This is a genomic window from Pseudomonas entomophila, from assembly GCF_013523125.1.
Lineage (GTDB): Bacteria > Pseudomonadota > Gammaproteobacteria > Pseudomonadales > Pseudomonadaceae > Aquipseudomonas > Aquipseudomonas entomophila_B.
The window spans coordinates 1-57,548 of record NZ_JAAMQJ010000012.1; the positions used below are offsets into that span (position 1 = coordinate 1).

Sequence of the window (57,548 nt, forward strand, 5' to 3'; positions counted from 1 at the left end):
CTGGCCAGAGGCAACACCGCCTCCTCGAATAGGCCTAATACATAGATGCAACCGGGTCCCTTTGTTCAAAACAGCAGGAAAAGCGGGTAGACAATGTAGGCGAGTCCATACATAGGAGCGGCCCCTGTGCCGCGATTGGGCCCGCCAGGGCCCACCTCTCACAGACACAGAGGCGACCTGGATCGACAGCTGCTCTGCAGATCATGAGCACGTCCAGTCTCCCGCTGCTTGCTCCGTCTGGATGGCGGGGCTTTACCTGGCGACAGAAACCAGAAAAACGCCTGCCACATCAGTACGTTAAGGCTTCTAAACCCATACCCTGCCGCACTCTCTCTGACTCACCAGACCAACGGTAGATTGACGAACGCCTGCGGTTTTGCTGTATTGAAACCGGTTTCACTCTGCATCACAGACAATAATCACAAGAGACCTGCAATGACCGATGCACCTTCCTTCTCGCGCGAGCGGGTCACCATCAGCGAAGTCGCGCGTGTGGCAGGCGTGTCCAAGGCCACCGTCTCGCGCTACATCGGCGGCGACCGCCAGCTGCTGGCCAGCGCCACCGCCGAGCGCCTGGAAGCCGTCATCGAACGCCTGGGTTACCGCCCCAATCAAATGGCCCGCGGGCTCAAGCGCGGCCAGACACGGCTGATCGGCATGCTGGTCGCCGACATCCTCAACCCTTATTCCGTAGCCGTGATGCAAGGCGTGGAAACCGCCTGCCGCCAGCATGGCTACAGCCTGGTGCTGTGCAACACCCAGCGCGACGACGAGCAGGAAGCGCATCACCTGAAGGCTTTGCAGTCCTACAACGTCGAAGGGCTGATCGTGAACACCCTGGGCCATCATCCAGGCGAACTGCTCACCTTGCAGCGCGACGTGCCCATGGTGCTGGTGGACCGGCAATTGCCCGACCTGAACGCGGACATGGTCGGCCTGGACAATGCCGACGCCATCGAACAGGCCCTGGACCATCTGCAGGCGCGCGGCTACCGCGACATTCTGGCCGTGACCGAGCCCCTGGATGGCACCAGCTCGCGGTTGGAGCGGGTCGACGCCTTCACCGCCTCGATCGACACCCGTGCCGGCATGCGTCGGCAACTGCTGCAGGTCGATGCCCAGCTGCACGCGTCGATCGCCCGTTTCGTCGCCAGCTGTGGACACGGCCCCCAGGCAATCTTCGCCTTTAACGGCGTGGCGGCCCTGGCCGTCAGCCAGGCCTTGCACAGCCTGGACCGCCACCTGTTCGAGGACGTGGGGCTGATCGCCATCGACGAACTGAACTGGTACCCACTGGTCGGGCGAGGCATCACCGCCTTGGCCCAGCCCACCGAGCGCATCGGCGCCGCCGCCTTCGAGTGCCTGCTCGAACGCCTGCGTGGCAGCGGCCATGCACCACGGCGCCTCGACTTCAAAGCCGACCTGATCATCCGAGGTTCCACCCAACTCAACGACTAGTCGCCCGCTCACTTTGGCGGCGCGACCTGGTTCACCCAAAAATGAAACCGGTTTCACAAGGACAAGAACAATGCATCCGAACCCCGTTTCCATCAGCCTGTCCAGCTACGGTGCCACTCTGGTCCGACAGCAGGGACAAGGCAGCTTCCTGCCCCTGCTGGCCGCCGCCGGGGTGGACCGTGTCGAGCTGCGCGAAGAACTCTTCGTCCAGCCGCCGGACGCCGCCGCGCTGACGGCTGCCCTCGAGAGCGCCCGGCTGGAGTGCCTGTATTCCTCGCCCCTCGAACTCTGGACCCCGACCGGAACGCTCGACGAGCGCCTGCCCGAGACACTGGCTGCGGCCCGTGCCCTTGGCGCGGTCGCCTTGAAGGTGTCGCTCGGGTATTACCAGGCGCACTGCGATGTCGCTGCGCTCAAGGCCCTGCTCACGCCGGGCGATCCGCAGCTGCTGGTGGAAAACGACCAGACCCAGCAGGGCGGGCGGGTCGAGCCGCTGCTGCAGTTCTTCCAGCGCGCGCAGGCGCTGTCGGTGCCGGTGGGCATGACCTTCGACATCGGCAACTGGCAATGGCGGGGCGAGTCGGCCTTGCAGGCCGCCCGCCTGCTGGGTCGCTGGGTGCGCTACGTGCACTGCAAGGCGGTGGAGCGTGCAGCGTCCGGCCGGCTGGCTGCCGTGCCGCCCCAGGCGTTCGACCTGAAGGCATGGGAAACACTGTTCGGCGCCTTCGCGCCGGGCGTGCCTCGCGCCGTGGAATACCCCTTGGTCGGTGATGATCTGCTGACGGTGACCCGTGACCAGGTACGCCACCTGCGCGCTTTGGGCGCCGTCGAGGAGGTGGGCCATGCCTGAGCATGACGTGCTGTGTTTCGGCGAGACCATGGCGATGTTCGTCGCCGAGCAGACCGGCGACCTGGCCGCTGTCGAAGCCTTCACCAAACGGATCGCGGGTGCGGACAGCAACGTGGCCATCGGCCTGGCGCGCCTTGGCTTCCGGGTGCGCTGGCTGAGCCGGGTGGGCGACGATGCGCTGGGACGCTTCATTCTGGCGAGCCTGCGCCAGGAAGGCCTGGACTGCAGCCAGGTCGAGATCGACCGCGACCACGCCACCGGTTTCCAGCTCAAAAGCCGTTGCGACGACGGCAGCGACCCGGTGGTGGAGTACTTCCGGCGCCATTCCGCCGCCAGCAAGCTGTCGACGGCGCAGTGCACGCCGGCCCTGCTCGACGCCCGTCACGTGCACGCGACGGGCATTCCACTGGCGCTGTCGCCGAGCTGCCGGGCGCTGTCCCACGCCCTGGTGGAGCACATGCGCGAGGCCGGTCGCAGCGTCTCCTTCGACCCGAACCTGCGCCCGTCGCTGTGGCCAGATCGCGAAACCATGGTGCGCGAGGTCAACGCGCTCGCCGTCAAGGCCCACTGGGTCCTGCCGGGTCTCGAAGAGGGCCGATTGCTGACCGGTCAGCAGCAGGCTGCCGACATCGCCGAGTTCTACCTGGACCATGGGGTGGAGCAGGTGGTGATCAAGCTGGGCGACGAAGGCGCCTACTACCGCAACCGCCAGTCCCAGGGCGTCGTCGCGCCGGTCCCGGTGGCTACGGTGATCGACACGGTCGGTGCCGGCGATGCCTTCGCCGTCGGTGTGGTCAGCGCGCTGCTCGAAGGCCTGTCCCTCGATGATGCAGTGGCCCGCGGCAACTGGTGCGGCAGCCGTGCCGTGCAGTCGCGCGGCGACATGGAAGGCCTGCCGACGCGGCCTGAACTGGAGGCGCACGTTCTGCGTAGAAGCGCCTGATACCCGGATCGCCGGCACGCCGGCCCTGCTGCGACAACAACAAAAAGCTCAGGAGTACGATTCATGCAGTCCACGACCCTTGCTCCACGCCGCTGGTGGTACATCATCCCCATCGCGTTCATCACCTACAGCCTGGCCTACCTGGACCGGGCCAACTATGGCTTCGCCGCCGCCTCGGGCATGGCCGACGACCTGAAGATCACCCCGGCCCTGTCGTCGCTGCTGGGGGCGCTGTTCTTCCTCGGCTACTTCTTCTTCCAGGTGCCCGGCGCCATCTACGCCGAAAAGCGCAGCGTGAAGAAGCTGATCTTCGCCAGCCTCATCCTCTGGGGTAGCCTGGCCACCCTGACCGGCATGGTCAGCAACGTCTACCTGCTGATCGGCATCCGCTTCCTGCTGGGCGTGGTGGAAGCCGCGGTCATGCCGGCCATGCTGGTCTACCTGTGCCACTGGTTCACCCGTGCCGAGCGCTCGCGAGCCAACACGTTCCTGATGCTGGGCAACCCCGTGACCATCCTGTGGATGTCGGTCGTGTCGGGTTACCTCATCAAGCACTACGACTGGCGCTGGATGTTCATCATCGAAGGCCTGCCGGCCGTGCTGTGGGCCTTCATCTGGTGGCGCCTGGTGGACGATCGCCCGGCCCAGGTGAGTTGGTTGAGCGAAGCGGAAAAGACTCGCCTGGAACAGGCCCTGGCCGCCGAGCAGCAGGGCATCAAACCGGTGAAGAACTACCGCGAGGCCTTCCGTTCGCCGCAGGTCATCGTGCTGTCGATGCAGTACTTCTGCTGGAGCATCGGGGTGTACGGGTTCGTCCTGTGGCTGCCGTCGATCCTCAAGCAGGCGGCCAACGTCGACATCGTGACGGCCGGCTGGCTGGCCTCGGTGCCCTACCTGGCGGCGGTGGTCGGCATGGTCGGCGTGTCCTGGGCCTCGGACCGCCTGCAGAAGCGCAAGCGTTTCGTCTGGCCCCCCTTGCTGATCGCGGCCGTGGCCTTCTACGGGTCCTACGCGCTGGGCACCGAGCACTTCTGGCTGTCGTATGCGCTGCTGGTCATCGCCGGCGCCTGCATGTACGCCCCCTACGGCCCGTTCTTCGCCATCGTGCCCGAGATCCTGCCCAGCAATGTGGCCGGCGGGGCCATGGCGTTGATCAACAGCATGGGCGCCCTGGGGTCGTTCGGCGGTTCGTGGCTGGTGGGCTACCTCAATGGCGTCACCGGCGGGCCGGGCGCTTCGTACCTGTTCATGTCCGGTGCTCTGCTGACGGCCGTGGCGCTGACCGCCGCTCTGAAAACACCACACATATCCGGTCGCGCCAAGCGCGGCGGACCGCGTCTGGCCATGGGTCAATAGGAAGCTGTGATGAAGAAGCGAATCGTCTTGTACAAGCGTTTGTCCGACGCCCTGCTCGCACGCCTGGAGGCACAGGTCGACGTGACCTGGGTCGACATGACGGCGCCCGATGGCCTGGCGCGCCTGCGCGATGCCTTGCCGGGCGCGCACGGCCTGCTCGGCGCCAGCCTACGCCTGGACGGCGCGCTGCTCGATGCCGCGCCGGACCTGGAGGTGATCTCCAGCGTGTCGGTGGGCATCGACAACTACGACGTGCCCGACCTGACCCGCCGTGGCGTGAAGCTCACCAACACCCCGGACGTGCTGACCGAGACCACCGCCGACACCGGGTTCGCCCTGATCCTGGGCACGGCGCGACGGGTCGTGGAGCTGGCCGGATGGGTGCGGGACGGGCAGTGGAGCAAGAGCCTGGGGCCGTCGCACTTCGGCACCGATGTGCATGGCAAGACGCTGGGTATCGTCGGCATGGGCCGTATTGGCGAAGCACTGGCACGACGCGGTGCGGCCGGGTTCGGCATGCGAGTGCTCTACCACAGTTCGCGGCCCAAGCCGGATGTCGATGCCCGGTACGGTGCGCAGTATCGCGACCTGGACGACCTGTTGGCCGAAGCCGACTACGTGTGCCTGACGGTGCCGTTGAATGCCAGCACCGAGGGCTTGATCGGTGCGCGGGAGCTGGCCTTGATGAAGCCCGAATCGATCCTGGTGAACATTGCCCGTGGTCGTGTCGTGGACGAAGCGGCGCTGGTCGAGGCCTTGAAGGCACGGCGGATTCGCGGAGCGGGACTGGATGTGTTCGTGCAGGAGCCGTTGCCTGTCGATTCGCCTTTGCTCGGGCTGGACAACGTGGTGGCGACGCCGCATATCGGTTCGGCGACCCATGAGACCCGGGAGGCCATGGCCCGGTGTGCCGTGGACAATCTGCTGGATGCGCTGGCGGGGAGGGTGCCGGGGAACTGGGTCAATGCGTGGTGAGGTGAGAGGCGCGCTTCTGCGATCTGGAAAGAGGCCAGATATGACCTAGTGAAGGCCACTGCGGCGTTCAATGAGTCATTCATACGCTGTAGGGGCCTGACCTTCAGGGTTCACCGGAGCAAAAATGAAGCGGTGCATTGCCACGATCGGTTGCCTATCGCTACCGTGATCCTGCGCAAAGCACCCTCTTTAGGAGTATCCCCATGGAAGACCGCGACCTTACCCCACAGATCTGGCACATCCTCCACGAGCACCTAGCCAGCACGACACCGTGGGAGTGGCATATCTACGCTGACGGCTCCAACTACAGCGACAATCAACCGGGCCTGAAATGGTTGCTGGATCAGCCTTCGCTGGAGCTGGCTACGGCGCTTACTATCTACTGGAACCTGGGCGCCGCCTGGTATGTGGCCTATGAGACCGTGGAGCAGGCGAGCGACCCGGATACCTTCGCGCTGCTGCGACTCATCGAAGAACGTGTCGAGAACGGCTTCTACCAAGGCCGCAGCCTCTGGTTCGATCCCATGCAGTCCGAAAGTTCGACGCCCAACGACTATCCCGATCAACCCGTCAATCGCCCCGTGCCTGCCGCGATGCTGCAAGTGGTCAACGGCACTGAGTACTACGACCGAGACCTGGTGCAAGCCGAATACGAGGAAGGCTTGCCGCTCGCCGTGGCCCAGCGGATTTATGACCTGTTCGAGTGAGAGCCGCTCGCTTCATCGGTAAGGGGGCATTGAAGGGAAGAGAAACGCATTTTCTGCTCTTGATTCAACTCCCCGGCCGATACTGCAACGCCTCCGCCAGATGAGCCCGCCCGATCGCCTCCACCCGCGCCAGATCGGCCAGCGTCCGCGCCACCTTGAGCAACCGATGCGCCGCCCGCAGCGACAAGGTCAGTCGCTCGCAGGCGCCTTCGAGCCAACGCTGATCGGCCTCCGTCAACGCGCAATGCCTCCGCAGCTTGTCCAGCGTGAGAAACGCATTGGCACAGCCTTGACGCCGTTGCTGCACCTCGCGCGCCTCGGCGACGCGCTGGGCCACGCTGGCGCTGGTTTCACCACTGGGGCTGGCGTCGAGCACGGTGGCTTCGCGGGCCACGGTCAGGTGCAGGTCGATGCGGTCGAGCAGGGGGCCGGAGAGCTTGTTGCGGTAGCGCTGGATCTGGTCCGGGCTGCACCGGCAACGGCCGGTAGGGTCACCGAAGTAGCCGCAGGGGCAGGGGTTCATGGCGGCGACCAGCTGGAAACGCGCCGGGAAGCGCACCTTGTCCTTGGCCCGGGCGATCACGATTTCACCCGACTCGAATGGTAGGGGTGAATCTCACACATAGAAACCAGCAGCCCCAAAAGGCACCAAGCGAGCTTGGGCACCTTTTAAGGGCTACCCTTAAATCAGGTCAAAGATGGATTTAAGATTCTTAATCGACTTAATAGAGGGAGAGAAACCTTGGGAGGCAGCTTGATAATGCCACCGCTTTGCCTCTCTCAAATTTTGGACATCTTTATCAGAGAAGTATTCCTGTGTAAGGTTAACTCTCTTGATATAAAAAAGTGCCAAGTTGAATTGAGAGCCGACGTCTCCATTTTCCGCAGCCATTTTTGTGAAAACTTCAATATCATTTTTGATGCTGTCGCTTCGCATTTCCTCGGAGATTTGAAGGCCAGCTCCTGACAGGAAAACCTGACATAGTAAATTACCATCAAGAGCTTGCTTCCGTATAATTTCACCAGCCTTCTCTGGGCCGCATTCTTCAAATATTCTTTGAATATCATTTAACTCACGTATAACACCATAATTCATACTTCAAACCTCCATATTAAAGCTTAGGCGATGTTGTTACTCACGACTATTTTACTCGGTCAATGATGGCATAACAACATCCGGCACAACGCACCTCTATGCTGAGATGATGAAAAATGCTATCGTTTTGGCATCAAAACAAGGGACTTGCTATGATGAAAAAATGGATATATGAAAAATCGTTAGTAATATGCTTAGGGGCATTGGCACTTTATATTTTAATATGGTGCACCGTCTCTTATATTGGCGTCCAAGTAACTTATATATTGGGGCCAGTGATTTTAGTATCTGGGCTTCTCGCCTATTTTTGTTCGCCTTCCGAAAAATCGACTAGCAGAGAGTGAAAAATGAAGACATTAAAGTTTTTGACGTATGGGTCGTTTTTAGTCATTTTAATAAACTTGGCTCTTGCCGTTAACTCATCTATGAATGGGACCTATGACTCCAGTCAGGTGCAACGTATGGTGCCGTTCATATTCATATTCTTGATTTCTATATCTGCTTGGTTATTAATTTATATTTTCAAGAAGGTTTTTTCAAAAGCAAAGCCTAACGGTTAATGGGGGGCGTTTTGAACGGTTGAACTTGTTCAGGCGTTCAAAATGACCAGATGAATGCAGTGGATGGTCAATTCATATTCGTGAAATATTAAAGAATATGGTTGACCTCTATTCGATGTTTAAGGTCAGACCCTGAATTTATTTTTGGTTTTCTATTGACAAGGTTTTTCATTGATTTTAAGCCCAAATACGACTGTCCAAGAAAATGAAAACTCAAAAAAATGACATAAAAAACTATAAAAAACTCAATGCACTTTTTTCGTGCGTCAACAGAAATAGGTAAAAAGCGGCTTCTTTTTATTCTCTGTATTAGCATACGCATCAGATAGTAAATCAATTAAAAACGGCACTTTCATAAGTTTTGATTTTTGGGAATTTTATTGCCAAGAATGCTTTTGATTTTTATATGCGAACTTGGTTCGCAATTCTCAGATGCTTTTGATTTTGCTCTTCTTGGATAACTCTTAAATAAGTGTCGCAAGCTGATTTTATAGGTTTTCTTGGACGTTTTTAATTTTCAAAAAAATCAACTCTTTTCAATGTTGATGTTAGAAACTATGTATTTATTTGACAATCATGCTCGGCATGCTATTTATATTAGTAATGAACAATAAAAGCTTGCATGATATTTATTCCACAACGCATAACCCTTAAAAATCTCACCCCTGAATTCTTCTTTGCAGAATGTGAAAGGCAGTATTTTTTTGAGCGAGCCATCGAAAAAAAGATGACTTCAAAAGAGTATTTTGAAAATAAGCTAAATAACTCATCAAAAAGAAAATGTTCAAGATTAGCCAAGGAAATAAAAAGCATTAAGGATAAGTTCAACTGGGTTGCCAATTGCGGCGAATATAAATGCTGGAAAATACAAAATAAATACGTTCTTAATGGCGACTTGAACGAAATTGTAAAAAATATCGCGTTTGTTTTCGAGAGAATTCAAGAGCAACTGATAATAAAGCAGAGAAACCTTAAAAACGATGAATCCGGCGAGAGTATTTTTTCACGCATAAAAAATGATTGGGATATTGGTTATGGTATCAAAATAAAGGATATTAAAGGGTCAGCTATAAAAGACAAGCTCATCAATATTGCCGATGAAAGAAAACTCAAATCACAAATAAAAAGAATACAAAAACAAAGAAACGAACTTATGAAGCTGCACTCAGGGTTGATTGGTTCAGGTCGAACATTTGAGATTTGTAGTGATGAAGTTGTTCGAGATAGAGACGCCGCAGAACAAAAACAATATGAATATATATTGAGCAAATACGTTGTTTATGAAGGCCATAAGAAAATCCCACTATCAAAAGTAGTGAGCACTGAAAAACAAAGATTTGCTGAGATATATGTTCAAGTTTCATCGTTGGACACCTACGCCAAACGACTTGACTACAAGCCTCTATTTATCACTTTCACCGCTCCGGCAAGATTTCACCCAAAGCCGTCGAAAGGTGCCAGTTCTTGGGACGGTTCAACCCCAAAGGATAGCAATGATTACTTGAAAGGCTTATGGAATGCTTTTAGAAAAGACATTCATAGACATAAGATTGAGATGAATGGTTTCTGGGCTGTCGAGCCACACAAAGACCAGTGCTTTCACAAGCATGCTTTAATGTATGTTAATAAGAAACATTATGATGAACTAGTAATCTTGATTAACAAGCATTTTAGACACTCGGAAAACGCCGTAAGAATAGAAGAGATTGACACAAAGAAAAGCAAGGCAACATCATACGTGATGAAGTATCTAACTAAGTCATTTAGCATGGACTTTGAACTGAAAGACGGCGTGTTAAATATTGACAAGCTAGAAATCTCAAATCATAAAAAAGTGAGGGCTGTTCAAGCTTTATGGTCTGTTCGTCGATACGCAATGTTCGGAGTTAAAAATACGCTTTCATTATGGCGAGAACTTAAAAGAAAATCATTCTTGAAAGGAAAAAATGAAGCTCTTGATAAGGCGTTCATGTTTGTTGAAAGAAACGACTTTATAGGCTTCTCTATGTTTGTTAATGGAAAGCTTAAAATAAGGAGGGTTTTTAATGAAATTCAAATTATGAAAAATGATTTGCTGGGCGATGTATTTGGCAAAAGCCTAATAGGTAAATACATAATTGATTTGGAAACGAACGAAGTGATTGATATTAAATCCACTTGCAAGATTATCGATGCATCATCGCTTGATAGTGCGGTCATCTAATAAATACATACTTATCTATTGATTTGCTAGAATGCCATGTTATATTGAAGCTAGGACATGGGAGGATAATCAATATGAAATTAATAAGAGTGGCTAGCGGAAAAAAAGAAGTTTTAAAATTCATTAAAAAATTGGGCATCGATGGTATGTATGAAAACATTAGAAACATACACAACAATAGTGAATGCGATTTATTTTATGATACCGTGGATGGCGAGTTCAAAGCGTTAGTAGACCAAAGTAAGGTTCCGTATGAGTATTGGGATAACTGCTTGAAGATGTAATCGGTCGGATAGACTATCAGCCAGCTAATGCTGGTTTTTTCGTGCCCGAATTTTGTCATCAAAAATATGTATTTATTTGACTATACTTTAATTTGTGCTCTAATAAATATATATAAATAAAAAGGGGCACCATGAAAAAGACAAAATCAAGCTTAAAGCCTTGTACAGTTGTACTGAACGCTGAAATACTCAATCAATTCAAATTGGTCGCAAAAGAACACAAGTTTCCCTTGTCTCGTTTTTTAAATGACTGCATGAAAGAGTATTTGAATGTAAGCCGTGTTAACGGGTTCAATAAAGATGTAACGCTACAAGTGGGGATTAGGAACTTTCAAGCCCAAGACAAATAAAAGCCCTGATAGGGCTATTTTTTTTACTGTGGTTTTAAGTCAAACGCTACCGCTCTTTTGTTTGCCATATGTGCTTTAAAAGCTTGTTCAAGCTGTTTTGCTGCCGTTGGGTCTCTTTCACTAATTTCATCAAACATCTTATAAAAATCCTGTCTTAAATTATATTGGCGTTTAATTTCACCTTTTCTCTCATAGATAAGATTTTGTTTGTCCATGTATCTATGGCCCGCAATGTCGCTTTTACTGTTTCCAGTAAATAGTGTTTTATCAAGCTTTTTCTGTATACCTCCAAACGCTTCAACAAGTTCATCATTAGAGTATGTTGAATAGACACCTTCAATCTTGTGATTTTCAGGCTCTGGAAGCGGCTCTGGTGCCATCGATGTGTAAAGGTCATCTACGACAGGCTCGACTGATTTTGATGGTTCTATGGCTTCCCTAGGAGCTTGTGCGTCTGGTATATGGTTGGGTGTTTCAAACTCTCTCATCAACTCATCTATCAAGTCGTCATTGTTGGCTGCAACCTGTTCTTGTTCAACCTGCTTTGTAGGTTCTGCTGGCTTCTCTGGTGTGGTTTGAACAGGTGTAGGTATGACGGGTGGAGCAATGACAGGCTCAACTGGCTTAGGTGCTTCTACGGCCACCGTTGGGAATTTTGGTGCTGGTTGTGGTTTTGGTTCTGGCTTCTTATTCATCGAAGCATATTGCTCCTGAATTTTCTTCAATTCGTCTAAATCTGCTGGTGTAGGTTTGTAACCTTCAAGCTTGAACCCTTTGGCTTCCAATCCCATTAACTGAAATTCAAGCCATATATTTTTCTTAAAGAAATTAGGGCCATTCACTGTGAATGATTGTGGTGGTTTGGCGTCAGCAACAAGCCTTTGAATGCCAGCCTTTGCTGACTGTCTTGATAAATCATGGAATGAAACTTTTGACGGGTCTTTGTAATACTCGAATGATTTCTTGCTGCTGGCTGAATTATAGAAATATTCAACCTTGTCACTATGCTGAATAAACTTGAACTTGGTGGCAAGCACTGAGTTCGGCTTAATCTTTTTCATGTAGTCGGGTTCTGCTTCATCGGAAACAATAGAACAATCTTCGTATTTCTTAACGTTGTGCTTATTTTTCAAAGTCTGCTCAAAGCCAGTGTCATCACCTAGTTTTGCTTTAAGTGTTTTGTAAGATAGGCCAAGCTCGGATGCTTTGAATATCTGGTCTTCATGTTGAATGGCAAAGGAAGTTCTCCCATTATAGATAACGTTGTATCCGTTATCTGTGATTTTGTTTATGAAGTCACTCGGAGAGCTCGACTGTTGCAGGAAAACTTTTAAGTCAGTCTTCATTTCTTCTTTATTAGAAATAATCCCACGTATTTCAAGCATGCGTTCATTCGATGATGGTTTTTTGTCGGCGTATTTTTTATTTATTAAGTCTCTCTTTTGCTCCGCTGTTTTGTCTTTGTATTTTGAATTATTGTTCAAGGTATCAATGTCTCTTGATATTCTGTTTTTGGGAGCAATCAAGTTGTGTTTCTTTTCTAGATGTTCGCACTCTCTTTCTATCTTGCGATAGTCATTGCTGACGTTGTAGCATTTACCATCAAAGTCTTTTATTGCCCATACAATATGAACATGAACCTCATCTGTATCAATGTGAACGCCTAACGAATACTTTCTGTTTGAAAGTTTATGCGTGGCCTCATAAAGTTCTTTTGCAATATCTCGGGCTTGCTCTGGTGTAACATTGTCATTCGTATGAAAGCTAACAACATCGTGCTGGGTTCTAACTGATTGCTTTCTACCTTTCTTGCTGTCAGTAATATCGCTTTCAATTGATTGTGATATTGCTTTCGCAATATCTTTCTTTGAAGCATTCAAAGGCGTGTGCATGTTGGACTCGAATAATACGCACCCATCTTCTTTGTTGAAATACTTGGCCGTTTTGTAAATGGCTGATTTTGATTTTTGAGTGCTGAGTTTTTTGCGTATCATGACTTACCTACTATGGTTAACTTCTCCTTTTTCATTTTGTTCAATTTCGTGGTAAGTATATTTATGTTTTTGTCGAGAGCAGTTATTGCTTGCAGAATATCAAGAGGTGGTTCTTCTTTTGCGTTAAGGTATTTGGCTATTTGATTTAGGTTGTTGCCATATTGTCCTAGTAGCTTTTCAATTCTATCAATGTCTTGTCTAAGCTCAGGATTGGTGATTTCAATAATTTCATTGATGCCATTATTGACGACGTGAGAAATAAAGCCGGACTGGCTTTTATTTATCAGTTCTCTTTGGTGTTCAATTTTGATGTAATCACTTTCGGATATTCTTACATTCATTTGTCTTGGTTTTTTATTATCACTCATACATTCCTCATGGTTGTTGATTTGTTTTTGATTTTAATTTTTCAAACGTAGTGCGAAAAATCGAGCGTAAATGTAAGCAACGAACGAAGTGAGGTGCTATACATTTACATTGCTCGCATATAAAGAATTCAAACTACTAATATCAAGTTACCATATATTAAAATGTTTTCAAGTTTGTATAGTGTTCAAGAATGAGTAGGTGGCGTGCTAGTTGTGTGTAGCAGCGTATAGTAACGTATAGCAGACATAAAAAAGGCCACCTACTTAGGCAGCCTACTTTGATTATGATGGCGTCAATTAAAGTATTCGTTGAGATTATTGATGCCAAACTCTTTAAGTGGATTATGTAGGCTGAACTGTTTTGCTATGCGGTCAATTTCAAAGCCATTCTGGAAAATCTTAGCAAACAAAGTTCTTGTTGTTTTGTCGAAGTTGAATTTAAAAGTGATGTCATTAGCAACAAAGAATTGATTTATTTTTAAGCGGCCATCTTCTGTTTTATACAAATCAATTATGTCGTTTTCCGAGTAAATGTTTATAGTGGTTTTCTTGATGTTTATTTGTGTTTGTAGTTCTGCAAGGTTTTGTTCAATGTCGTTGATATTTGCTTCTGTTTTGCTAACTACCTCTAAGAATTCTTTTGGGATAACGCCGCTGGTGAAGCCAGCAAAAGATTTCATTAGGTTGTCTCTGTAACTTTTTTGTTCAAGCAAAAGGTTGTTCAGTTCAACAATTTTCTTGTTGTCTTTGGTTTGGGTTTCTCTGTTTGACAGGAGCTTGATTAGTAACTCTTTAAAGTTTTCTGTTCGTTCTTCCTCGTCAATATCTTCCTGTGTTGGAAGGCGATACTTCATACCGCTTTCGCGAGTTATCCATTCATATTGAATTCCAGTGTCTTCGATTTCGTTTTGCCACGGATGAACGTCGAAGTCTTCATGTGTCGTGGATTGATATATGAGTTCAAGAAATAACCCAAAAGCCAAGTCAAAACGGAAGCGTGGTTGGTCACATCCATTTTTTAACTCTTTGCGTGTGTAGCATTGAAAATATGGATAAACGACGCCCTTGGGGTTTGTTTGTTTTTCAAAAAGCATAGATGCATCACAGCAATCACATTTGATGCTGTGACGGAAAATGTTCAGACTTCCAACACTTTGGTTGCCATAGTTTTTTCTTTGTGCTCTGTTTTTCATTGCCGCTATTGCTTCATTAAACAGTTCATATGAAACGATTTGCGGATAATAATTTTCAATGTATCGTTCAAATACTTTCTTTTTGTTTTCGTCTCTTCGCTGAGCCATGTAAGCACCGAGAACGTATTTCGTATCTATTAGATGCTTTATATTTCTACTTGACCATTTTCGTTTTGAATAAGCATTGAGCTTTTTAATTGATAATGACACGCCAACATATTTCAAGCTCTCAAAGAAATCTCTTATTTCCTGAGCTTCTTCTTCCTCGATTTCAAAGCAGTTAAGCTCTGTATTATATCGAATTCCATATGGTGGATTATGGGCGTTAAAAATGACTTTTTCTTCTTCGGCTAACTTCTTGGCTCTATTCCATGCGGATTTTCTACGAACTGATTTCGTCTTACTTTCTTCGTATGCTCGCTTTGCGATAACACTTAAAAGAATATCTTGTTGTAGGTCATCAATACGGTTTGTTTCGTTTGGTTTTTCATATCGTTGACCATCAATAGTCGTTATTAAAATAACACCTTTTTCAAGGATGCCATTGACCAGTTCTTTTGCTTGTAGAAGTCTTTGGCGACTAAGGCGGTCGATACTTTCAACGAATATGTAGTCGCCTTCCTTGATATGCATATCACTAATCATATCAATGAGTTCTTTTAGTTTTCCTTTTCTCTTGTTGCTTCCGTCGTGTGCAGATATGCCCGTATCCGAGTAGATATTCTCGGGCGGCAACTTAATACCTTGTTGCTTTGTAATGGCTTGGATTGAGGCCATTTGACGGTCTACGGAGTCCCTACCGGCTTCACCTTGGGCCTTAGACGAGTAGCGGATATAAGCGTAGGCAGTAGGCATTCCGGGCTTCCTGTGACGTTTGGAAAAGTGTGAGAATACCACCTGCCAGTCTCCAACGGCTCGCGCAGCACTTCCAGTACACGGCGTTCGAACTCCGGCAGCTCGTCCAGAAACAGCACGCCGTGGTGGGCCAGGGTGATCTCGCCGGGGCGTGGCCGACTGCCGCCACCCACCAGCGCCGGCCCGGAGGCAGAGTGGTGCGGGTGCCGGAAGGGCCGTTGCGGCCAGTGGTTCAGGGGCGTGCGGCCGCTGACCGACTGGATGGCCGCCACCTCGAGCGCCTCGTGTTCGTCCAGCGGCGGCAGCAAACCAGGCAAACGGCTGGCCAACAGGGTCTTGCCCGTGCCGGGCGGGCCGGTGAACAGCAGGTTGTAACTAAATCCACCAATTTTGAAAAAGCGTTGCGACCGTCCATCTGGCATCATTGGAAAATACTTGCATTAATTACTGAATTATGCTTGACAGAAAGTGGATTCCGTGCTAACCTGTTGATCTCAGTGGGAAATTCCCCCTGCCCTTCCTTGCAACACCTATATCCCCGCTTGCTAATACGACGACCGGAACAGAAGGGCCGTGTCGACGTGTTCTCTTGCCTGTTCTCGACTCAGGACACGCCGGATCGAGACCAGTTGCATTAGGTCGCAATAGTTGTACCGAGTGGTTAAGTGCGCTTCAGCAAGAAGAGCACGCAACTGGCCACCTAATTATAGACTTGCCCCGCAATAGGGCACTCACACCTCATCGCGAAGGTGTATCACAACTACGAACAAGCTTAACCCCAAAGCTCTACGCAGAGTTATGGCTTCGCTTTGTCCGCTATACGCTGTAACCAACTAAGGACACAACAATGGCACAACGCCCTTTGAGACGTAACACCTGTGAGGGTTGTGGTCGAATCCACTACTCCCGCTCTACATTGACACGCTTCTGCTCGTCGACTTGCCAGTCGCGTACATGGAAGAAGAACAATACTACTAGTCAGGCGCAGCTTGAACAAGAGTACCTTGCCCAAGAAGCAGCGGCAAACAGCAAACAACTAAAGGAAGCAGTTTAAAATGACAATCAGTGAATTCACCTACGGCGATCAAGTCATTGAGTTCTTCAAGCACGACGAGAAGGAATTCAGCGAGCTGTTAGATCAAAAGGTCTCACGATATAACGGCAACTCTGAGGGACTGTATTTCAAAGAGCCAGCCGCCAATATCGACTGGGTACGCAGCAAGCCCATTAATGCCGCCCTGCTTGAACTTCAAGAAGAGTGGCGAAAAGGCTACACTCTTATTAGCTCCCAATACCACACGCTTGATTTCAGAGCACAACTGCGGAAGCCAGAAAAGGTGATTAAGTCGGAGCTTCGCACATTAACAGAGCAAGTTCGAGCTGACTACGAGAGAAGCCGATACGAGCGTAATGTTGCCGAAACTCATCGCCAAGTTGAGATCACCCTTTCAATCAAACGGCGCAAAGAAGAGGCAAAGGCAGCGGCCGGTCTAGCAGCAGCATTGGCAGCACTGCAAGAAGACGAGGAAGCTGCTCTGGCCGATCTTCGTCGGGCTTACGCTGAGCCTGTCGAGGCGGCCTAACAAGCCCCCTTAGGCAAGCTCTTAAAGGCAGCAAGTAGTATAGATTTTGTCCGCCTTGATCGCTGAACCCCGCATGGCACAAGGGCTCCAGCCCAATCGCTATGCACAATTCCAGTAGGAACCTACATGCGAATCTCCTTATACCGGCCTGAGCACCAAGCGAAGTTGCTTCGCTTGATGAAGCACACAGGCGCCATTAACCCTACCCGAGTGGTAGAACAATTGATTGAAGAAGCTGCCATGCGGCTTGATTCCCTAGAGAGTGGAACGAATGTCACCAAGCAAGACCAAGAAGAACAATACCCGTAACTACAGTTACATCTGCTCCACCTGCAACAGTCCATACGCTGGTCGCCGAGAGCAGGCGGACAAGTCCAAGCGATTCTGTAAGGATAGCTGTAGAAAGGCCAAGTCAAGACAAGCAGGTAAGGCCACAAAGCGGCAAACACGCATAGAGGACCAGTTCACTCGTTTCTGTAAGAGCAGTTTCGGGCAGTGGGTAATCAGAGAGTGTGTCAAGGCCAACACGGTCTGCATCATGATGGGCCACACCACCACATCGCTATTCGAGCTTGAGCAGTTTCATAACCGCTACTACAAGTGCTATGGCTTCAACCCAGATGAACAGAAGTCTGTGTATCACCGCTGCCACATCCAAGCCCGTATAGGCGTAGATGGCTCAGTGGGAGCACTGCACCCGCTTAATCTGTTCATCGGCCTGTGGCTGCCTAATCAGCAAGCCGGTAACAAGTTCGTATCATCAGATGCGGGGCTGAGCATCCCAGCTCACAAGCTGCAAAAGAATTGGCAAGTAGCCGTGGGCGACACTAAGCAGCAGGTAGCAAAGAAGGTACGCACCCTGCTGGGCACAGAGTTCATCGAGTATCTGGCCCAATCCGCTGCTTTGGAGCTGGATACATTGCACACCTTGGCCCGGCAAATCTATAACCGGCAGCAGAAGGGCAAAGCGGTACAGGAACTGGAAGACCGCTATACACTTGGCCAGCTTGAGCAACTACCGCTAGAGCAGCTAGAGCTTATGGACGCCCACCAGCGGGGCAAAGATTTGTTCACCAAGTTTAAGCCAGAACTGCACACCCGTGCTTCTTTGTGCGTATATGCGGATGAGCTTGAACGGATGGCAGCGGTATCACCATCACAGCGTCACCGGGACAACTGCACCTTTATGCTGGGTCTGGTGCGGGTGCTTGGTGTCTATATCGCCCAGCAAGAATGCCCCGTAGATGGTGGTCACAAAGCCTTTCTGCCGCAAAAGGGGTTTGAATGGCAGCCGCTCGCCTATGTGAACTGGCAGCAGCCGTGGGGTAAGCCCAGCCGACAGCTAGTAGATGCAGACCACCAATTGCTGATCCAGAGCATCACCGAGCACTGTTACCATGCGCTATCGGGTGCAGACATCCCCAAGGGTTTACTACGTGCTCGCCTGCTCAAGCGGCTTGATGTGACCACGCTGGCGCCAACGGTGCTTGTACCTGATGAACAGCGGTTTAAGCAAATGGGGGCGTGGCCTGCTTACATCGCTGCTCTGTCCGCAAATGCTGAGCTAGTATGGCGTCCACTACTTGCACTGGATCTGTGTACCCCCCAGCAGGTTGAAGCCGCCCGCACTGGTCTGCTCGATTGCCTGCATACAGCTATCGGGAATGGGCGTCGAGCCTATTTGGCGCAGCCACGGTTTAGTCGCTTCCATCGTGGGCGTCATTACAATCGGTGGGGGTTCAAGGGCTACCCGGCCCACCTTGAGTTCCCATCAATGGCAGCGGAGCCATTCCCGCTGGTCGCTTAGAAGCTAGGCAGTCTCCACCATTAGCGTTTACTGGTTTCAGAACCTATCTCTATCCAATTCTGTCGTGCGTCAATATCCGTGCTGGCTTATCCCCGCGCCTAGCTAAGCCCCTAATTCCGGGGGGCTACGCTACAGGTACTAAGCAAACCCCGCCACACGGCCTTGTCTTTCAAGATTCATGGAGTTCTGGCGCCAGCGTGACTGGACTCCCTGCATTGGCGTAAAGGTGAACCCCGTTACAGGGTCTTGGATCGACCTGGCAACTCTTCTAGGGCGTAGAATTTACTACCCTTCGTCATCAGCCCGCCTCTGTGCGGGCTTTTTTGTGCGTGACCGTATCCATTGGGCTAAACGCTAGCGGCTACAAGGCGGTGAATACAAAAGCCCCCAGAATTCCGTATTCATTAGACTTGCTTTTAAAATTGAATACATGCACACTCTCTGCATCTAGAGGCAAATGAATACAGAGGGCAACGGTATGGCAAAGGTCGGATACATTCGTGTTAGCTCGGTTGACCAGAACACAGAGCGTCAGCTTGATGGCATCGTCCTCGATAAGGTCTTCACCGAGAAGGTGAGTGCGGCAACTACGGATCGTCCCCAGCTACAGGCGATGCTTGAGTACGTTCGGGAAGGAGATACCATCGTTGTCCACTCCATCGACCGTCTAGCCCGTTCTCTTGTGGACCTGCTCAAGCTGGTAGAAGACTTGACCCAGCGGGGCATACATGTCTGGTTCCACAAGGAAAAGCTGGAGTTCACAGGCGAAGACAGCCCGAACCAGAAGCTTATGCTCCAGATGATGGGGGCCGTAGCTCAGTTCGAGCGGGCGATGATTAAGGAGCGTCAAAGGGAAGGTATCGCCAAGGCAAAGGGGAAAGGCGTCTATAAGGGCCGTACGAAGACCATAGATGACGCAGCCATACGTGCCGCTGTATGCGGTGGACTATCATTCCGCAAAGCGGCAGAAAGCCTTGGCGTAAGCCTGAGCACGGTACAGCGTGCGATGAAGGCCAGTGCATAATCTGGCTTCACCCAGGTCAATGGTGGCCATTAGGAGGCGAGGTGTATGGACGATGATAAGGCCGCTTCTATAGCAGACGCCCTTGAGGCCCTGCATATGAACCAGCAGGCTATACGGGCGAGTACTGAAGAGATAGCCCTATGGTTGAGGGCCAGAGGCTCAGAGAACACCTTTGAGGACGTAATGGTGACGCTCCAGATGTTGGACACTAACGCAGAGGTCATAGCCTCGGTGATAGAGCAACTTCGGACATAGGCCCCGCCATTGGCGAGGTTTTGCTTTGTCCGGCATATTTCTGCATTTCAGCATGCGGTGGCCGAAGCCAGAGCAAGGGGCGTTAAGCACCGGCCCACACTTAGCTGATTCTGGCCGGTTGCCCAGTGCCCCGCTGCATATTTCGCCCCTGAATCCGCAAATGCCATATACAAAGGGCGAAAGTCGCGCTTGAAAATCTAGGGGGCAACCCTGTGGTGGGGTCCCGCCAGCGTTAATGGCGGGAGGCTAAGGAAGGTTAGAAATCGAATGCCAATTGCTGTGGCAAGCTGCGATAGTGCTGGCGTACTTGCTCCCATCTCCCGAATCGGTAACGCGGGTAGGAGTGAACAAACACATTCTTGATGCGTGGTGCCGACAAGCGGCGAGGGTGGCGTCTGCGCATAGCGATTAGGCCCTTCTGAGGATCTATTGTCTAGCAATCTTCCGGGCGAGCGGCAACGCCTACACGTTGTGTGTATTGACGTGGCAACCTCGAATTGGCTTAATGCGCACCGGCCCAGAATCGTGCGTTGTCAGAAACGTGTGTAGTGGGAGGGCGGGTATGGCACGTAAAGTTTGGCTACGGCGCGTGCTTGACCCGCTGGATTTCCTCTACAGCTCTAGTTGCTAGAGCGTCACGTTTCTAGGGCTGAAGATAGAGCGATAGCAGGCCTAATGCAAGACGACGCATCTGTGGATAACGTGTGGGTATTTTGTGCGTAGGGGGGCGTATCCCTTGTAGCCCGCGTCTTACAACGACATCGCCATTGGTCGGCGATTTTTTCTATCGCCGAATCTAGTGGTGTGGTTCTCAGCGGACATGGTTCTGATCGAAAATTCCGTTTCGAAATCCTCAGTTTCCCAACCTACCTCTAAACCACTGCCAGCCGAGACCGTCTTCTTCCTGTTCGCGTATGGCGACTTCGGCAGTGACTAGCCCCTGTTCGATGTGCCTGTCGTAGATATCGGGATCAAGGGCCTGTGTAGTCGCCTCTTTGTTATTGTAGAGAACGCTGAATAGTGTTTGTTGAACTTCGTCCGTGATCGCCTCATCGGACTTGTCCAGCACCCAGCATTGGAAGTGGTTCGGGTTGTGACGCTTGAACAGAATCTGCAAGTCCAGACGTTTCAACAGGCTGTTAGCCGCAGCCCTACGTTCGTAGGTCACAAGGTCAATTTGCTTGAAGAAGTCGTCCTTGCTGATGACGCGGTGCGACGCAAGCTGTTGTTTGAGTTCCTCGCGCTCTGCCAAGTACTGGGCGTGTTCCTGTTCAATGTCGCGGAGCAACTTGCCACCAGCGAGCGAAGGGAAGACTGTTTGTGCCTCGGTTGCTTGCTCAAGCTTGCCGCCTATAAGTGCAAGTCTGCCCTCTACCACCTCCAGGCTTTTACGAACCTCTGTACTTCGACCGCTCACCAGCGACATGCTGTCTACGCTAGCCAGAATTTCCCTGAACACGGTTTCAGTCTGTTCGATCCGGATGCTGCCATTACGACATTTGCCCTTCTTGGCTGAATAGCACTGTAAGTACGTGTATCCCTTTGGCGGGCGTCCTTTGTTAATCAAGTGCATGGCATCACCGCACAGGCGGCACTTGGCTAGGCCCTGCCAGACGTTAAAGTTCTTCGATTGCTTCGTAGTCCTTGTCGTCTTCCGCTGTGCCCGTGCGGCCTTGGCTTGCAGGAATACATCTGGGGTGATGATTTCCGGGTAGAAGCCTTCCACCGGCTCGCCGTCATTCTCTCGCACACCAGCTACAAGGTGCGTTGGTTGGTATTCGCCCAGCAACGCACGATTGTTTAATATCTTCTGTATGGAGCTAGTGCCCCACAGGCCACTCTTGTTCCTTGGCTTTTCCTTCGTTGACCGCGTACTACCGAACACAGGCACGTTGTCTTGGTTCAGGCGCCTGGAAATCATCGCTTGACCATACCCCTGGATCGTCATATCGAATACGCGGCGGACTACTTCTACACGCTCTGGCACCGGCTGGTAGGCGCCTTCCACCAGCTTTAACCAGTACGGGCAGGCTGCACCCAGGGGCACCTTCGTGCCGCCGCGTGCAAGCGTCCGCTTGTTCTTCCAAGCAGCGGCCACCCGCTTACCCTTGGTGGCGCTCTCTTCATGTGCTCGCATCATTACCGTAATGCTAACGATTAGCTCCATGGCGATGCTGGGCGAATCTTCTGAGTAAATTCGCCTGTCAGATAGCGTAACAATCTTGATACCTTTGCGTAGCAGATCGGTGAACTGGCTCAAAGCCGCCATCACCTTGTCACGGCTTAGGCGGTCCAGTGATTCGACTAGCAAGTAGGACCCCGGCTTGATGTCTCCGCTATCGACAAGGTCGATAAATCGTCTGAGCTGCCCTTTGTCTCCGACGTGTTCTTTCGTGTATGCGGACTTGCCGTGATCGAAGAAGAGGTACTCTTTCTCTTTGGCAAGGTCTATGCCCTCGGCTGCACAGTAGTCTTCTGCTTCTACGCGCTGCCGCCTGTAGCTATCGCCCTTCGCCTGCTCGGGGCTACTGAAACGGATGTAACTGTACGCTTTCGGCTTCATCAGTCTGGTCCTAGATGTGTTGGTGTATTTTGTCACAACGTAAGCAGGTTGTGAGCGCCAGCCGCTGCGACCAGCAGCGCACGCTTGGCTGCCAGCTGGCCTTGTACTTCGCTGAGGTCGGGGTAGGGCCGGCTTTCCAGCAGCAGGCCGTTGGCGGCATAGGGCGGCAGCGGCAGTTGCCCGTTCAGGTGCGCGACCAGCTCTTGCAGGTGCCCCACTGCATACACCACCAGGCCACTGGCCAGGCTGGCTTCCTCGGCATTCTCGCGGGGCACCACCAGCGCGCGCCCGGCTTCACGCGCGGCCAGCGCAGCAGGCAGCACGCCCTGCACCGGCCGCAGCGCCCCGGACAGGGCCAGTTCGCCCAGGCATTCGAAGTCGTTCAAGGTCGCCACCGGCACCTGGCCGTTGGCGGCCAGGATGCCCAGGGCGATGGCCAGGTCGTAGCGCCCGCCGTCCTTGGGCAGATCGGCAGGCGCCAGGCTTTGGGTGATGCGCCGAGCGGGGTAGTCCAGGCCGGAGTTGACGATGGCGCTGCGCACCCGGTCCTTGCTCTCCTTGACCGTCGTTTCGGGCAAGCCGACCAGGGTGAGCGCGGGCAAGCCGTTGGCGAGGTGGGTTTCGACGCTGACGTGGGGCGCGGTCACGCCGACCTGGGCGCGACTGTGGACGAGGGCGAGGGACATGGACACTCCGTGTTCGCTGGGGCTGAGGCCGCGTCCTGCGGCTGGAGAAAGGATAGCGAGGGTGATGGAAGGGAGGTGGGGGAGAGTGCGACTGGATTTTGCCGGCGGGGACCGCGATGACCTTTCACTGGGGTATGACCACGGGTGGAGCGGCCCCCGTGCCGCGATGGGCCGCAAAGCGGCCCCAGAGATCGATCAGCGATGCCGCTTCCGGGCACTGCCGCGTTCTCTGTGCGATAGCGCGGCGCTCGGGCGGCAGGCGGACGCTGATGGAGCGCGACATGTGTCCTCGATCGTGAGAGGAATGGTTTGCAGGCCCTATGGGCCATGCCTTTCAACGTCTTTACCTGAAACGATGTGGACCACATTGCTGGTCTGGCAGAGCGGTTCAACCCCCTGTGTGGGAGCAACTGTCTTTTTCTACTTGGCACATGCCTGACCGCATGGGCTGATGTGTGGGCTTACCCGCGACGCAGGCGGCGCCTGACAGGGCCCTATCGCTGGCAAGCCAGCTCCCACCCAGACCTCTGCAGCCGTCGGTGTAGGCATGGCTGCGCAAGCAGCTTGTGGGAGCGGGCTTGCCCGCGATGCAGGCGGTGATGGACCGAACGCTATCGCGGGCAAGCCCGCACACAGGAGGGCTGCGCTTGCCTGTACCATGCCGGTGAATCTATGGATGCAACAATGACTCTATCCTAGTGCTTTTTCCAAAGACGTTGAAAGGCCTGGCCCTATGGGCCCTGCGGGCCCAATCGCGGCACGGGGGCCGCTCCCACACGGGACCGCGATGGCCTGTAGCGCTGTGGTGTGACTACGGGAGCGACGCTTGCGCCGCGATGGGCCGCAAAGCGGCCCCGGAGATCGGTCAGCGATGCCGCTTCCGGACACTGCCGCGTTCTCTGCGCGGCAGCGCGGCGCTCGGGCGGCAGGCGGACGCTGAGCCGGGGCGCCGGACCGGCCGCGATGGGTCGCGCATGGCACACGAGGTGTATCGTCAATCTTGAATGAATGTCCTGCGGGCCCAACCGCGACCAGTCCGGCACCCCGCAGGTTGCCGGATTGGACGGTAATGCGGCGGGTCGAATAGTCTGACCAGGGTTGGCCCTTCGGGCCGAGTCGCGGCCTGGGTGCCGCTCACAAGGGACCGTCTGATGACGGCGAGCTCAACGGATGAAACCCGCACAACGCGCTCTGAAGACCTTTTTCTCTTCCAGCATCCTGGGCTTCATCCTCATGGGATGCATCGCCGGTGGGTGCGCGTCGTTGTTCATCTATGAGTGGGTCGATGCCCTACTCAGTGGTGTCCATGTGATCCACGTGCGCGGCAGCCCCACGAAGGTGCTGACCCTCGACGGCTCGGCGGGTGCCTATTGGCTGTCCATGCTGTTCGAGGCCCTGAGGATCGCCCTGCTGGTGGGGATGGCCTGGCTGTCATTCTTCGCTGCGCGGTTGTGCCGACGATGAACGCGCCAGGCGCTGACCCATAGCGTTCACCGACCTGCTCGCCTGGAGAAGCAAGACAGGCCGGCGATTCGACGCTCGGTCGGCCTCAGCTCAGCGCCTCACGACTGTGCTCGCCATCGACCAGACGTTGCAGGCCCAGGGGGTTGGCGTTCTGCAGCGCCGGAGGCAGCAGCGCGTCCGGGTAGTCCTGGTAGCACACCGGGCGCAGGAAGCGATCGATGGCCAGGGTACCGACCGACGTACCGCGAGCATCGGACGTCGCCGGGTAAGGGCCGCCATGCACCATGGCGTCACAGACCTCGACCCCGGTCGGGTAGCCATTGACCAGCAAGCGACCCGCCTTGCGCTCCAGCACCGGCACCAGGGGCGCGAAGCGCTGCAGGTCCTGGGGCTCGGCGATCAGGGTCACGGTCAGTTGCCCGTGCAGCGCCTCCACTGCCTGGCGCAGCTCGGCCTCGTTGGCCACCTCGACGACGATGGTCGTCGGACCGAAGACTTCTTCCTGCAACAGCGCATCGCCCTGCAGCAACAGGCTGACGTCGGCCTTGAACAGCTGCGCACGGGCCTCGTTGTCTGCCTGTTCGGCACCGGCCAGGTGCTGCACGCCGGGATGCTGCATCAGGCGCTGCACACCGCCGCTGTAGCTGCGCAGGGTGCCGGCGTTGAGCAGGGTCTGGCCAGCCTGGTCCGCCAGGTGCGCCCCGAGCGCGGCCACGAAGCGGTCGAAGGCCTCGCCTGCCAGGCCAATGATCAGGCCTGGGTTGGTGCAGAATTGCCCGGCGCCCAGTACCACCGACGCGGCCAGTTCCTGGGCGATGCGCTCGCCTCGGGCCTGCACGGCCTCGGGCAGGACCAGCACCGGGTTGATGCTGCTCATCTCGGCGAACACCGGGATCGGCTGCGGGCGTGCCGCGGCCAGGTCGCAGAGGGCGCGGCCGCCCTTGAGCGAGCCGGTGAAGCCTACCGCCTGAATCGCCGGGTGGCGCACCAGCGCTTCGCCGACGCCACCGCCGTAGATCATGTTGAACACCCCGGCCGGCATGTCGGTGGCCACGGCGGCGCGCTGGATGGCCTCGGCCACCTGCTCGGCGGTGGCCATGTGGCCGCTGTGCGCCTTGACCACCACCGGGCAGCCGGCGGCCAGCGCCGCGGCGGTGTCACCGCCTGCGGTGGAGAAGGCCAACGGGAAGTTGCTGGCACCGAACACCGCCACCGGGCCGACACCGGTGCGGTACTGGCGCAGGTCGGGGCGGGGCATTGGCTGGCGCTGGGGCTGCGCGCGGTCGATGCGCGCGCCCAGGTAGTCGCCACGGCGCAGGACCTTGGCGAACAAACGCATCTGGTTGCTGGTGCGGCTGCGCTCACCCTGGATGCGGGCAGCGGGCAGGGCGGTTTCCCGGCATACGGTGGCGACGAAGGTGTCATCCAGCGCGTCGAGCTGATCGGCGATGGCGTCGAGGAACTGCGCGCGCCGCGCCGGGGCCAGGCCGTTGTAGGTCAGGAAGGCGGCTTCGGCCGCCTCGGCCGCCGCGGCGACCTCTTCAGGTGTGGCTTGGACGAAGGTCTGGGGCAGGGCCTCGCCGGTGCGGGCGTCGAGGCTCTGCAAGGTGACGGTGCCGGCGCCGATGCGCTGGCCGCCGATGAACTGGCGTGCGGACATGGTGAACTCCTATCAGGAAGGGAAGGCTCAGAGGCTTTTCACGAGACCCGGCCGAACCTGCTCGGGCAAGGCGACGATGCCGTTGCGCAGCGGCTGGCCGAAGGCGTCCAGGCTGATCTCGAAAGTGTCGCCGGGACGCGCCTGGATGCCGTCGGCGAACGACAGCGTGGCGGTGCCGAAATAATGCACGTGGATGTCGCCGGGGCGCAGGAACTGGCTGTACTTGAAGTGGTGGAACTCGAGGTTCTCGAGGCTGTGGCACATGTTCTGCTGACCGCTGAGGAACGGCTTGGACCATAGTACCTGGCCGTCGCGCAGGATCCGGCTGGTGCCTTCCAGGTGTGGCGGCAATGCGCCGACGCGCAGTTCCGGGCCGAAGCTGCAGGCGCGCAGCTTGGAATGCGCCAGGTACAGGTAGTTGCGGCGCTCCATGACGTGGTCGGAGAACTCGTTGCCCAGGGCATAACCCAGCCGTACCGGCGTACCGTCGCCGTCGATCAGGTACAGCCCGACCAGCTCCGGCTCTTCGCCGGCATCCTCGGCGAACGCCGGCAGGGGCAGGTCGCCGCCCGGACGCACGACGATGCCACCGTCGCCCTTGTAGAACCATTCAGGCTGCGCACCGACTTCGCCCGCAGGCGGCTGGCCACCCTCCAGGCCCCACTGGAACATGCGCAGGCTGTCGGTCACCGCGCCCTCGGTCTGCTGCTGGTGCATCTTGTCGCGGGTGGCAGCGCTGCCCAGGTGGGTCAGGCCGGTGCCGGTGACCAGGCAGTGGGCAGGGTCCGGGTGGTCCAGGGGCGGCAGGACGCGCCCTTCGGCCAGCAGGGCCAGGTAGTCGTGGGCCGCGCCAAGGCCGGCGGCCTCGACTTCGCCCACCAGGTCGCGCCCGGCGGCGATGGCCCGCAAGGCCAGCTCACGGGTGCTGTGCGTGCCTTGGACTTCCAGGGCGCGCTCGCCTTCCACCACACCTACGCGGCGTTCGCCCGCGGCCGTTTCGAATTGGATCAATCGCATGGGGTACTCGCTTGTTGAGTGAGAGGGTCAGTGGGAGGCATCGGTCGTGTGCGCCGAGGCCTGGCGTTGGCGGCATTCCAGGCGGGTGTACACCACGCTGGTGAGCAGCAGCCCGAACAGCATCACCACGGCCAGGAAGTACAGGCCCGAGGACAGGTGCCCGGTGTGTTCCTTGAGCGCGCCGATGCCGAAGGGCCCCAGGTAGCCGCCGAGGTTGCCGAGGGAGTTGATCAGGGCGATCCCGGCCGCGGCGCTGGCGCCGGACAGGAAGCGTCCTGGCAAGGTCCAGAAGATCGCCGTGCAGGAGAACAGCGCGAAGGCCACCAGGCACAACGCCGCCAGCTGCATGACCGGCGCGCTGAGCCAGGCGCTGAAGAACAGGCCCACCGCACCCAGGGCGTAGAGCAGGCCGAGGTGGCCGTAGCGATCGTTCAGGCGGTCGGAGCTGCGTGGGACGATCAGCAGGCCGATGATGCCGAACAGGTAGGGCACCGCCGAGACGAAGCCGGTGACCAGGTCGCTGCCGCCGAACTGGTGCACCAGCGTCGGCAGCCACAGCCCCAGGCCATAGATGCTCAGGGTGACCGGCAGGTAGAACAGCGCCAGCAGCAGGACCCGGCGGTCCTTCAACGCATGCAAGGGGTTGCCATGGCGAGCCTGGCCGAACTCGCGCAGGTCGTTGGCCAGTTGCTCTTGCAACCAGCTGCGCTGCGCATCTGTCAGCCAGCGCACGGTGGCCGGGCCATCGGGCAGCAGGCGCAGGGTCGGCCAGGCCAGCAGCACTGCCGGGGTGCCGATGCAGATGAACAGCCATTGCCAGCCGTGCAGGCCCTGCAGGCCATCGAGGCCCAGCAGCGCGCCGGAGAGCGGCCCGGTCACTAGCATCGCCAGCGGCTGCGAAAGGATGAAGAAGCCCAGGATCTTGCCGCGATGACGCACCGGGTACCACTGGGTGATGTAGTACAGCACGCCGGGGAAGAACCCGGCCTCGGCCACCCCTAGCAGCAGGCGCATGACGTAGAAGCCCATGGGGCCGGTGACGAAGGCCATGCCGATGGTGATCGCACCCCACGTCAGCAGGATGCGGGCAAACCAGCGCCGCGCGCCGAAGCGGTCGAGCAGCAGGTTGCTGGGCACTTCGAAGAAGAAGTAGCCGATGAAGAACAACCCGGCGCCCAGCCCGTAGGCGGCATCGCCCAGGCCGATGTCGGCGCCCATGTGCAGCTTGGCGAAGCCCACCGCAGAGCGGTCGACGTAGGCCACCAGGTACAGCAGGACCAAAAAGGGAATGAGTTTCCACGTGATCAGGCGGACGAGCCGCTGCTCATGAACCATGGCGATGTCTCCAATTGTTCTTGTAATGGATGCAACACGCGGTTGGGGCCCATGGCAGGCCGTCAACGGTCTGGAACATCTTATAGTATTACTATTTAAAGCAACAACCCTTCACATGAGGCTGTTTTGTCGCTAGAGTCCGCTCAACACTGCTAAATAGTAATACCAATAAGGTGCCGTCATGTCCGATAACAAAAAACCGCTACGCTCGGCCCAATGGTTCGGTACGGCCGACAAGAACGGCTTCATGTACCGCAGCTGGATGAAGAACCAGGGCATTCCCGACCATGCCTTCGATGGCCGCCCGATCATCGGCATCTGCAACACCTGGTCGGAGCTCACGCCCTGCAACGCGCACTTTCGCAAGATCGCCGAACACGTGAAGAAAGGGGTGCTGGAGGCGGGTGGCTTCCCGGTGGAGTTCCCGGTGTTTTCCAGCGGCGAGTCCAACCTGCGGCCGACCGCCATGCTCACCCGCAACCTGGCGAGCATGGACGTCGAAGAATCGATCCGGGGCAACCCGGTGGATGCGGTGGTGCTGCTGACCGGCTGCGACAAGACCACCCCGGCGCTGCTGATGGGCGCGGCCAGCTGCGACGTCCCGGCGATCGTGGTGACCGGCGGGCCGATGCTCAACGGCAAGCACAAGGGGCGCGACATCGGCGCCGGGACCATCGTCTGGCAGATGCACGAGGCCTACAAGGCCGGGCAGATCGACCTCAACGAATTCCTCTCGGCCGAGGCGGGCATGTCGCGCTCGGCCGGCACCTGCAACACCATGGGCACGGCCTCGACCATGGCCTGCATGGCCGAAGCGCTGGGCACCTCGCTGCCGCACAATGCCGCCATCCCGGCGGTAGACGCGCGCCGCTACGTGCTGGCGCACCTGTCCGGCATGCGCATCGTCGACATGGCCCGCGAAGACCTGCGCCTGTCGAAGATCCTCACCCGCGAAGCCTTCGAGAACGCCATCCGCGTCAACGCCGCCATCGGCGGCTCGACCAACGCGGTGATCCACCTCAAGGCCATCGCCGGGCGCATCGGCGTCGACCTGCAGCTGGAAGACTGGACCCGCATCGGCCGTGGCACACCGACCCTGGTCGACCTGCAGCCCTCGGGCCGCTTCCTGATGGAAGAGTTCTACTATGCCGGGGGCCTGCCTGCGGTGATCCGCCGTCTCGGCGAGCACGACCTGCTGCCCAATCCAGGCGCCCTGACGGTCAACGGCCAGAGCCTGTGGGACAACTGCCAGGCCGCGCCGCTGTACGACGAAGAGGTGATTCGCCCCTTGGAGCGTCCGCTGGTGGCCGATGGCGGCATCTGCATCCTGCGCGGCAACCTGGCGCCCAAGGGCGCGGTGCTCAAGCCGTCGGCGGCGACCCCGGCGCTGATGCGCCATCGTGGCCGTGCCGTGGTGTTCGAGCACTTCGAGGACTACAAGGCCCGCATCAACGACCCGGCGCTGGACGTCGACGCCAACTCGGTGCTGGTGATGAAGCACTGCGGGCCCAAGGGCTACCCCGGCATGGCCGAGGTCGGCAACATGGGGCTGCCGGCCAAGCTGCTGGCCCAGGGCGTGACCGACATGGTGCGCATCTCCGACGCACGCATGAGCGGCACCGCCTATGGCACCGTGGTCTTGCACGTGGCGCCGGAAGCGGCGGCTGGCGGCCCACTGGCCGTCGTGCGCGAAGGCGACTGGATCGAACTGGACTGCCACGAAGGCCGCCTGCACCTGGACATCTCCGACGAGGAACTGGCCGGGCGCCTGGCCGACGTGGCGCCGGTGCCGCAGCTGATCACCAGCGGCTACGCCCGGCTCTACCTGGACCACGTCATGCAGGCCGACGAAGGCTGCGACTTCGACTTCCTGGTCGGCTGTCGGGGTTCGGCCGTGCCCAAGCACTCCCATTGAGCACGGGCCTGTCAGGCCGCGCCGGGCCGACGGCGGGGCCGTTGCCGGCGCAGGGGTGCTATGATGCGCGGCCACGCCTGAAGGACGTCTCCCGCGCCCCCATGAACTACCGCCAGCCCACGCCGCGCAAGAGCATGCACGCCACCTTGGTCCAGGACCTGGGCCTGCAGATCGTCTCCGGTCAGCTCCAGCCCCAGCAGAAGCTGCCTTCCGAGGCCAGCCTGTGCGAGGCGTACGCGATCAGCCGGCCGGTGTTTCGCGAAGCCATGCGGGCGCTGACCGCCAAGGGGCTGGTCCAGGCCAAGCCGCGGGTCGGCACCCTGGTCAGGCCACGGCACGACTGGCACATGCTCGACCCGGACGTGCTGCACTGGCTGATGCAGGCCACGCCCCAGCAGGAGTTCTTCAACATGCTCTCGAGCGTGCGCTGGGTCATCGAACCGGCAGCAGCGGCCCTGGCGGCGAGCAACGCCACCGAAGCCGACGTCGCCTCGATCGCCGAGGCCTACCAGCGCATGGAGCAGGCCAGCACGCCGGAAGAGCGCCTGCAGCCGGATCTGGATTTCCACGCCCGCATCGCCGATGCCACGCACAACGACCTGCTGGCCTACCTGTGCAACATGCTGTCGCTGGCCCTGCGCGAGTCGGTGCGTTACTCCAACCAGCGCTCCAACTTCGACCAGCTGGCGCTGCCCCGGCACCAGGCGATCCTCACCGCCATCCAGAACGGTGACGCCCTGGGCGCACGGCATGCGGCGCTGGTACAGCTGGAAGACGCCCGCGTGGCCTTGAGCAAGGTCCTGGGGCAGGACCCGATCAGCTGAGTCGCAGGCGTCGTTGGCGCGCCTTTTGTCCCTCCACAAAACCTTCACGCCACGAAATAATCGGCACGCGCTGAATTATTTCACCTGTTTCCTGATCTGATTCAAAAGGTTTCTGAGTAAAGGCACAGCGCCACCTCGTGCGCTAGTCAGAACCGTTTCTTTGAAGCTCGCCCCAGCGAGACACGACAGCGATCAGGTACCCGCATGAAATTACGCAAGAAACGCGTCAAGCCCATTGGGCTCAACGACATCACCATTGTCGACGATGCCAAGATGCGCAAGGCGATCACCGCCGCCGCACTGGGCAACGCCATGGAATGGTTCGACTTCGGCGTCTACGGCTTCGTCGCCTACGTGCTCGGCAAGGTGTTCTTCCCCAACGCCGACCCCAGCGTGCAGATGGTCGCCGCCCTGGCGACCTTCTCGGTGCCCTTCCTGATTCGCCCCCTCGGTGGCCTGTTCTTCGGCGCCCTGGGCGACCGTTACGGGCGACAGAAAGTCCTGGCCGCGACGATCGTGATCATGTCGCTCAGTACCTTCGCGATCGGTTGTATTCCCTCGTACGCGTCGATCGGCATCTGGGCGCCGATCCTGCTGCTGCTCGCCAAGATGGCCCAAGGCTTCTCGGTGGGGGGTGAGTACACCGGTGCCTCGATCTTCGTGGCCGAGTACGCCCCGGACCGCAAGCGCGGCTTCCTCGGCAGCTGGCTGGACTTCGGTTCGATCGCCGGCTTCGTGCTGGGCGCAGGCGTGGTGGTGATGATCTCGGCCATCGTCGGCGAAGAGAAGTTCTTCGAGTGGGGCTGGCGCATTCCGTTCTTCCTGGCCTTGCCGCTGGGCATGATCGGCCTCTACCTGCGCCATGCGCTGGAAGAGACCCCGGCCTTCCAGCAGCACGTCGACAAGCTCGAGCAGGGCGACCGCGAAGGCCTGGCCGCCGGTCCCAAGGTGTCGTTCAAGGAGGTCGCCACCAAGCACTGGCGCAGCCTGCTGACCTGCATCGGCGTGGTCATCGCGACCAACGTCACCTACTACATGCTGCTGACCTACATGCCGAGTTACCTGTCACACAACCTCGGCTACAGCGAAAACCATGGCGTGCTGATCATCATCGCGATCATGGTCGGCATGCTGTTCGTACAGCCGGTCATCGGTTTCGTCAGTGACAAGATCGGTCGCAAGCCCTTCATCATCATGGGCAGCATCGGGCTGTTCCTCTTCGTGATCCCGGCGTTCATGATGATCAACAGCGGTGTGCTGGGGCTGATCTTCGCCGGCCTGCTGCTGCTGGCGGTGCTGCTGAACTTCTTCATCGGCGTCATGGCCTCGACCCTGCCGGCGATGTTCCCGACGCACATTCGCTACAGCGCCCTGGCCAGTGCCTTCAACATCTCGGTGCTGATCGCCGGTCTGACCCCGACCATCGCCGCCTGGCTGGTGGAAACCACCCAGAACCTGATGATGCCGGCCTACTACCTGATGGTGGTGGCGCTGATCGGCCTGGTCACCGGCGTGACCATGAAAGAGACCGCCAACAAGCCACTGCGTGGCGCGGCACCGGCGGCGTCGGACATCCACGAGGCGCGTGAGCTGTTGCAGGAGCATCACGACAACATCGAGCAGAAGATCGAAGACATCGACGCACAGATGGCCGAACTGGAAGCCAAGCGCAAGGTTCTGGTGCAGCAGCACCCGCGCATCAACGAGTAAGCGCAGGCCGGATGAACGCGCCCGGCTTCGAGCGCGGTAGTAGACAAGGGGCAGCCCTCACCGAGGTGCATGCCCCTTTTTCATGCCCGGTCGTCAGCGCACGCCGCCCTCAGGGACGCACCGCGACCACTTCGATCTCGACCCGCCAGGCCGGGTGGGCCAGGCCCGCGACCTGGAAGGCCGAGCGCGCCGGCAGGTTCGGCTGCCCGGCGGCCGCGCCGAAGAACTGCGTATAGCCGGCCATGAAACCTTCGAAGTCCATGACGCCGCCATGCTCCGGCCCGCCGACCAGGAAGGCCTGCATCTTCACCACGTCCTTGAACGTCAACCCGAGCGTCTTCAACTGGCGCTGGATCTGCTTCAGCACATCGACCGTCTGCGCCTTCGTGTCGCCGAAGGCGGCCAGGGAGTCCGGGGCCGACTGGGCATCGATCACCGACGGCACGGTGCCGCTCAGGTAGACCAAGGTCTTGCCAGCAGGGATCTCGACTGCCGACGAGATCGGAAAGTCGCCGGCACCGTGGCGCACAACCTCCTGGGCCTGTGCGCCACTGGCAGCGATCAGGGCGGACAGGGCAAACGTCTTCAAAGCGGGTTTCATGGGGACCTCCTTAAGGTGGGAAAAGCCTGCCTGCGCCACGTGAGCGTCTCAGGCAGGGGGCAAAGCGTTACGGTCAGAATCGATCGAGCCTGAACGGGCGTGGGTCGAGGCTCGGCGTCTGGCCCAGCAGCAGGTCCGCCGTCAGGCGGGAGGACACCGGGCTTTCGGTCATCCCCCAGCCGGTGGCAGTGTTGAGGACCAGCCCTGGGTACCGTTCGACCGTGGAGATGATGGGGTTCTCGTCCGGCGCGATGGCCATGGCGCCGCTCCACTGATCGATCAGCGTCGAAGCCCTGAAGGCTGGGAATTCGGCCTTCAGTCGTTCCAGGGACGCGTTCAGCTCCGGAAGGTCCGGGGCGGCGGTCATGATCCGGTTGCGCTCGAAGGGCGTGACCTCGTCCAAGGCCCACTGCGTGGGCTGGAAAAGCGATTCGAACAGTTGCCGGTTCAGCGAGACGTGCACCGGGAAGTTCGGCATGGCCAGCAGTGGCAGGTACTTGTACCCGTAGAGGAACGACTCCTTGACCACGGGGGCGACGACGACGCGAGGCGAGGTCGCGTAGGTGCCATCGGCCTGCTCGCGGAAGTAGATGTTGCCCGGCAGGGCGACGTTGCCACCAGGTGCCTGGGGCGCCCCGCTGATCAGCTGCTGTGACTGGTAGGCCGGCAAGGTCGGCACGTCGACCCCCAGGTTCTGCATGAACAGCCGGGACCAGGCACCCCCCGCCACGACCACGCGGGACGTGCGGATGACGCCTTTCTCCGTCACCACATCGGAAATGGCGCCGGCCTGGGTGTCCAGCCCCCGTGCGGCGCACTGGGTGTAGAACTTCACCCCGAGCCGCTTGGCGTACTCGGCCATGACGAACGAGGCGATCTCGGCGTCCAGGCTGCCAGCGTCCTCCTCGAACCCGGCAATCGACCAGGACGACGTCGCGCCACGCAGGCGCTGCTCGAGCGCGCGGCCTTCGACCATGCGCGTCCTGAAAGGGACCGGCGAGCCCGCGGTTTCCCGGGTCCTGGCCTCGATCCAGGCGCGCACCTGCTCCAGGTCATGCTCGTCCAGCGGGACCTCGACCCGGCCCTGGGTGCGGTAGCTGGTGTCGACCCCGACCTTGGCGTTCATCTCGCGCCATTGCTGCTTGGCCAGGTGGTGCAGCTGGAAGGTGGCGTCCGGCATCCGGTAGGTCATGGCCTGGCCGTAGAACCGGCAGGACTGCTCGGCGGCGATCTCGCCCTTCTCGACGGCAACCACGGACAGGCCACGTTCGGCCAGGCTGATCGCGGTCATGATGCCCAGGATGCCTGCGCCCACGATCACCGCGTCCGCCTGCGCGGGCAGCGGCCCGTCGGTGCCGGCCACGAAGCCCGACCTGGGCGTGCCCGGGATCAGGCGACCCTCGCGGGTCAGCATGGGGGTCAGCGCCCCGGCACCACCGGCCATGGCCACCAGGCCACTGCCTATCAAGAACTTGCGTCTTGTCACACCCATTTCGACTCGTTTCCTTGTTGCGAGGGGAGGCGACACCCGGCGAGACGCCCCGGGCGCGGCGGGGCACGCCAGGCTTTTCGAAGTCAGGCCTGGCGTGCGCCCTGCGCGCGGTGAGGGCGTCTCGGGGTGGGTGTCGGTCGTTCGGTACGGCAGGGCTCAGTCGAGGCAGCGGGTCACGTGCTTGATCGACTGATAGGCGGCCAGCCCCCAGGGCCCCAGCTCGCGGCCGATCCCGCTGCCCTTGGTGCCGCCCCAGGAGGTCTCGACGAAGACGGCCTGGACCGAGTTGATCCAGACGTGGCCGACGTCCAGCGCATCGGCCACCCGCTCGGCACGTGCCAGGTCGGCGCTGGCGACGGTGGCGACCAGGCCGAAGCGGCTGTCGTTGGCCAGAGCGATCGCCTGCGCCTCGGTGGAGAAGCGCTGGGTGCAGAGCACCGGGCCGAAGATCTCTTCTTGCCACAGGCGACTGCTGCCAGGCACGTCGACGTACAGCGTCGGGCTGACGAACCAGCCTTCGCGTGCCAGCGTCGACCCGCCGGTCAGGCAGTGCAGGCCTTCGGCGCGGGCGATCTGGAAGTACTCGGCGACCTTGTGCCACTGCGCTTCGCAGGTCACTGGGCCCATGTCGACGGTGTCGGTCAGCGGGTTACCCACGCGCAGCGCGGCGAAGGCCGCTTGCAGGCGTGGTAGCAAGGCCTCGGCGATGCCGTCCTGCACCAGCAGGCGCGAGGTGGCCGAGCACATCTGCCCGGCGTTCCAGCAGATGCCGGCGACGATCCACTCGACCGCCTGGTCCGGGTCGCAATCGTCGAACACGAGGATCGCCGACTTGCCGCCCAGTTCCAGAGTCACAGGTCGGCAATAGGCGGCTGAACTGCGCATCACCTGGCGGCCCACCGCGTTGCTGCCGGTGAACGACAGCTTGTCCAGGCCAGGGTGTTCGCTCAACGCGGCGCCGGTCTCGGCCTTGCCCAGGACCAGGTTCAGCACCCCGGCCGGCAGCCCGAGCCGCTCGGCGATCCGGGCGTAGGTCTGTTCGATCAGCGGGGTGATCTCCGAAGGCTTGAGTACCACGGTGCAGCCTGCAGCCAGGGCGGGCGCGAGCTTCCAGGCGCTGGTGACTAGCGGGAAGTTCCACGGCACGATCAACCCGACCACGCCGACAGGCTCGCGACGCGTGCGCGACGTGAATCCCGACGCGGCCAGAGCCACCTCGGGCGACGTGTCCTGCTGCTCGATCAGGGCCGCGTAATAGGTGAAGGTGGCCACGGCATCGTCGACGTCCACTTCAGCCTCGTGGCGGGGCTTGCCGTTGTTGCGCATCTGTACGGTGATCAGCGCGTCGCGTTGCTGCATCAGCTGTTCGGCGAAACCGCGCAGCAGGGCAGCCCGCTCGGCCACCGGGGTCGCCTTCCAGGCCGGCAAGGCCCGGCGTGCGGCCGCGACGGCGTGGTCGACCTGGGCGCGGTCGGCCGACCTCAGTTCGGCGATGGGGTGGGCCAGGGACGGGTCGTAGGCCACCAGGCAGTCGTTGCCGGCGCCTGCGACCCATTGGCCGTCGATGTAGTGAGGGGTGTTCATGGTCGTTTCCAGTCGTCCATTGATGAGGGCAAGGCGGGGTGCGTCCGCCCCGCAGCACGTCGCCCTGCCTGCGAACGTTCACGCCGGACAGGACGGGGAAGAGGTAGAGGGCTCAGGGCGCGAACGGCGGTGCCTCGTCGATCTCGATGATCAGGGGGCGGTCGTCGGGGGCCTGGCGCAGCAGTGTCTGCAGGTGCGCGTGATCGCGGGCACGCTCGGCAGCGCAGCCGAAGCCGCGGGCGATGGCGAGGAAGTCCGGCGTGTAGATGTCCACGCCCAGGGGCGTGATGTCACGACGCTCCATGTAGCGCTTGATCTCGCCGTAGCCCCGGTTGTTCCACAGCAGCACGATGAGGCCGACCTGCGCTTCCACGGCGCTGGCCAGCTCCGGCAGGCTGAACTGGATGCCACCGTCGCCCATCAGGCTGATCACCGCGCGCTGGGGTTCGGCCAGCTTGGCGCCGATGGCGGCCGGCAAGCCGTAGCCAAGGGTTCCGTACCCGGTGGACGAGTTGAACCAGCGGCGCGGGCCGGCCAGTTCCACCAGGTGGTTGCCGCTGTAGACGGTCTGCGTGGAGTCACCGACGAAGCGTGCTTCGGGCAGGACCTCGAGGATGCAGTCGAACAGGCGCCGGTAGTGGGCCCAGCCGGTGAAGTCCTCGGCCAGTCGGCCACGGACCTGGGCGGCTCGGCGCGCGCCTGGGCTGTCCAGGTTCGGGACGCGAGCCGGCAGGTGCGCCAGCAGGGCCTGCATGGTCTGCCGGGCATCGCCGAGGATGGCCAGGCTCGGCGCGTGATTGCGGGTCAGTTGCTCGGCATCGATGTCGACGCGGATCAACTCGCCGCCGAGGCGGAAGTTGCCGTCGAAGACCACGTCGTAATCGGTCTCGCCCAGTTCGGTGCCGATCGCCAGGACCACATCGGCTTCCAGCGCCAGCTCGCGCACCGGTACCAGGGACTGGTTGCTGCCCAGCAACAGCGGATGATCGCCCGGCAGGAGGCCTTTGGCGTTGATGGTCAGCGCCGTGGGCGCATCGAGCCGGGTGGCCAGCTCCGTGGCCTCGGCCTGCGCCTCGACGCAGCCGCCACCGAGCAGCAGCAATGGGCGGTGGGCGCCTTGCAGGCGGGTCACGGCCTCGGCCAGCGCGTGAGCATCGGCGGCCGGACGTGGCAGGCGGCAGCGCGGCTGGATCTGCAGGTGGTCGGCTGGCGCAGTGATGATGTCCAGTGGCAACTCGATGTGCACCGGCCGCGGGCGTTGGCTGTCGAAGACCGCGAAGGCGCGTGCCAGGACCCCCGGCAGTTCCTCCACGCTCATCAGGGTATGGCTGAACGCGCTGACCCCGGCGACCATCGCCCGCTGGTTGGGCAGCTCGTGCAGGTAACCCTTGCCCAGGCCGAGCCGCGCGCGCTCGTTGACGCTGCTGATCACCAGCATCGGGATGGAGTCGGCGTAGGCCTGGCCCATGGCCGTGAGGATGTTGGTCATGCCGGGGCCGGTGATGATGAAGCACACCCCCGGCTTGCCGCTGACCCGTGCGTAGCCGTCGGCCATGAAGCCCGCGCCTTGTTCGTGGCGCGGGGTGACGTGGCGGATGCCGCTGTCCGGCAGGCCGCGGTACAGCTCGACGGTGTGGACACCGGGGATGCCGAACACGGTGTCGACGCCCCAGGCGTGCAATTGCGTGACGAGGAATTCTCCACAGGTGGTCATGGCAGGTTCCTGATTGAGAGAGAAGGACATGGCGAGTTCACCCTGCTTTGAGGGGATGCGGGGCTTGGTGACGGGCCTTGCGGTCGTGCGTCAGCAGGCTGACCAGCACGAAGCTCACCAGGCCCAGGCCCAGGCTGTAGTAGATCGGCGTGTTGGCTTCCAGGCCGTCCTTGAACATGAACAGCAAGGCGGCCAGGCAGCCGACGCTCATGCTGGCGATGGCCCCGGCCGTGGTCGCGCGCTTCCAGTAGATGGCGCCGAGCATCGGGATCAGGATGCCGCCGACCAGCAGGTTGTAGGCCAGGGTCAGTGCGCCGATGACGTCGTTGACGACCAGCGCGATGCCCAGCACCACCACCCCGGTGCCGAAGGTGAAGGCGCGCGACAGGCCCAGGCTCGAGGCGCGGCCATTGCGCAGCTTGGGCAACAGGTCTTCGGTGAGGGTGGTCGAGGCGGCCAGCAGGCCGGCGCTGGCGGTGGACATCATCGCCGCCAGCGCGGCGGCGATCACCAGGCCGCGAATGCCGTCGGGCAAGGCGCTCTGCACGATCGAGGCGAAGGCGTTGTTGGCGTTGGCCAGGTCCGGCAGCAGCACTTTGGCGCACATGCCGATCAGCGCACCGACCAGGCCGTAGATCACGCAATACACCCCGGCCAGGCTGCCGGCCACGCTTGCCACCCTCTCGCTGCGCGCGGTGAACACGCGCTGCCAGATGTCCTGGCCGATGAGGATGCCGAAGAAGTAGATCAGGAAGTAGGTGAGGATGGTGTCATAGCCCAGGGTGGTGAAGTTGAACGCAGCCTCCGGCAGCTTGGCGTGCAGGGCCTCCCAACCGCCGACGCGCCACAGGCAGATCGGCAGCAGCACGAACATCAACCCGATGGTCTTGATCACGAACTGCACGATGTCGGTCAGGGTCAACGACCACATGCCACCGATGCTCGAATACACCACCACCACGCCACCGGCCAGGAGGATGGCGGTGACGAAGGGCAGGTCGAACAGCACTTGCAGCACGGTGCCACTGGCCAGGGTCGAGACCACGGCGATCATCAGCGCGTAGGCGAACATCACCACCGCGCTGGCCTGACGCGCCATGGGCGTGTAGCGGCGTTCGAGAATCTGCGTCACGGTGCTGACGCGCAGCTTGAGCAGGGGCTTGGCCAGGCACAGGTTGAGCACGATGATCCCGGCGCCCAACGCGGCGCACAGCCAGAACCCGGAGATGCCGTGCACATAACCCAGGCGCACGGTGCCGACGGTCGCCGCACCGCCCAGCACCGTGGCAGCCATGGTGCCGAGGTAGAAGGCCGGGCCCAGGTTGCGTCCGGCCACCAGGTAATCTTCCTGGGTGCGCGCGCGACGCATGCCGTACCAGCCGAGCAGCAGCATGCCGGCGGCGTAAAGGATCACTACGGAGATATCCAGGAGCATGGTGTTGTTCTCATTGTTCTGGAAGGAAAGGACACCGGGCCCTACACGCCCGGTGTGTGAAAGGCCGCCGGGGTGATCAGGCGATCCCGGCGCCTTCGAGTCTCAAGCCGACGGGGCTTTTCTGCCGCACCCAGCGCGGGCCGAGAGGGCCGTAGACCTCTGCCGGCTCCGGGAACAGGTTGAGCAGCACCAGGTACAGCAGCGCCGCCATGCCCAAGGTGACCGGCAGGCTGATGTCGATGCCACCGGCCAGGTTGCCCAGCGGGCCGACGAACTGGCCGGGCAGGTTGACGAAGCACAAGCCCAGCGCTGCGCTCGGAATCCAGGCGCCCAGGCCGCGCCCGTTCCAGCCGTGCTGGAACCAGTAGCGCCCACCGCGCTCGCCGCGGGTGAACACGTGCAGGTCGTCGGCGTGGTAGACGCCGCGGCGCACGATCAGGCCGAGGATCATGATCACCATCCAGGGGCTGGTGCAGGTGACGATCAGCACGGCGAAGGTCGAGACGCTCTGGACCAGGTTGAAGGCGAAGCGGCCGATGAAGATGAAGGCGATCGCCACCACACCGATCAGCAGTGTGGCCACCGCGCGGCTCAGTACCCGTGGGAACAGGCTCGACATGTCCAGGCCCGTGCCATACAGCGCGGTGGTGCCAGTCGACAGGCCGCCGATCAGTGCGATCAGGCACACCGGCAGGAAGAACCAGCTCGGCGAAATCGCCAGCAGGCCGCCGACGTAGTTGCTCGCCTCGATGTACTGCGGCGCCTGGGTGGCCACCAGGGTGGCGGTGCACAGGCCGAACAGAAACGGAATCAGCGTACCGGCCTGGGCCGCGGCCACCGCCAGCATGATTCGCCGCTTGGGCGTATGGCGTGGGATGTAGCGCGACCAGTCGCCGAGAAAGGCGCCGAACGACACCGGGTTGCTCATCGCCAGCAACGCCGCACCGATGAAGGCGGCCCAGAACCCTGTCTGCTCGACGTCGAGGGTGCCGGCGTAGTGCAGGTCGAACGGCCCGGCGAAGGCCACCAGGCCCAGCAGGAACAACAGGCTCGATGCCCACACCGCGATCTTGTTGACCCACAGCATGATGCGAAACCCATAGATGCACACCGCCAGCACCAGCACGGCGAACACCCCATAGGCCAGGCCCAGGGTCAGGTCGTTTTCGGGCAGGCCGACCAGGCGCTTGGCGCCGCCGATCAGGGCGTCGCCCGAACTCCACACCGACAGCGAGAAGAACGCCACGGCGGTGAGCAGGGAGAGAAAGGAACCGACGATACGCCCATGCACGCCGAAGTGCGCGCCGGACGACACCGCGTTGTTGGTGCCGTTGAGCGCGCCGAACAGGCTCATGGGCGCGAGAATCAGCGCGCCGACCGCGACGCCCAGGACGATCGCCCACACGCCGGCCTGCAGCGACAGGCCGAACAGCACGGGAAAGCTGCCCAGCACCGCCGTGGCGAAGGTGTTGGCGCCGCCGAAGATCAGGCGAAACAGGTCGGTGGGGGATGCATCGCGCTGTGCGTCGGGAATCTGCTCGACGCCAAAGGTTTCGATACCCGTACTCATGGTGTGTCTCCGGTGCCTGTCACGGTTCTTGTAAGGCCGGTTCAGGCGCACCAGCCTTTTTATTCACCCCCGGCAAGGACCGATGGGCGGTGTCACAGCAAGGCCCCCGGGTGTGGGGCCGCAGCGTGCGCGGGAAGGGTGGCCCTACGCGCGCCGCAGGTTCAGCTCAGGCTCGGGGCGGACAGGTGCTCGTGGCACGCCAACCAGTGCCCGGCCTGGCGACGAAAGACGATGGTCTCGCGTTCTTCCAGGTGGTGTTCTTCGCCCTCCAGGCGCAGGTGGGTCGCGACGTCATGGATGAAGATCGCCACCTCATCGCCTTGCAGGCTGATGTGAGCTCCGCTGGAACGGCAGCCCAGCACGGCAAAGCCCTCGGCCTGCCAGCGTTGCCAGAGTGCGCGATAGCCTTCGAGCGAAAGCGGCCGCGGCTGGGTATGGAACACGAACGTGGCGTCTTCGCTGAAGCAGGCGAAATACCGTGCCGCGTCGTTGCTGGCGAACGCCGTCACCAACGCTTCGGCAGCGGCCTGCACCTCGGCCGTACGGTCCATCGACGCAGCCGTCATCGGCGCACTACACCTGGCAGCACACAGAGCATTTCGTAGAGCAGGTTGGCCCCCAACAGCGAGGTATTGCCGGTGGTGTCGTAGGGCGGCGAGACCTCGACCAGGTCGCAGCCTACCAGGTCCAGGCCCTGACAGCCGCGGACGATCTCCAGCGCCTGGATGGTGGTCAGCCCGCCCACTTCTGGGGTGCCCGTGCCCGGCGCCCAGGCCGGGTCGATGCCGTCGATGTCGAACGACAGGTACACCGGGCCGCCACCGACCTGTTCGCGGACCTCGGCCATCAACGGGGCCAGGGACCGGTGCCAGCATTCCTCGGCCTGCACGACACGGAAGCCCTGCTTGCGGCTCCAGTTGAAGTCCTCGCTGGTGTAGCCCTGGGCCCGCAGGCCGATCTGCACGACACGATCGCTGTCGAGCAGGCCTTCTTCCTGAGCACGGCGGAAGGTGGTGCCGTGGGCGATCTTCTCGCCGAACATGTGGTCGTTGACGTCGGCATGGGCATCGATGTGCACCAGGCCGACCTTACCGTGCTTCTTGTGGATCGCCCGCAGGATCGGCAGGGTCAGGGTGTGGTCGCCGCCCAGGGTCAGCGGGATGATGCCGTGGTCGAGGATGCGGTCGTATTCCTGCTCGATGATGCGGACGGCGTCGAGCAGGTTGAAGGTATTGATCGGGATGTCGCCGATGTCGGCGACGTTCAGCGAGTCGAAGGGTGCCGCGCCGGTGGCCATGTTGTAGGGGCGGATCATCACCGACTCGGCGCGGATCTGCCGAGGACCGAAGCGGGTGCCGGAGCGCAGCGATGTGCCGATGTCCAGAGGGATGCCGACGAAGGCCGCGTCGAGTTGGTTCAAGGCCTCGGGGGTCTGCACGTGGGGCAGGCGAAGCATGGTGGCGATGCCGCCGAAACGGGGCATGTCGTTGCCGCCCAAAGGCTGGTGGAGGGACTGATCCACGGGTGGCCTCACTTTTGTTGTCATTGATGTGCGGCCATTCTGGTAACGCGTGGCAGGCAAAAGAATCGCTGGCGGCAAAAAGATAGTTCAGAGATTTCTAAACTATTGTCCGGGTGGCTTTTACCAGTGCCCCGTCCTGGCGCTTGCCTCATGCGCCTACCGCGACACCGTCGACTGCTCTTAGAATGGCACCGTCCATTTGCCCGGAGCCCCCATGTCCTCGCCGCTGACCGACCTCAAACTGCTGCGCATCTTCGCCAGTGTGGTACGCCATCAGGGCTTCGCGGCCGCCCAGCACGAGCTCAATCTGTCGACGTCGGCCATCAGCACTTACATGAGCCAATTGGAAACCCAGCTCGGTATCGTACTGTGTCACCGCGGCCGAGGGGGCTTCAGCCTGACCAGCAAGGGCGAGCTCTTTCACCAGGAAACCCTGCGCCTGCTGGCCGAATTCGAGGGCTTCGAGCGCTACAGCGCCGCGCTCAAGGGCGAGCTGCGCGGCACCTTGAACCTGGGTGTGCTCGACTCCACCGTCACCGATCCGGCGCTGCCGCTGGCCGATGTGATCGGTGCCTACAGCCAGGAGCATCCTGCGGTGCACCTGCACCTGAGCGTGCTGAGCCCGGCGCAGTTGCAACTGGGGGTGCAGGAGAACCGGCTGGACCTGGCCATCGGCGCGTTCTCGATCCGCATGAACGGGCTCATCTACCAGCCCTTGTACCGTGAACAGCACTGGCTCTACTGCAGCGACCGCCATCCGTTGTTCGACCAGCCACGCATCTCTCCCGACACCATCACCCAGCAACGGATGGTCGGGCGTGGCTACTGGAGCCAGGCCGAGCTGGCCCGGCACGGCTTCAAGCACAGCGCGGCGACGGTGGAGTCGATGGAGGCGCAGATGATCCTGGTGCTGTCCGGCGCCTACATCGGCTACATGCCGGAGCACTATGCGCAGACCTGGGTCGAACAGAAACGGCTCAAGGTGCTGGTGCCGGCGACCTTCGGTTACCAGGCACCGTTTTCCCTGGCGATACGGCGGGGCAGGGCGCGCGAGCCGTTGATCCAGAGCTTTCGCGATCGGCTCAAGGGATGACGCGGTGAGCGACGGCGGCCAGCGCCCGTGCGTCCATGCCGGGCATGCGCACAGCCTGGTACCCCGCTGGTCTGCCCTCGTGCTCCTGGCTCAAGCGGTTGGCCAGTTCACCGCCGGCAACGCTTCGAAGGCAGGGCGTGCGAACAGGTAGCCCTGGAACAGGACGATCCCCAGCCGCTGCAATTCCTTCATCTCGGCGAGGGTCTCCACGCCTTCGGCCACCGCCTGGATCTGCAAGGCCTTGCAGACCCCGACGATGCCTTCCACGATCGCCTGGCGCACACGGTCGGTGTCGATGTTGCGCACCAGGGCCATGTCCAGCTTGATGATGTCCGGCTGGAATTCGGCCAGCAGGTTCAGACCGGAGTAGCCTGCACCGAAGTCGTCGATGGCGGTCTTGAACTGGCGACGCTGGTACTCGTGCACGATGCTCTTGAGGTGTTCCTTGTCGGTCAGCTCCTCTTGCTCGGTGATCTCGAAGATGATCCGCTCGGTCGGGAAGCCGAAGCGCCGTGCCGCCGCCAAGGTGGCACGCAGGCAATTGGCGGCCTGATAGACCGCGTTGGGTAGAAAGTTGATGCTCAGCAGGCAGGGGATCTGTAGGCGCGCCGCCAGCTCGATCGCCTTGATCCGGCAGGCCTGGTCGAAGGCATAACGGTTGGTGTCGTTGACGCGCGCCAGGATGCTGGCCGCGCCGCTGCCGTCGGTGCCACGCACCAAGGCTTCGTAGGCGTAGACGCTCGAGTCGCGCAGGTCGATGATTGGCTGGAAAGCCATGCTGAACGTGAAGTCCAGTGCTTTGCCGTCGCGGCAGGAGGCACAGGCTCGCTTGTCGGAGGGTTCGCCCATGGGAAGGTGTCCGTTGAGTCGGTGAAGAAGGTGACAGGCGCCAGCGCCGCGAGTGTTGCGCGGTCACTGCAGGGAGGCGTCGCCTGCAAGTCAGGCGGGCTGTCGAGGAGGTCGCTCACGTGCGTGCCCCAGGGGTCTTGGCGCGTCTTGTCTTTGCGGTTTGACAGGTATCGACACTTGGAGTGCGACGGTCGTCTTGCAGGTATACAACAGAGGCTGGCAAAGCGCCATGCCTGTGGGCCGAGTGGTCCGCAACGAAAAAGCCACGGACCCGATCGCTCGAGCCCGTGGCTTTCGATTGCCTGGACAGGGCCGCTCGGCGAGCGACCGGACCCGTCAGGGCATCACAGCGCCATGTCGGCCGCTGGATTGGCTTCTACCGGTGCAGACGACGAACCGTCGTACGCCGGAACCGAGGCATCGATCACTGGCGGCGGGGTGAGCTGCAGGACCTTGGAGGTGTAGTTCCACTCTTCCTGGGTCTTGGCCGCCGAGTCGTTCAGACGGGTGCCGTAGCTCGGCACGATCTGGTGGACCTTGGCTTGCCACTCAGGCGTGGCCAGCTTGTCCTTGAACACACGCTCCAGCACGCCCAGCATGATCGGGGCGGCAGTCGACGCACCTGGCGAGGCGCCCAGCAGGCCGGCGATGGAGCCGTCCTTCGAGGTCACCAGCTCGGTACCCAGCTTCAACACGCCACCCAGCTGCTCGTCACGCTTGATGATCTGCACGCGCTGGCCGGCTTGCCACAGACGCCAGTCTTCTTTCTTGGCGTGCGGGAAGTACTGCTGCAGGGCGGCGAAGCGGTCGTCGTCGGACTGCATCAGCTGACCGGCGAGGTATTCGACCAGCGGGTACTGGTCGATGCCCACGCGGGTCATGGGCCAGGTGTTGTGCAGGGTCATGCTGCTCAGCAGGTCGAAGTACGAACCCTGCTTGAGGAACTTGGTCGAGAAGGTCGCGAACGGGCCAAACAGGATGACGCGCTTGCCGTCCAGCACGCGGGTGTCCAGGTGCGGCACCGACATGGGCGGCGCGCCGGTCGAGGCGATGCCGTAGGCCTTGGCCATGTGCTGCATGGCGACGGTCGGGTTCTCGGTGACCAGGAACGAACCGCCCACCGGGAAGCCGGCGTATTCCTTCGCTTCCGGGATGCCCGACTTCTGCAGCAGCTTCAGCGCGCCACCACCGGCACCGATGAACAGGAACTTGGCGTCGGTCGCGCTCTTGCTGCCGTCCTTCAGGTTCTTGTACTCGACGTGCCAGGAGCCATCATCGTTGCGGGTGATGTCCTGGACTTCGGTGGACAGCTTCAGGTCGAAGTTGTCCTTGGTCTTGAGGTGGCCGACGAACTGACGGGTGATCTCGCCGAAGTTCACGTCGGTGCCGATCGGCGTCCAGGTCACGGCCAGCTTCTGGTTCGGGTCACGCCCTTCCATCATCAGCGGGACCCACTTGGCGATCTGCGCGTGGTCTTCGGAGTATTGCATCGGGCGGAACAGCGGGCTCGCCTGCAGCGCTTCGTAGCGCTTCTTCAGGAAGCGGATGTTGTCGTCGCCCCAGACGAAGCTCATGTGCGGCGTCGAGTTGATGAACGAGCGCGGGTTCTTCAGGACGTTGTTACGCACCTGCCAGGACCAGAACTGACGGGAGATCTGGAACGACTCGTTGATCTCGACGGCCTTGGAGATGTTGATGTTGCCGTCTTTGTCTTCCGGGGTGTAGTTCAGTTCGGCCAGGGCCGAGTGACCGGTGCCGGCGTTGTTCCAGCCGTTCGAACTCTCTTCGGCGACGCCGTCCAGACGCTCGATCATTTCCATCGACCAGCTCGGTTCCAGCTCGCTGAGCCAGATACCCAGGGTCGAACTCATGATGCCGCCGCCTACCAGCAGGACGTCGACTTTCTTGGTCTCGTCAGCATGGGCCTGCATGAAGCCCGCGACAACGGCCAGGCCCAACAGGGTCTTGCTTGCCTTCTTGAACATTGAATTATCCAGTACCGTACGTTATCCACCCGCCGCTCTCTCGATAGATCCCTGCAGGCCTGGTAAGCGCTGGCACGGTCTGACAGTCGAGTGCGACGATCGGTGGTCTTCAGGAGCGATTGCTCAGCCCCAATGGGTAATGTCTTCAGCGCTGGCTTTTTATAGGGATGGATTCAGCGGCTTGAGCAACATGAACGCCTGCCCGCCGGCCATCCTGGCAAGTCAAGGCTTTGAAACGTTTCAGCCATTGTAACCGAATTATTCCACCCATCAAATTTTAGGGGGCGACGTCAAGACGACAGGTTGCCTCAGGGGGTAGGTCTTTTCCGATCAACCTATCCGCATGTGCCATGAGCATGGCTCTGGCACAGGCTGGTTGTCTTGCGCCAGGGCTCAATGGCACGTCTGGGTCTGCCCGAGTATCTGCTCCAGGCGTTCGTAGATGGCCTGCAGATCGTTCGCTGCCGCCAGCAGTTGCTCATGGTGCGCGCTGCCCGGATGCACGCGCGTGATCTTGCGGGTCAGGAACTGGGCACAGGTCAGGTGTTCGGCCGCGTAGATGAGCAGGTCTTCGAACGAAGGGGTAGGTGGGTCCGGTACGATCTTCAGCATGCTAAGGCTCCTCGTCAGGTGGAGCTGCCACACGGCTGCTGTCAAACATGGGAGGTGGCAGCTGTACGCGGGTTGACAGACCGAGGACGAAGAGAGACCCGGCGCACACGAGGTGCCCCACGTACACCTGCCATAACGGCGAGTACATGCATCTCTTCGAGCAAAACGGCCTGTCACAACCGGTCGCCAACATCAGCGACCGGTCGAGACTAGGAGGGCGCAGGGCTCAATGCAACGGCATATGTACGAGCCGAGCATATTTGGGAAAAGGCCTACGACGAATAGGGAAAATCTGAAGGCTTTGTTGCCATTTTCCCTGTGTTCCACGTGAAACATAAACCCAGGAAGGACAGGGCGCCCTGGGGAAGACAGGCGCTCATCAGGCGCGAACGTAGACCCAGGCGGTCAGGCCCGAGGCCAAGGTGACGGCAACGCGGACGTAGTCCGACACTTCATAATCGTCGGCCGCCGCGAGTTCTTCGCTCGAGATCTGGAAGACCATGCCGCTGACGCTGGCGTCGGGCGCGTCGCTCGGGAACACGATGGGATGACGGGACTTTCCACTGGTCGCGACGACGGCCGGATCGGTGATCTCTACCCAGTCCTGCCGGTAACCCAGCATGCGGTCTTCCTGACCCGTGAGCTCCCGCCCGAACTTGGCCAGTTGCACGGCTTTGTCCTGAAGCGTGCCATAGGAGAACAGCAGCTCGGGGTAGAGGGCCGACGGCGTCAACTCGGCAGCGGCTGCGCCAGGGGTGGGCTGAAGGCGGACCTCGAGGGCGGCCACCTGCTGCTCCAGGGCTTCCAGCCTGGCTCGCGTACGGTTCAAGACGACCATCTGGCTGTCGAACTCTTCACGGCTGACCAGTTCCAGTTTGCTGAAGGCACTCTGCATCAGGGCCTTGAACTGACCTTCGAGTTCGGCGCGAGGACGGGCCCCCTCACCGTTGAACAGGCGCGACGCCTGGTCGCTGAGGACATCGAGAAAGGCTTTGGGCGCGAGCATGGGGCAACGTTCCGCGGAAGGTGAATAGAGCCTCAGTGTAGCACGAGGCGATGCAGCGCCAGGCGTGCACGCTTTTCGAGCATACCCGGCAGCTGGGGCGCACCGAAGCTGTGCGCACTGATGGCAGATTGCTCATGCAGGAGGTGAAAGCGTATGGCAACTGGCTGTTTTGAAAGGTCTTTGCGAAGTTGGCAAGAAACCTGCAAAACCTTCGTCAGGGCATGCACTGATGCGGCTCTCGAACACCGTACGGAGGCGCATCGGGCCAAGCATGTCTTGTCACCGGGCATGCCGCAGGTGGGCACGAGGATACCGTCGAGGATGCGTTACAAAGCCATGCGCTGCGCTTAGACTGGCCACGGGTTTGTTTTCCTGGGGCAAGTCCACCTAATCGGGAGAGAGTTTCATGAAGCTAGTCACTGCCATCATCAAGCCATTCAAGCTGGACGACGTGCGCGAGTCGCTGTCGGAAATCGGCGTACAGGGCATCACCGTGTCCGAAGTCAAAGGCTTCGGCCGCCAGAAGGGCCACACCGAGCTGTACCGGGGTGCCGAATACGTCGTCGACTTCCTGCCGAAGGTGAAGATCGAGGTGGCCATCGACGACAAGGACCTCGACCGCGTGATCGACGCCATCACCAAGGCGGCCAACACCGGCAAGATCGGTGACGGCAAGATCTTCGTGGTCAATCTGGAACAGGCGATCCGTATCCGTACCGGCGAAACCGGCACCGACGCGATCTGACCTAGCGCCTCACCAAACCCCAACGCCCCAGGAGAAAACAACATGACTCTGCGCACGATCGCAGGGCTAGGCGCCCTATTGTCCCTCGTAATGCCTGGGCTGGCCCTGGCCGAGGACGCCCCCCCTGTTCTGAACTCCGGCGACACCGCCTGGATGCTCACGGCCACGGCCCTGGTGCTGTTCATGACCATCCCGGGGCTGGCGCTGTTCTACGGCGGCATGGTGCGCTCCAAGAACGTGCTGTCGGTGATGATGCAATGCTTCGCCATCACCGGCCTGATGAGCATTCTGTGGATGGTCTACGGCTACAGCCTGGCCTTCGACACCACCGGCATGGAAAAGGGCGTGCTCAACGCCAGCTCCTTCGTCGGTGGACTGTCCAAGGCTTTCCTGGCGGGTGTCACGCCCCAGAGCCTGACCGCCTCGTTCCCCGAGCCGGTGTTCATCACCTTCCAGATGACCTTCGCCATCATCACCCCCGCGCTGATCGTCGGTGCCTTCGCCGAGCGCATGAAGTTCTCGGCGATGCTGGTGTTCATGACCGCCTGGTTCACCCTGGTGTATGCGCCCATCGCACACATGGTCTGGGGCGGCGACGGTGCCCTGATGTGGGACTGGGGCGTCCTCGACTTCGCCGGGGGCACTGTGGTGCACATCAACGCCGGTATCGCCGGCCTGGTGGCTTGCGTGGTCCTGGGCAAGCGCAAGGGTTTCCCGACCACGCCCATGGCGCCGCACAACCTGGGCTACACCCTGATGGGCGCCGCCATGCTGTGGATCGGCTGGTTCGGATTCAACGCAGGCTCCGCCGCCGCCGCCAACGGCACGGCTGGCATGGCCATGCTGGTGACCCAGATCGCCACGGCCGCCGCTGCCCTGAGCTGGATGTTCGCCGAGTGGATCGGCCACGGTAAGCCAAGCGCACTGGGCATCGCGTCCGGGGTGGTGGCCGGGTTGGTGGCGATCACGCCAGCGGCCGGTACGGTCGGCCCGATGGGCGCCCTGGTGATCGGCCTGGTGTCCGGGGTGGTCTGCTACTTCTGTGCCACCCGCCTCAAGCGCGCGCTGGGCTACGACGACTCTCTCGATGCCTTCGGTGTGCACGGCGTGGGCGGTATCGTCGGCGCGATCCTTACCGGCGCGTTCGCAGCCCCCGCGCTGGGCGGTTTCGGCGAGGTGCAGGACATCGCCCTGCAACTGTGGATTCAGACCAAGGGCGTGCTCGTCACCGTGGTCTACACCGCCGTGGTGACCTACGTGATCCTCAAGGTGGTCGATTGGACGATGGGCCTGCGGGTCAGTGAAGAAGACGAGTCGGTCGGTCTCGACCTGGCTCAGCACAACGAGCGTGGCTACAACCTGTAAGCGCACGCAGCGTGTCCATGTGCCCGGCTTGCCCGGGCATTTTTTCGTCTGCGATTCGCCAAGCGAAGGCCGTCGAGGTCGGTCTCGATACGCCTGTCGCGCGCGGCGGAAAACTTACAGCGTGCAGGGCATTTCTGGTGCTTTGCTTTTTCTGCGAGCGCGCTAGAATGCGCGCCAACGCATGTCATGGCGCGTTGCATGACGCCTCCGTTCCCCTGTCGTTTCGGTCGACACGGTACGGGCAGTGGAGGCGAATGCCGGCCCATGACGTCGAGTTTCGTCAACGTCCGCCCTTGCGGCGTTGCACCACGACCGCTTCCTGACGAAGCGGTCGACACGACGAAGGCTTGCCGAACGTCCGTGGAATTTTTGCCTGTGGTCGCCGGTCTACGGCGTCACTGGCTGCAAACTCAATCTGCCTTTCGCATGGCATGGGGAACGACATGAGCGACGATGATCTGGAAAACGATGACCTCGAAGTAGGTGATGACGACGAGGCTGATGAGGCCCTCGAAGCGGCGACCGACGAAGGTGCCGAAGACGCAGGCGAAGACGATAGCCCCGCGCCTGCTGCCAAGGGCAAGGCCAAGGCTGCCGTCTCGGTAGACGACATGCCGAGCCTGGAAGCCAAGCAGAAGGAACGCGATGCCCTGGCCCGCGCCATGGAGGAGTTCCTGTCGCGTGGCGGCCAGATTCAGGAAGTCGAGGCCAACGTGGTCGCCGACCCGCCCAAGAAGCCGGACAACAAGTACGGCAGCCGTCCTATCTGATCGACGCCTTCGGGCCGTCCGTCACCCGTGAAAGCGTGCATTCGCCAGCGCTTTCACGGCAGGCCTTGCATGATCTGAGCAAGCCCCTTTCCTTCTTCGACAGACGCACCAGGCTACTGCCAGCGTGCCAGGATGTCGTCCAGTTGTGACAAGCAGCGTATTTCGGCATCCGGCACCTGCTCGGCTTGCCAGGGCTTGCCCTGCGGGTTGAACCACACGGCCTTGAAACCTGCACGTTGTGCGCCGGCGATATCGTCGCGCGGATGATCGCCCACGTGCACGGCGTTCGCCGCGTGCGCATTGCCCCGTCGCAGTGCCTCCAGAAAGAGCGCCGGATCCGGCTTGCCGATACCCAGGTCCTCGGCGCACAAGGCAAAATCGAAATAATCGGCAAGGCCCAGGCGGCGCACATCGGCATTGCCGTTGGTCACCACGCCCAGCGTGTAGCGCTGGCCCAGGCGCTCGAGCATGGGCTGCACCTGCGGAAAGATCTCCAACTGGTGGCGCGCGTGCAGGAACACTTCGAACGCTTCGTCAGCCAGGGCCTGTGTCTGTGGCTCCGGGTAGTCGAGTGCGCGCAACGCCTGGAACAGCACCTGCCGGCGCAAGGCGCTGATGCGGTGCCTGAGCCCCGGGTCGGCCTGCACCACGCGCTCGCGGACCGCATGCAGGTGCTCGACCGGCAGCTCACCCAGTGCCGGCGCCTGGGCTTTGATCCACTCGCGCAGGACGAGTTCTGCACTGGCGATCACGGGCGGTGTGTCCCACAGGGTATCGTCGAGGTCGAAGGTGATCAGCGTGATGCTCATGAGTCGGTACCCTTGCTGCGTTTGGCCCTGGGGTGGGCGCTGTCGTACACCGCGGCCAGGTGCTGGAAGTCCAGGTGGGTGTAGATCTGCGTGGTGGTGATGTCGGCATGGCCGAGCATCTCCTGCACGGCACGCAGGTCCTGGGAAGACTCCAGCAGGTGGCTGGCGAAAGAATGGCGAAGCATGTGCGGGTGAAGGTGCTGGCCGAGTTCGCGCTCGCCCACGACCTTGACCCGCACCTGGATGGCTCGGGTGCTCAGGCGGCGACCTTGGCGAGTGATGAACACGGCTCCGTCGAGCGGGCCGCCAAGGCCGCGTAGTTTCAGCCAGGCCATGAGTGCATCGCGGGCCTTGCGACCTACGGGCAGGACACGGGCCTTGTTGCCCTTGCCGACGACCTGTACCAAGCCTGCCGGCAGATCGAGGTGATCCAGGTCGAGCCCGGCCAGTTCGGACAATCGCAACCCCGACGAATAGAACAGCTCGAGCATCGCCTGATCGCGGCGGGCGATGAAGTCGTCGTCGACACCGCCGTCGAGCAATTGTTGGGCACGATCGGTGTCGAGCACTTTGGGCAACCGCCGCTCGCCCTTGGGCGGCGACAGGCCGTTGGCCGGGTCGTGCTGGCACAGGCCTTCGCGTATCAGGTAGCGGTAGAAGCCGCGCACCGACGACAGCAGGCGTGCCAGGCTGCGCGCGGATTGGCCCTGATGGTGCTGACGGGCGATGAAGTGCCGCAGCGATTGGATCTGCAGCGCTGGCCAGTTGTCGATCGCCTGTTCCCTGCAGTGCGCCAGGACCTTGAGCAGGTCGCCCCGGTACGCCTGGATCGTGTTGCCCGAGACCTGGCGTTCGTTGCGCAGGTAGGCGCAATAGGCTTCCAGCTGGCGTTCCATCAGCGCACCGGGCGCAGGGACTGCAGCGAGCGCGCCACGACCCGGCCCAGTACATCGGCAATGTGGTTCAGGAACAGCGTGCCCACCGTGCTCTTGTAGTGTTGCGGATCGGGGCTGCCGATGGCCAGGACGCCATGCAGCCCGTTGTGATCGAGCGTCGCTACCGCGCTGGAGCCGACCTGCCGGCGCTGGTTCTCGCCGAACAGGAAGGTCAGCTCGTGATCGCGCAGGTTGCCGCTGACGGCCTTGCCGCTGCTCAACAGGCCGCCGATGGCCTGCTGCGCTTCGCCCAGGCTGGCCCAGCGCCCGACCGAGGCCGGGTGCTCGCTGAACAGGATGAGGCTGACGAAGGGCACCTGGAAGTCCTGGCGCAGGCTGTCCTCGACTGTCATTACCACGTCTTCGAGGTGGCTGGCATCGAGCAGGTCGACGATCAGTCGACGTGTCTTGTCGAACAGCCGGTCGTTGTCACGGGCCACGTCCATCAATTGCGACAGGCGATGACGCATCTCGATGTTGCGCTCGCGCAGCAGCTTCAACTGGCGCTCCACCAGCGACACGCTGTCGCCGCGCTGGTGGGGAATGTGCAGGGTGCCCAGCAGCTCGTCGTGCTCGGCGAAGAAGGTCGGGCGCGCCCGAAGGAAGGCCACCACCGCCTCAGTGTCGAGATCGGAGAGTGCCGTGCTTGAATCCTGGGGCCGATCGCTCATGAACATCCTCGCTTAAAGTCGAACCTGTCCCTCGTAGACCCGAACCGCCGGCCCGGTCATCATGACCGGCTTGCCGGGGCCGGCCCATTCGATGCTCAACCGGCCACCGGGCAGGTCGAGCGACACCGGTGAATCCATCCAGCCCTGGCGAATCGCGGCCACCGCCGCCGCACAGGCACCGGTCCCGCAGGCCTGGGTTTCACCGGCACCACGCTCCCAGACCCGCAACAGCGCCTGATGACGATCGACCACCTGCAGGAAGCCGACGTTCACCCGCTGGGGGAAGCGTGCATGGTGCTCGATCTTCGGCCCCAGGGTATGCACCGGGGCGCCGTGCACGTCCTCGACCCGCAGCACGGCGTGGGGGTTGCCCATCGACAGCGCCGCGATGTCGACCGTCTGGCCGTCCACCTCGAGCGGGTAGCTCAGTGCCTCGGCCGGCGCCTGGAACGGGATGTGGCTCGGGACCAGCCGGGGTGGACCCATGTCGACACGCACCTGCCCATCGTTGCGCACGTCGAGCACGATGATGCCGCCCTTGGTTTCCACGCGAATGCGCTTCTTGGCCGTCAAGCGCTTGTCCAGCACGAAGCGGGCGAAGCAACGGGCGCCATTGCCGCACTGTTCGACTTCGGAGCCGTCGGCGTTGAAGATCCGGTAGCGGAAATCCACCTCCGGGTTGCTCGGCGCCTCGACGATCAGCAACTGGTCGAAGCCGATCCCCGTGTGCCGGTCGCCCCATTGCCGGGCGTGCTTGGGCTGGATGTGCGCGTGCTGGCTGACCAGGTCCAAGACCATGAAATCGTTCCCCAGCCCGTGCATCTTGGTGAAACGCAGCAGCATGGGGTCACTCCGGCAACAGGCTTTCGCCCGCGTACAACTCGGCCACGGTTTCCCGGCGGCGCACTTCATGGGCCTGGTCGGCATCGACCAGGACCTCGGCGCAGCGACCACGGGTGTTGTAGTTGGAACTCATGACGAAGCCATAGGCCCCGGCCGATTCGACCGCCAGCAGATCGCCTTCGGCCAGGTCCAGCGTCCGCGACTTGGCCAGGAAGTCGCCGGTCTCGCAGATCGGCCCGACCACGTCGTAGCTGCGGCCCTCGCCACCTCGTGGCTGCACCGGCTTGACGCCCATCCAGGCCTGGTACAGCGCCGGGCGGATCAGGTCGTTCATCGCCGCGTCGACGATGGCGAAGTCCTTGTGCTCGGTGTGTTTGAGGTACTCGACGCGGGTCAGCAGGACCCCGGCGTTGGCCACGATGTAGCGGCCCGGTTCGAAGACCAGGGCCAGGTCACGGTCGCCGATGCGCTCGCGGACCGCGTTCACATAGTCGGTGATCAACGGCGGCTGTTCGTCGCTATAGCGCACGCCGACACCGCCGCCCAGGTCCAGGTGACGCAGGTGGATGCCGCAGTCGGCCAGGCGATCGACCAACACCAGCAGGCGATCGAGCGCGTCGGTGAAAGGCGCGAGCGTGGTCAGTTGCGAACCGATGTGACAGTCGACCCCGACCAGTTCCAGGTTCGGCAACTGGGCCGCACGCAGGTAGAGCGCCTCGGCATCGTCGATGGCGATGCCGAACTTGTTTTCCTTCAGACCGGTGGAGATGTACGGATGGGTACCGGCATCCACGTCCGGATTGACCCGCAGCGAGACCGGTGCACGCACGCCCAGTTCGGCCGCAACGTCCTGCAGACGCTCGAGTTCGTCGGCCGATTCCACGTTGAAGCAGTGCACGCCGACCTCCAGGGCGCGGCGCATGTCCTGACGCGTCTTGCCGACGCCCGAGAACACCACGCGGTCGGCCCGGCCACCGGCGGCCAGTACACGCTCCAGCTCCCCGCCGGACACGATGTCGAACCCTGCGCCCAGACGGGCCAGCACGTTCAGCACCCCCAGGTTGGAGTTGGCCTTGACCGCGAAGCACACCAGGTGCGAGGTGCCTGCGAGGGCGTCGGTATAGCTGCGGTAGCGCGCTTCGATGTGCGCACGCGAATAGACGTAGGTCGGCGTGCCGAACCGGTCGGCGATGGCCGACAGGCTCACGCCCTCCGCGAACAGCGCGCCGTCGCGGTAGTGGAAAGCGTCCATGGGAAACCCTTATTGGTGCTGATGCTGGTGCGAGGTGTGTGCGTCTTTGCCGTCCTTGCCATCATCTGGCAGGTACAGCGGGCCCTTCTGACCACAGGCAGAGACGAGGCAGGCAACAGCGACCAGCGCCGCGAGGGAGGAAATCAGGCGCTTCATTGGCGAAATCCTTCGAAATAGGCAGTCTTGCGGCCGAGTATACCGAGCGGTCGCCTGCTTGCCTATGCGACGACCGGCGCGCCCGACGGGCCAGCGAGCGGGCCCGACACGGTATTCTTTGCAATCGCGACCCAGCGCTCGTATCGTGCCCGGCTTGCACCGGTACAGCCATTTTCGAGGTTCATGCAATGAGTTTGAGTGAAGCGCGTTTCCACGACCTGGTCGATGCGACCCAGCAGGCCCTGGAAGATCTGTTCGACGAAAGCGGCCTCGACCTGGACATGGAAAATTCGGCAGGTGTGCTCACCATCACGTTCGACAACGGCAGCCAGCTGATCTTCAGTCGCCAGGAGCCTCTGCGCCAGCTGTGGCTGGCCGACCGTTCCGGTGGCTTCCACTTCGATTATGACGAAGAGACCGGCAAGTGGGCGTGCGAGAAGAGCGAAGAGCTGCTGGGCGAGATGCTCGAGCGCATCGTCTGGGAGCGCAGTGGCGAGAAGCTGGACTTCGACGAGATCTGACATGAGTACCGACGCGCGTCCGCCCAAACCGCTCTACGCCAACGTCAGCCCGGCGGTGAAATCGCCCTGCATCGGCACCTGCCGCCTGGACGCCGAGCGCGTCTGCCTGGGCTGCCATCGCCCCGTCGAGCACATTCGCGAATGGCGCTCGGCCGACGACCAGCGCCGGCGTCAGATCCACGACCAGGCGCAGGCTCGCGCCGCATCACTGCATTCCGGCCAGGCTTGAGTATTCGGTAGGCTGTGGTAGGGTCGGACTGTCCGGCCTTGCCGAACACCCGTCGACCCCGTTTCGGGGCGTGTCGTCGTGCCGCTCGCCAGCGAACTGCCTCTCGGCCGTCGCCAGCCCGGCACGGTGATGCAGCCTCGTGCGGGGTTTTGCTTTATTTGCGCGTCAAGAAGGAGCCTGACCCGATCATGAATGCTCGACCCTCACTGACCCTGACTCGGCTGGACGTCCAGCGCCTGGAGCGTCTGCTCGAGACCCTCGACGAAACGACGCCTGGGGTACTGGCCCTGCAGGACGAACTGGACCGCGCCGAGCGGATCGTCGGTGCCGAGCAGGTCCCCGCCGGTGTCGTCACCATGAACTCGCGCGTGCATTGCCGCGAGGAAGCCAGCGGCAAGGACTACCACCTGACCCTCGTCTACCCGCAAGACGCCGGTGCAGACGGCAACGTCTCGATCCTGGCACCGATCGGCAGCGCCTTGCTGGGCCTGTCCGTCGGCGACCAGATCGACTGGCCGGCGCCGGCGGGCAAGATCCTCAAGCTGCGGCTGCTGAGCGTCGACTACCAGCCCGAGGCCGCCGGGCACTTCGATCGCTGAAGGGCGCTGTCACGGGCTCAGCGCGCCGAGCCCACGGTTGAGCGCTGCTTCCAGCGCCTGCTTGTGGCGCAGGTGGCACAACGTCGAGCCAACGCCGTCGTCGAACAGGTCCGACAGATCGAGATCGGTGAGGTAGCACGGGTACCGTTCGGCGC

The 57,548-nt window shown here is 60.2% G+C and carries 48 protein-coding genes and 5 pseudogenes (1 of these 53 running past the window's edge); 22 read left to right on the forward strand and 31 right to left on the reverse strand.

Going from position 1 to position 57,548, the window contains the following annotated elements; genetic code table 11:
- The first annotated feature begins 435 nt into the window (after window positions 1–435).
- From G7007_RS08790 to G7007_RS08815, 6 genes are all read left to right on the forward strand, one after another.
- Entirely contained in the window at window positions 436–1,458 is a 1,023-nt protein-coding gene (locus G7007_RS08790) for a LacI family DNA-binding transcriptional regulator (RefSeq protein ID WP_181100888.1), read from the forward strand.
- A 70-nt stretch (window positions 1,459–1,528) separates the two neighbouring features.
- Entirely contained in the window at window positions 1,529–2,308 is a 780-nt protein-coding gene (locus tag G7007_RS08795) for an AP endonuclease (RefSeq protein WP_181100891.1), read from the forward strand.
- A complete protein-coding gene (locus G7007_RS08800; RefSeq protein ID WP_181100894.1) occupies window positions 2,301–3,251 on the forward strand; it encodes a sugar kinase in 951 nt (316 codons plus the stop codon). Before G7007_RS08795 ends, G7007_RS08800 begins: the two co-directional genes overlap by 8 nt.
- Before the next feature lie 63 nt (window positions 3,252–3,314).
- The gene (locus tag G7007_RS08805; protein WP_181100896.1) at window positions 3,315–4,607 is read left to right on the forward strand and encodes an MFS transporter; all 1,293 of its coding nucleotides are present in this window, start codon (window positions 3,315–3,317) and stop codon (window positions 4,605–4,607) included.
- Between the two features lie 9 nt (window positions 4,608–4,616).
- Window positions 4,617–5,582: a 2-hydroxyacid dehydrogenase gene (locus G7007_RS08810; RefSeq protein ID WP_181100899.1), complete on the forward strand. Its 966-nt coding sequence runs from the start codon at window positions 4,617–4,619 to the stop codon at window positions 5,580–5,582.
- Window positions 5,583–5,785: 203 nt separating this feature from the next.
- Complete coding sequence (locus G7007_RS08815) at window positions 5,786–6,289, forward strand: DUF4274 domain-containing protein (RefSeq protein WP_181100902.1); 504 nt, start codon at window positions 5,786–5,788, stop codon at window positions 6,287–6,289.
- 64 nt (window positions 6,290–6,353) lie between these two features.
- On the opposite strand, the pseudogene G7007_RS08820 reads toward G7007_RS08815, so the two are convergent.
- Both G7007_RS08820 and G7007_RS08825 read right to left on the reverse strand, forming a co-directional pair.
- Window positions 6,354–6,893 (reverse strand): annotated as a pseudogene (locus tag G7007_RS08820) (ATP-binding protein); the annotation flags it as partial.
- A 78-nt stretch (window positions 6,894–6,971) separates the two neighbouring features.
- Window positions 6,972–7,385, reverse strand: coding sequence for a sel1 repeat family protein (locus G7007_RS08825; protein ID WP_181100904.1), 414 nt, complete (start codon window positions 7,383–7,385; stop codon window positions 6,972–6,974).
- Between the two features lie 1,182 nt (window positions 7,386–8,567).
- Between G7007_RS08825 and G7007_RS08830 the strand changes: the two genes are divergently transcribed.
- Window positions 8,568–10,148, forward strand: coding sequence for a replication endonuclease (locus G7007_RS08830; protein WP_044269811.1), 1,581 nt, complete (start codon window positions 8,568–8,570; stop codon window positions 10,146–10,148).
- A 657-nt stretch (window positions 10,149–10,805) separates the two neighbouring features.
- Here the strand turns inward: G7007_RS08830 and G7007_RS08835 are convergent.
- The 4 genes and pseudogenes from G7007_RS08835 to G7007_RS08850 all read right to left on the reverse strand — a co-directional run.
- Window positions 10,806–12,776 carry a relaxase/mobilization nuclease domain-containing protein gene (locus tag G7007_RS08835; protein ID WP_181100907.1) on the reverse strand — a complete coding sequence of 657 codons (1,971 nt, stop codon included), beginning with the start codon at window positions 12,774–12,776 and terminating at the stop codon, window positions 10,806–10,808.
- Complete coding sequence (locus G7007_RS08840) at window positions 12,773–13,144, reverse strand: plasmid mobilization protein (protein ID WP_044269803.1); 372 nt, start codon at window positions 13,142–13,144, stop codon at window positions 12,773–12,775. Before G7007_RS08840 ends, G7007_RS08835 begins: the two co-directional genes overlap by 4 nt.
- A gap of 293 nt (window positions 13,145–13,437) precedes the next feature.
- Window positions 13,438–15,192 carry a recombinase family protein gene (locus G7007_RS08845; RefSeq protein WP_044269875.1) on the reverse strand — a complete coding sequence of 585 codons (1,755 nt, stop codon included), beginning with the start codon at window positions 15,190–15,192 and terminating at the stop codon, window positions 13,438–13,440.
- Window positions 15,193–15,236: 44 nt separating this feature from the next.
- Window positions 15,237–15,569 (reverse strand): annotated as a pseudogene (locus G7007_RS08850) (ATP-binding protein); the annotation flags it as partial.
- Window positions 15,570–16,247: 678 nt separating this feature from the next.
- On the opposite strand from G7007_RS08850, the gene G7007_RS08855 reads away from it, so the two are divergent.
- From G7007_RS08855 to G7007_RS08870, 4 genes are all read left to right on the forward strand, one after another.
- Window positions 16,248–16,775: a hypothetical protein gene (locus tag G7007_RS08855; RefSeq protein WP_181100910.1), complete on the forward strand. Its 528-nt coding sequence runs from the start codon at window positions 16,248–16,250 to the stop codon at window positions 16,773–16,775.
- 271 nt (window positions 16,776–17,046) lie between these two features.
- Window positions 17,047–18,582 (forward strand): hypothetical protein, encoded by a 1,536-nt coding sequence (locus G7007_RS08860; RefSeq protein ID WP_258198521.1) that lies wholly within the window; start codon window positions 17,047–17,049, stop codon window positions 18,580–18,582.
- A gap of 478 nt (window positions 18,583–19,060) precedes the next feature.
- Complete coding sequence (locus tag G7007_RS08865) at window positions 19,061–19,606, forward strand: recombinase family protein (protein ID WP_181101062.1); 546 nt, start codon at window positions 19,061–19,063, stop codon at window positions 19,604–19,606.
- Between the two features lie 45 nt (window positions 19,607–19,651).
- On the forward strand, window positions 19,652–19,861 hold the full coding sequence (locus G7007_RS08870; protein WP_181100913.1) for a hypothetical protein: 210 nt from the start codon (window positions 19,652–19,654) through the stop codon (window positions 19,859–19,861).
- 853 nt (window positions 19,862–20,714) lie between these two features.
- Here the strand turns inward: G7007_RS08870 and G7007_RS08875 are convergent.
- Both G7007_RS08875 and G7007_RS08880 read right to left on the reverse strand, forming a co-directional pair.
- A complete protein-coding gene (locus G7007_RS08875; RefSeq protein WP_181100916.1) occupies window positions 20,715–22,424 on the reverse strand; it encodes a recombinase family protein in 1,710 nt (569 codons plus the stop codon).
- Window positions 22,425–22,465: 41 nt separating this feature from the next.
- Window positions 22,466–23,110: pseudogene (locus G7007_RS08880) on the reverse strand (magnesium chelatase domain-containing protein); the annotation flags it as partial.
- Between the two features lie 1,170 nt (window positions 23,111–24,280).
- Here G7007_RS08880 and G7007_RS08885 point away from each other — a divergent pair.
- Window positions 24,281–24,574: a hypothetical protein gene (locus tag G7007_RS08885; protein WP_181100918.1), complete on the forward strand. Its 294-nt coding sequence runs from the start codon at window positions 24,281–24,283 to the stop codon at window positions 24,572–24,574.
- Window positions 24,575–24,659: 85 nt separating this feature from the next.
- On the opposite strand, the gene G7007_RS08890 is transcribed toward G7007_RS08885, so the two are convergent.
- From G7007_RS08890 to G7007_RS08900, 3 genes are read right to left on the reverse strand one after another with little or no spacing between them, the layout of a single operon-like run.
- Window positions 24,660–26,234, reverse strand: coding sequence for an aldehyde dehydrogenase (NADP(+)) (locus tag G7007_RS08890; protein ID WP_181100920.1), 1,575 nt, complete (start codon window positions 26,232–26,234; stop codon window positions 24,660–24,662).
- A gap of 27 nt (window positions 26,235–26,261) precedes the next feature.
- A complete protein-coding gene (araD1, locus tag G7007_RS08895) occupies window positions 26,262–27,251 on the reverse strand; it encodes an AraD1 family protein (RefSeq protein ID WP_181100922.1) in 990 nt (329 codons plus the stop codon).
- Window positions 27,252–27,278: 27 nt separating this feature from the next.
- The gene (locus G7007_RS08900; RefSeq protein WP_181100923.1) at window positions 27,279–28,586 is read right to left on the reverse strand and encodes an MFS transporter; all 1,308 of its coding nucleotides are present in this window, start codon (window positions 28,584–28,586) and stop codon (window positions 27,279–27,281) included.
- A gap of 181 nt (window positions 28,587–28,767) precedes the next feature.
- On the opposite strand from G7007_RS08900, the gene G7007_RS08905 reads away from it, so the two are divergent.
- The 3 genes from G7007_RS08905 to proP all read left to right on the forward strand — a co-directional run bounded on the left by G7007_RS08905 (window position 28,768) and on the right by proP (window position 33,035).
- Window positions 28,768–30,501, forward strand: coding sequence for an IlvD/Edd family dehydratase (locus tag G7007_RS08905; protein ID WP_181100925.1), 1,734 nt, complete (start codon window positions 28,768–28,770; stop codon window positions 30,499–30,501).
- Between the two features lie 101 nt (window positions 30,502–30,602).
- Window positions 30,603–31,325, forward strand: coding sequence for a FadR/GntR family transcriptional regulator (locus tag G7007_RS08910; RefSeq protein WP_181100926.1), 723 nt, complete (start codon window positions 30,603–30,605; stop codon window positions 31,323–31,325).
- 204 nt (window positions 31,326–31,529) lie between these two features.
- The gene (gene proP, locus G7007_RS08915; RefSeq protein ID WP_181100928.1) at window positions 31,530–33,035 is read left to right on the forward strand and encodes a glycine betaine/L-proline transporter ProP; all 1,506 of its coding nucleotides are present in this window, start codon (window positions 31,530–31,532) and stop codon (window positions 33,033–33,035) included.
- A gap of 109 nt (window positions 33,036–33,144) precedes the next feature.
- On the opposite strand, the gene G7007_RS08920 is transcribed toward proP, so the two are convergent.
- From G7007_RS08920 to speB, 8 genes are all read right to left on the reverse strand, one after another.
- The gene (locus G7007_RS08920) at window positions 33,145–33,636 is read right to left on the reverse strand and encodes a RidA family protein (RefSeq protein ID WP_181100929.1); all 492 of its coding nucleotides are present in this window, start codon (window positions 33,634–33,636) and stop codon (window positions 33,145–33,147) included.
- Between the two features lie 73 nt (window positions 33,637–33,709).
- Window positions 33,710–35,128, reverse strand: coding sequence for an NAD(P)/FAD-dependent oxidoreductase (locus G7007_RS08925; protein WP_181100930.1), 1,419 nt, complete (start codon window positions 35,126–35,128; stop codon window positions 33,710–33,712).
- Window positions 35,129–35,284: 156 nt separating this feature from the next.
- Window positions 35,285–36,712: an aldehyde dehydrogenase family protein gene (locus G7007_RS08930; protein WP_181100932.1), complete on the reverse strand. Its 1,428-nt coding sequence runs from the start codon at window positions 36,710–36,712 to the stop codon at window positions 35,285–35,287.
- A gap of 112 nt (window positions 36,713–36,824) precedes the next feature.
- Window positions 36,825–38,426, reverse strand: coding sequence for a 5-guanidino-2-oxopentanoate decarboxylase (locus tag G7007_RS08935; RefSeq protein ID WP_181100934.1), 1,602 nt, complete (start codon window positions 38,424–38,426; stop codon window positions 36,825–36,827).
- A 37-nt stretch (window positions 38,427–38,463) separates the two neighbouring features.
- Complete coding sequence (locus tag G7007_RS08940; RefSeq protein ID WP_181100936.1) at window positions 38,464–39,861, reverse strand: sodium:solute symporter; 1,398 nt, start codon at window positions 39,859–39,861, stop codon at window positions 38,464–38,466.
- Between the two features lie 76 nt (window positions 39,862–39,937).
- Window positions 39,938–41,431 carry a purine-cytosine permease family protein gene (locus tag G7007_RS08945; RefSeq protein WP_181100937.1) on the reverse strand — a complete coding sequence of 498 codons (1,494 nt, stop codon included), beginning with the start codon at window positions 41,429–41,431 and terminating at the stop codon, window positions 39,938–39,940.
- A gap of 161 nt (window positions 41,432–41,592) precedes the next feature.
- Window positions 41,593–41,982, reverse strand: a complete 390-nt coding sequence (locus G7007_RS08950; RefSeq protein ID WP_181101071.1) for a YybH family protein — start codon at window positions 41,980–41,982, stop codon at window positions 41,593–41,595.
- Window positions 41,983–41,993: 11 nt separating this feature from the next.
- Window positions 41,994–42,953: an agmatinase gene (speB, locus tag G7007_RS08955; protein ID WP_181100939.1), complete on the reverse strand. Its 960-nt coding sequence runs from the start codon at window positions 42,951–42,953 to the stop codon at window positions 41,994–41,996.
- Between the two features lie 214 nt (window positions 42,954–43,167).
- Between speB and G7007_RS08960 the strand changes: the two genes are divergently transcribed.
- On the forward strand, window positions 43,168–44,046 hold the full coding sequence (locus G7007_RS08960) for a LysR family transcriptional regulator (RefSeq protein ID WP_181100941.1): 879 nt from the start codon (window positions 43,168–43,170) through the stop codon (window positions 44,044–44,046).
- A gap of 90 nt (window positions 44,047–44,136) precedes the next feature.
- Here G7007_RS08960 and G7007_RS08965 read toward each other — a convergent pair whose 3' ends face one another.
- The 5 genes and pseudogenes from G7007_RS08965 to G7007_RS08985 form a co-directional block, all read right to left on the reverse strand.
- Window positions 44,137–44,895, reverse strand: a complete 759-nt coding sequence (locus G7007_RS08965) for an EAL domain-containing protein (protein WP_219859013.1) — start codon at window positions 44,893–44,895, stop codon at window positions 44,137–44,139.
- A 344-nt stretch (window positions 44,896–45,239) separates the two neighbouring features.
- The gene (gene mqo, locus G7007_RS08970; RefSeq protein ID WP_181100943.1) at window positions 45,240–46,880 is read right to left on the reverse strand and encodes a malate dehydrogenase (quinone); all 1,641 of its coding nucleotides are present in this window, start codon (window positions 46,878–46,880) and stop codon (window positions 45,240–45,242) included.
- 393 nt (window positions 46,881–47,273) lie between these two features.
- Entirely contained in the window at window positions 47,274–47,492 is a 219-nt protein-coding gene (locus G7007_RS08975; protein WP_181100945.1) for a hypothetical protein, read from the reverse strand.
- Window positions 47,493–47,871: 379 nt separating this feature from the next.
- Entirely contained in the window at window positions 47,872–48,225 is a 354-nt protein-coding gene (locus G7007_RS08980) for a gamma-glutamylcyclotransferase family protein (protein ID WP_181101075.1), read from the reverse strand.
- A 24-nt stretch (window positions 48,226–48,249) separates the two neighbouring features.
- A pseudogene (locus tag G7007_RS08985) lies at window positions 48,250–48,498 on the reverse strand (accessory factor UbiK family protein); the annotation flags it as partial.
- 406 nt (window positions 48,499–48,904) lie between these two features.
- On the opposite strand from G7007_RS08985, the gene glnK reads away from it, so the two are divergent.
- The 3 genes from glnK (at window position 48,905) to sutA (ending at window position 51,378) form a co-directional block, all read left to right on the forward strand.
- On the forward strand, window positions 48,905–49,243 hold the full coding sequence (glnK, locus tag G7007_RS08990) for a P-II family nitrogen regulator (RefSeq protein ID WP_060392075.1): 339 nt from the start codon (window positions 48,905–48,907) through the stop codon (window positions 49,241–49,243).
- 42 nt (window positions 49,244–49,285) lie between these two features.
- Window positions 49,286–50,608, forward strand: coding sequence for an ammonium transporter (locus G7007_RS08995; RefSeq protein WP_181100947.1), 1,323 nt, complete (start codon window positions 49,286–49,288; stop codon window positions 50,606–50,608).
- A 443-nt stretch (window positions 50,609–51,051) separates the two neighbouring features.
- Window positions 51,052–51,378, forward strand: coding sequence for a transcriptional regulator SutA (gene sutA, locus G7007_RS09000; protein ID WP_181100948.1), 327 nt, complete (start codon window positions 51,052–51,054; stop codon window positions 51,376–51,378).
- 113 nt (window positions 51,379–51,491) lie between these two features.
- Here sutA and G7007_RS09005 read toward each other — a convergent pair whose 3' ends face one another.
- The 6 genes and pseudogenes from G7007_RS09005 to lptM form a co-directional block, all read right to left on the reverse strand.
- Window positions 51,492–52,187 (reverse strand): HAD family hydrolase, encoded by a 696-nt coding sequence (locus G7007_RS09005; RefSeq protein WP_181100951.1) that lies wholly within the window; start codon window positions 52,185–52,187, stop codon window positions 51,492–51,494.
- Window positions 52,184–53,083 carry a tyrosine recombinase XerC gene (gene xerC, locus G7007_RS09010; protein WP_181100953.1) on the reverse strand — a complete coding sequence of 300 codons (900 nt, stop codon included), beginning with the start codon at window positions 53,081–53,083 and terminating at the stop codon, window positions 52,184–52,186. Before xerC ends, G7007_RS09005 begins: the two co-directional genes overlap by 4 nt.
- Window positions 53,083–53,793: a DUF484 family protein gene (locus G7007_RS09015; protein ID WP_181100955.1), complete on the reverse strand. Its 711-nt coding sequence runs from the start codon at window positions 53,791–53,793 to the stop codon at window positions 53,083–53,085. Before G7007_RS09015 ends, xerC begins: the two co-directional genes overlap by 1 nt.
- A 12-nt stretch (window positions 53,794–53,805) precedes the next feature.
- A complete protein-coding gene (gene dapF / locus G7007_RS09020) occupies window positions 53,806–54,636 on the reverse strand; it encodes a diaminopimelate epimerase (protein WP_181100957.1) in 831 nt (276 codons plus the stop codon).
- Window positions 54,637–54,640: 4 nt separating this feature from the next.
- Window positions 54,641–55,888: a diaminopimelate decarboxylase gene (gene lysA, locus G7007_RS09025; protein WP_181100959.1), complete on the reverse strand. Its 1,248-nt coding sequence runs from the start codon at window positions 55,886–55,888 to the stop codon at window positions 54,641–54,643.
- A 15-nt stretch (window positions 55,889–55,903) separates the two neighbouring features.
- A pseudogene (gene lptM / locus G7007_RS09030) lies at window positions 55,904–56,044 on the reverse strand (LPS translocon maturation chaperone LptM); the annotation flags it as partial.
- 188 nt (window positions 56,045–56,232) lie between these two features.
- On the opposite strand from lptM, the gene cyaY reads away from it, so the two are divergent.
- From cyaY to rnk, 3 genes are all read left to right on the forward strand, one after another.
- Window positions 56,233–56,565: an iron donor protein CyaY gene (gene cyaY, locus G7007_RS09035; protein WP_181100961.1), complete on the forward strand. Its 333-nt coding sequence runs from the start codon at window positions 56,233–56,235 to the stop codon at window positions 56,563–56,565.
- Window position 56,566: 1 nt separating this feature from the next.
- Complete coding sequence (locus G7007_RS09040; RefSeq protein ID WP_181100963.1) at window positions 56,567–56,794, forward strand: DUF1289 domain-containing protein; 228 nt, start codon at window positions 56,567–56,569, stop codon at window positions 56,792–56,794.
- A 188-nt stretch (window positions 56,795–56,982) separates the two neighbouring features.
- Entirely contained in the window at window positions 56,983–57,393 is a 411-nt protein-coding gene (gene rnk / locus G7007_RS09045; protein ID WP_181100965.1) for a nucleoside diphosphate kinase regulator, read from the forward strand.
- Window positions 57,394–57,402: 9 nt separating this feature from the next.
- On the opposite strand, the gene G7007_RS09050 is transcribed toward rnk, so the two are convergent.
- On the reverse strand, window positions 57,403–57,548 hold the 3' end of the coding sequence (locus G7007_RS09050; protein WP_181100967.1) for a class I adenylate cyclase. 2,515 nt of this gene lie beyond the right edge of the window; the window shows 146 of its 2,661 coding nt (coding positions 2,516–2,661); its start codon lies beyond the right edge, outside the window; its stop codon occupies window positions 57,403–57,405.

Bases quoted from the DNA above. Each gene is read 5' to 3' on its own strand.
- G7007_RS08860 (WP_258198521.1), top strand. From the start codon at position 17,047: ATGTCACCAAGCAAGACCAAGAAGAACAATACCCGTAACTACAGTTAC.
- G7007_RS08810 (WP_181100899.1), top strand. From the start codon at position 4,617: ATGAAGAAGCGAATCGTCTTGTACAAGCGTTTGTCCGACGCCCTGCTC.
- xerC (WP_181100953.1), bottom strand. From the start codon at position 53,083: ATGGAACGCCAGCTGGAAGCCTATTGCGCCTACCTGCGCAACGAACGC.
- G7007_RS09005 (WP_181100951.1), bottom strand. From the start codon at position 52,187: ATGAGCATCACGCTGATCACCTTCGACCTCGACGATACCCTGTGGGAC.
- G7007_RS08910 (WP_181100926.1), top strand. From the start codon at position 30,603: ATGAACTACCGCCAGCCCACGCCGCGCAAGAGCATGCACGCCACCTTG.
- G7007_RS08855 (WP_181100910.1), top strand. From the start codon at position 16,248: ATGACAATCAGTGAATTCACCTACGGCGATCAAGTCATTGAGTTCTTC.
- glnK (WP_060392075.1), top strand. From the start codon at position 48,905: ATGAAGCTAGTCACTGCCATCATCAAGCCATTCAAGCTGGACGACGTG.
- proP (WP_181100928.1), top strand. From the start codon at position 31,530: ATGAAATTACGCAAGAAACGCGTCAAGCCCATTGGGCTCAACGACATC.
- sutA (WP_181100948.1), top strand. From the start codon at position 51,052: ATGAGCGACGATGATCTGGAAAACGATGACCTCGAAGTAGGTGATGAC.
- cyaY (WP_181100961.1), top strand. From the start codon at position 56,233: ATGAGTTTGAGTGAAGCGCGTTTCCACGACCTGGTCGATGCGACCCAG.
- G7007_RS09040 (WP_181100963.1), top strand. From the start codon at position 56,567: ATGAGTACCGACGCGCGTCCGCCCAAACCGCTCTACGCCAACGTCAGC.
- G7007_RS08790 (WP_181100888.1), top strand. From the start codon at position 436: ATGACCGATGCACCTTCCTTCTCGCGCGAGCGGGTCACCATCAGCGAA.
- G7007_RS08865 (WP_181101062.1), top strand. From the start codon at position 19,061: ATGGCAAAGGTCGGATACATTCGTGTTAGCTCGGTTGACCAGAACACA.
- G7007_RS08900 (WP_181100923.1), bottom strand. From the start codon at position 28,586: ATGGTTCATGAGCAGCGGCTCGTCCGCCTGATCACGTGGAAACTCATT.
- rnk (WP_181100965.1), top strand. From the start codon at position 56,983: ATGAATGCTCGACCCTCACTGACCCTGACTCGGCTGGACGTCCAGCGC.
- G7007_RS08950 (WP_181101071.1), bottom strand. From the start codon at position 41,982: ATGGACCGTACGGCCGAGGTGCAGGCCGCTGCCGAAGCGTTGGTGACG.
- G7007_RS08835 (WP_181100907.1), bottom strand. From the start codon at position 12,776: ATGATACGCAAAAAACTCAGCACTCAAAAATCAAAATCAGCCATTTAC.
- G7007_RS08830 (WP_044269811.1), top strand. From the start codon at position 8,568: ATGATATTTATTCCACAACGCATAACCCTTAAAAATCTCACCCCTGAA.
- G7007_RS08805 (WP_181100896.1), top strand. From the start codon at position 3,315: ATGCAGTCCACGACCCTTGCTCCACGCCGCTGGTGGTACATCATCCCC.
- G7007_RS08795 (WP_181100891.1), top strand. From the start codon at position 1,529: ATGCATCCGAACCCCGTTTCCATCAGCCTGTCCAGCTACGGTGCCACT.
- G7007_RS08825 (WP_181100904.1), bottom strand. From the start codon at position 7,385: ATGAATTATGGTGTTATACGTGAGTTAAATGATATTCAAAGAATATTT.
- G7007_RS08875 (WP_181100916.1), bottom strand. From the start codon at position 22,424: ATGAAGCCGAAAGCGTACAGTTACATCCGTTTCAGTAGCCCCGAGCAG.
- dapF (WP_181100957.1), bottom strand. From the start codon at position 54,636: ATGCTGCTGCGTTTCACCAAGATGCACGGGCTGGGGAACGATTTCATG.
- mqo (WP_181100943.1), bottom strand. From the start codon at position 46,880: ATGTTCAAGAAGGCAAGCAAGACCCTGTTGGGCCTGGCCGTTGTCGCG.
- G7007_RS08845 (WP_044269875.1), bottom strand. From the start codon at position 15,192: ATGCCTACTGCCTACGCTTATATCCGCTACTCGTCTAAGGCCCAAGGT.
- G7007_RS08920 (WP_181100929.1), bottom strand. From the start codon at position 33,636: ATGAAACCCGCTTTGAAGACGTTTGCCCTGTCCGCCCTGATCGCTGCC.
- G7007_RS09015 (WP_181100955.1), bottom strand. From the start codon at position 53,793: ATGAGCGATCGGCCCCAGGATTCAAGCACGGCACTCTCCGATCTCGAC.
- G7007_RS08975 (WP_181100945.1), bottom strand. From the start codon at position 47,492: ATGCTGAAGATCGTACCGGACCCACCTACCCCTTCGTTCGAAGACCTG.
- G7007_RS08885 (WP_181100918.1), top strand. From the start codon at position 24,281: ATGAAACCCGCACAACGCGCTCTGAAGACCTTTTTCTCTTCCAGCATC.
- G7007_RS08870 (WP_181100913.1), top strand. From the start codon at position 19,652: ATGGACGATGATAAGGCCGCTTCTATAGCAGACGCCCTTGAGGCCCTG.
- G7007_RS08930 (WP_181100932.1), bottom strand. From the start codon at position 36,712: ATGAACACCCCTCACTACATCGACGGCCAATGGGTCGCAGGCGCCGGC.
- G7007_RS08935 (WP_181100934.1), bottom strand. From the start codon at position 38,426: ATGACCACCTGTGGAGAATTCCTCGTCACGCAATTGCACGCCTGGGGC.
- G7007_RS08940 (WP_181100936.1), bottom strand. From the start codon at position 39,861: ATGCTCCTGGATATCTCCGTAGTGATCCTTTACGCCGCCGGCATGCTG.
- G7007_RS08905 (WP_181100925.1), top strand. From the start codon at position 28,768: ATGTCCGATAACAAAAAACCGCTACGCTCGGCCCAATGGTTCGGTACG.
- G7007_RS08945 (WP_181100937.1), bottom strand. From the start codon at position 41,431: ATGAGTACGGGTATCGAAACCTTTGGCGTCGAGCAGATTCCCGACGCA.
- araD1 (WP_181100922.1), bottom strand. From the start codon at position 27,251: ATGCGATTGATCCAATTCGAAACGGCCGCGGGCGAACGCCGCGTAGGT.
- G7007_RS08815 (WP_181100902.1), top strand. From the start codon at position 5,786: ATGGAAGACCGCGACCTTACCCCACAGATCTGGCACATCCTCCACGAG.
- G7007_RS08925 (WP_181100930.1), bottom strand. From the start codon at position 35,128: ATGGGTGTGACAAGACGCAAGTTCTTGATAGGCAGTGGCCTGGTGGCC.
- G7007_RS08800 (WP_181100894.1), top strand. From the start codon at position 2,301: ATGCCTGAGCATGACGTGCTGTGTTTCGGCGAGACCATGGCGATGTTC.
- G7007_RS08840 (WP_044269803.1), bottom strand. From the start codon at position 13,144: ATGAGTGATAATAAAAAACCAAGACAAATGAATGTAAGAATATCCGAA.
- G7007_RS08965 (WP_219859013.1), bottom strand. From the start codon at position 44,895: ATGGGCGAACCCTCCGACAAGCGAGCCTGTGCCTCCTGCCGCGACGGC.
- G7007_RS08960 (WP_181100941.1), top strand. From the start codon at position 43,168: ATGTCCTCGCCGCTGACCGACCTCAAACTGCTGCGCATCTTCGCCAGT.
- G7007_RS08995 (WP_181100947.1), top strand. From the start codon at position 49,286: ATGACTCTGCGCACGATCGCAGGGCTAGGCGCCCTATTGTCCCTCGTA.
- G7007_RS08890 (WP_181100920.1), bottom strand. From the start codon at position 26,234: ATGTCCGCACGCCAGTTCATCGGCGGCCAGCGCATCGGCGCCGGCACC.
- lysA (WP_181100959.1), bottom strand. From the start codon at position 55,888: ATGGACGCTTTCCACTACCGCGACGGCGCGCTGTTCGCGGAGGGCGTG.